35 protein-coding genes (1 of these 35 running past the window's edge) are annotated in these 57671 nt (G+C 38.5%); 28 read left to right on the top strand and 7 right to left on the bottom strand.

Annotation, left to right across the window (positions count from 1 at the left end):
* On the bottom strand, positions 1–107 hold the beginning of the coding sequence (locus A3EM_RS0121320) for a hypothetical protein (protein WP_157638013.1). The gene continues 289 nt to the left of window position 1, outside the view; only the first 107 of its 396 coding nucleotides appear in the window; its start codon is at positions 105–107; its stop codon lies beyond the left edge, outside the window.
* Positions 108–146: 39 nt separating this feature from the next.
* Entirely contained in the window at positions 147–1703 is a 1557-nt protein-coding gene (locus A3EM_RS43225) for a tetratricopeptide repeat protein (RefSeq protein WP_169513394.1), read from the bottom strand.
* 295 nt (positions 1704–1998) lie between these two features.
* Here A3EM_RS43225 and A3EM_RS0121310 point away from each other — a divergent pair, with 295 nt between their 5' ends.
* The 8 genes from A3EM_RS0121310 (at position 1999) to A3EM_RS0121275 (ending at position 12824) form a co-directional block, all read left to right on the top strand.
* On the top strand, positions 1999–4542 hold the full coding sequence (locus A3EM_RS0121310; protein ID WP_020530279.1) for a glycoside hydrolase family 2 TIM barrel-domain containing protein: 2544 nt from the start codon (positions 1999–2001) through the stop codon (positions 4540–4542).
* A gap of 42 nt (positions 4543–4584) precedes the next feature.
* Complete coding sequence (locus tag A3EM_RS0121305; protein WP_020530278.1) at positions 4585–5604, top strand: zinc-dependent alcohol dehydrogenase; 1020 nt, start codon at positions 4585–4587, stop codon at positions 5602–5604.
* A 246-nt stretch (positions 5605–5850) separates the two neighbouring features.
* Positions 5851–6621, top strand: a complete 771-nt coding sequence (locus A3EM_RS0121300) for an SDR family NAD(P)-dependent oxidoreductase (protein WP_020530277.1) — start codon at positions 5851–5853, stop codon at positions 6619–6621.
* 76 nt (positions 6622–6697) lie between these two features.
* Positions 6698–8146 carry an aldehyde dehydrogenase gene (gene aldA, locus A3EM_RS0121295; RefSeq protein ID WP_020530276.1) on the top strand — a complete coding sequence of 483 codons (1449 nt, stop codon included), beginning with the start codon at positions 6698–6700 and terminating at the stop codon, positions 8144–8146.
* Between the two features lie 8 nt (positions 8147–8154).
* On the top strand, positions 8155–9249 hold the full coding sequence (locus A3EM_RS0121290) for a mandelate racemase/muconate lactonizing enzyme family protein (RefSeq protein ID WP_020530275.1): 1095 nt from the start codon (positions 8155–8157) through the stop codon (positions 9247–9249).
* Between the two features lie 72 nt (positions 9250–9321).
* Entirely contained in the window at positions 9322–10347 is a 1026-nt protein-coding gene (locus A3EM_RS0121285) for an aldose epimerase family protein (protein WP_020530274.1), read from the top strand.
* A 131-nt stretch (positions 10348–10478) separates the two neighbouring features.
* Positions 10479–11483, top strand: coding sequence for an L-rhamnose/proton symporter RhaT (locus A3EM_RS0121280; protein ID WP_020530273.1), 1005 nt, complete (start codon positions 10479–10481; stop codon positions 11481–11483).
* An 84-nt stretch (positions 11484–11567) separates the two neighbouring features.
* Positions 11568–12824, top strand: coding sequence for a glycoside hydrolase family 117 protein (locus A3EM_RS0121275; RefSeq protein ID WP_044239340.1), 1257 nt, complete (start codon positions 11568–11570; stop codon positions 12822–12824).
* Between the two features lie 135 nt (positions 12825–12959).
* Here A3EM_RS0121275 and A3EM_RS0121270 read toward each other — a convergent pair whose 3' ends face one another.
* Positions 12960–14429, bottom strand: coding sequence for a potassium/proton antiporter (locus A3EM_RS0121270; RefSeq protein ID WP_026210482.1), 1470 nt, complete (start codon positions 14427–14429; stop codon positions 12960–12962).
* Positions 14430–15120: 691 nt separating this feature from the next.
* Here A3EM_RS0121270 and A3EM_RS0121260 point away from each other — a divergent pair.
* From A3EM_RS0121260 to A3EM_RS0121225, 7 genes are all read left to right on the top strand, one after another.
* Entirely contained in the window at positions 15121–18186 is a 3066-nt protein-coding gene (locus tag A3EM_RS0121260) for a SusC/RagA family TonB-linked outer membrane protein (RefSeq protein ID WP_052323378.1), read from the top strand.
* A 57-nt stretch (positions 18187–18243) separates the two neighbouring features.
* Positions 18244–19800 (top strand): RagB/SusD family nutrient uptake outer membrane protein, encoded by a 1557-nt coding sequence (locus A3EM_RS0121255; protein ID WP_157638011.1) that lies wholly within the window; start codon positions 18244–18246, stop codon positions 19798–19800.
* 114 nt (positions 19801–19914) lie between these two features.
* Positions 19915–23229 carry a VCBS repeat-containing protein gene (locus A3EM_RS0121250; RefSeq protein WP_044239323.1) on the top strand — a complete coding sequence of 1105 codons (3315 nt, stop codon included), beginning with the start codon at positions 19915–19917 and terminating at the stop codon, positions 23227–23229.
* A 28-nt stretch (positions 23230–23257) separates the two neighbouring features.
* Entirely contained in the window at positions 23258–24964 is a 1707-nt protein-coding gene (locus A3EM_RS0121245) for a sulfatase-like hydrolase/transferase (protein ID WP_020530265.1), read from the top strand.
* 83 nt (positions 24965–25047) lie between these two features.
* Positions 25048–29232 (top strand): two-component regulator propeller domain-containing protein, encoded by a 4185-nt coding sequence (locus A3EM_RS43215; protein WP_020530264.1) that lies wholly within the window; start codon positions 25048–25050, stop codon positions 29230–29232.
* Between the two features lie 294 nt (positions 29233–29526).
* Positions 29527–31053 carry an alpha-L-fucosidase gene (locus A3EM_RS0121230; RefSeq protein ID WP_020530262.1) on the top strand — a complete coding sequence of 509 codons (1527 nt, stop codon included), beginning with the start codon at positions 29527–29529 and terminating at the stop codon, positions 31051–31053.
* A gap of 167 nt (positions 31054–31220) precedes the next feature.
* Positions 31221–32819, top strand: a complete 1599-nt coding sequence (locus A3EM_RS0121225) for a sulfatase family protein (RefSeq protein WP_026210477.1) — start codon at positions 31221–31223, stop codon at positions 32817–32819.
* 72 nt (positions 32820–32891) lie between these two features.
* Here A3EM_RS0121225 and A3EM_RS0121220 read toward each other — a convergent pair whose 3' ends face one another.
* Positions 32892–34325, bottom strand: coding sequence for an FAD-binding oxidoreductase (locus A3EM_RS0121220; protein WP_020530260.1), 1434 nt, complete (start codon positions 34323–34325; stop codon positions 32892–32894).
* Positions 34326–35082: 757 nt separating this feature from the next.
* Between A3EM_RS0121220 and A3EM_RS43210 the strand changes: the two genes are divergently transcribed.
* From A3EM_RS43210 to A3EM_RS0121190, 6 genes are all read left to right on the top strand, one after another.
* Complete coding sequence (locus tag A3EM_RS43210) at positions 35083–35769, top strand: RNA polymerase sigma factor (RefSeq protein ID WP_157638009.1); 687 nt, start codon at positions 35083–35085, stop codon at positions 35767–35769.
* A gap of 185 nt (positions 35770–35954) precedes the next feature.
* Positions 35955–36968 carry a FecR family protein gene (locus tag A3EM_RS0121210; protein WP_020530258.1) on the top strand — a complete coding sequence of 338 codons (1014 nt, stop codon included), beginning with the start codon at positions 35955–35957 and terminating at the stop codon, positions 36966–36968.
* A 218-nt stretch (positions 36969–37186) separates the two neighbouring features.
* Positions 37187–40585, top strand: a complete 3399-nt coding sequence (locus A3EM_RS0121205; RefSeq protein ID WP_020530257.1) for a SusC/RagA family TonB-linked outer membrane protein — start codon at positions 37187–37189, stop codon at positions 40583–40585.
* A 13-nt stretch (positions 40586–40598) separates the two neighbouring features.
* The gene (locus A3EM_RS0121200) at positions 40599–42449 is read left to right on the top strand and encodes a RagB/SusD family nutrient uptake outer membrane protein (RefSeq protein ID WP_020530256.1); all 1851 of its coding nucleotides are present in this window, start codon (positions 40599–40601) and stop codon (positions 42447–42449) included.
* Positions 42450–42541: 92 nt separating this feature from the next.
* Positions 42542–45937 (top strand): VCBS repeat-containing protein, encoded by a 3396-nt coding sequence (locus A3EM_RS0121195; RefSeq protein WP_020530255.1) that lies wholly within the window; start codon positions 42542–42544, stop codon positions 45935–45937.
* A 33-nt stretch (positions 45938–45970) separates the two neighbouring features.
* Complete coding sequence (locus A3EM_RS0121190; RefSeq protein WP_020530254.1) at positions 45971–47302, top strand: vanadium-dependent haloperoxidase; 1332 nt, start codon at positions 45971–45973, stop codon at positions 47300–47302.
* Positions 47303–47322: 20 nt separating this feature from the next.
* On the opposite strand, the gene A3EM_RS0121185 is transcribed toward A3EM_RS0121190, so the two are convergent.
* Positions 47323–48594, bottom strand: a complete 1272-nt coding sequence (locus A3EM_RS0121185; RefSeq protein WP_020530253.1) for a glycoside hydrolase family 117 protein — start codon at positions 48592–48594, stop codon at positions 47323–47325.
* Positions 48595–48824: 230 nt separating this feature from the next.
* Between A3EM_RS0121185 and A3EM_RS0121180 the strand changes: the two genes are divergently transcribed.
* The gene (locus tag A3EM_RS0121180; RefSeq protein ID WP_020530252.1) at positions 48825–50330 is read left to right on the top strand and encodes a TolB family protein; all 1506 of its coding nucleotides are present in this window, start codon (positions 48825–48827) and stop codon (positions 50328–50330) included.
* On the opposite strand, the gene A3EM_RS46085 is transcribed toward A3EM_RS0121180, so the two are convergent.
* Positions 50327–52144, bottom strand: coding sequence for a PAS domain-containing sensor histidine kinase (locus A3EM_RS46085; RefSeq protein ID WP_020530251.1), 1818 nt, complete (start codon positions 52142–52144; stop codon positions 50327–50329). The genes A3EM_RS0121180 and A3EM_RS46085 overlap by 4 nt on opposite strands.
* Before the next feature lie 255 nt (positions 52145–52399).
* Here A3EM_RS46085 and A3EM_RS43200 point away from each other — a divergent pair, with 255 nt between their 5' ends.
* The 5 genes from A3EM_RS43200 (at position 52400) to A3EM_RS0121150 (ending at position 56719) form a co-directional block, all read left to right on the top strand.
* On the top strand, positions 52400–54529 hold the full coding sequence (locus A3EM_RS43200) for an alginate lyase family protein (RefSeq protein ID WP_020530250.1): 2130 nt from the start codon (positions 52400–52402) through the stop codon (positions 54527–54529).
* 12 nt (positions 54530–54541) lie between these two features.
* A complete protein-coding gene (locus tag A3EM_RS0121165; RefSeq protein WP_020530249.1) occupies positions 54542–55372 on the top strand; it encodes an AraC family transcriptional regulator in 831 nt (276 codons plus the stop codon).
* 71 nt (positions 55373–55443) lie between these two features.
* Complete coding sequence (locus A3EM_RS0121160; protein ID WP_020530248.1) at positions 55444–55908, top strand: VOC family protein; 465 nt, start codon at positions 55444–55446, stop codon at positions 55906–55908.
* On the top strand, positions 55905–56165 hold the full coding sequence (locus tag A3EM_RS0121155; protein WP_020530247.1) for a TfoX/Sxy family DNA transformation protein: 261 nt from the start codon (positions 55905–55907) through the stop codon (positions 56163–56165). The genes A3EM_RS0121160 and A3EM_RS0121155 overlap by 4 nt, the downstream gene beginning before the upstream one ends.
* 263 nt (positions 56166–56428) lie before the next feature.
* Positions 56429–56719 (top strand): hypothetical protein, encoded by a 291-nt coding sequence (locus A3EM_RS0121150; RefSeq protein ID WP_026210474.1) that lies wholly within the window; start codon positions 56429–56431, stop codon positions 56717–56719.
* 40 nt (positions 56720–56759) lie between these two features.
* Here A3EM_RS0121150 and A3EM_RS0121145 read toward each other — a convergent pair whose 3' ends face one another.
* A complete protein-coding gene (locus tag A3EM_RS0121145) occupies positions 56760–57155 on the bottom strand; it encodes a DUF6503 family protein (RefSeq protein WP_020530244.1) in 396 nt (131 codons plus the stop codon).
* A gap of 237 nt (positions 57156–57392) precedes the next feature.
* On the opposite strand from A3EM_RS0121145, the gene A3EM_RS43195 reads away from it, so the two are divergent.
* Positions 57393–57581: a hypothetical protein gene (locus tag A3EM_RS43195; protein WP_020528229.1), complete on the top strand. Its 189-nt coding sequence runs from the start codon at positions 57393–57395 to the stop codon at positions 57579–57581.
* Positions 57582–57671 lie beyond the last annotated feature (90 nt).

Raw genomic sequence — 57671 nt, 5'->3', positions numbered from 1 at the left:
ATGGGTATTCCTTCAATATATCTAGCTTCGAGAGCCAGAAAAGGAATCAATGTTAAACCGGTTAGGGCTGAAATAATAAACAATAAAATCTTTTTCGATAAGATCATTATTTTTAGCTGGTACTTTTAACTACTACATTATTTTTCCTACAAATTAGCAATAAAATCCTCCAGATTAATACTCCTGTCCAAATCCATTTTCTTCCTAATCCTGTACCTTGATGTATGCACAGATTCTACCGTTATTCCCAATAACTTCGCCATATCCTTAGAAGAAAAATTCAGTTTAATCAGGGCACAAAGCTTGTGATCATTCTGGCTGAGGTTTGGATATTGTTTTTTGAGTTTATTATAAAACTCCTGGTTTACGGCTAAAAACCTGAGTTCAAATTCTTCCCAACTCAGGCTGGCACTTCGGTCTATTTTTTTAATGATTTTATTGATTTCCGAAGGATTTGGATTTTTCTTTTGTTTGAGAAGTTCTTCTTTGGTTTCAATTAGTAACTCTTCTTTTTCAATGGCTTGTAGGGCAGAAGTGGTCAGTTCTTTATTTTTAACCAGTAAAACTTCTTCTGCTTTTTGTATTTCCAGTTGCTGTTTTTGTTGTAAAAGCCTTTTTTCTGCCTTGTACCTGGTGCGTAGAAATCTGTAAATGATAAAACCCAAAATAATCAGGAAAGCAATAGTTCCGGTGAGGATATAAGATTGGAGTTCGTTAATCTGGTGTTGTTGTTCTAAAAATTTGAGCCGTTGTTCTTTGATCAGCTGATCCTGGCGCTCCATTTCAATACGGTAAGTATCCTTTATTTCCAATAATCGCTGATTGTGCTGGCTTCGGCTACCAAACTGTTTTTCATTCAGTAGTTTGGATTCCTGCATCACTTCATAGGCATGCTCGAACTGGCCCTTAAGATAATAGACTTCAGACAAATCCTCATAAATATTGGGAATCAGGTCAAGATGGCTCTTGAAGGTTTTTGATATATCCAGCGCAATCAAATAGTATTTTTCACTTTCATTCAGATTGCCAAGATTTTTATAAACCTCCCCCAAAAAAGGATAAAGAATGATCAGATAACTGCTGTCTGCATTTTCAAAAAAGGGTTTGACTTTTAGCAATACCTCACGGGCTTTTTCATATTCCTGCTCTTTGGCTAAAACATACCCCAATTCAGCATTCAGGAAGTGTCTTGCTTCCGCAGGTTCTTTTAAGTCATGACAGCTGTCCAGATAAACCCTTGCTTTTTTAAGTTCGTCTTCTTTTCTGAAAAGTGTAGCCAAAGCATAATAGTCGTCCAAAAGTCGCTGATTGTTTTGTGGTTTTTGATTTAATAATTCCTTATTGATTTTAATGGATTTATTAAAATACTCTTCGGCCATTTCTTTTCTGCCAAAAAAACTATAAAGCCAGCCAAGCCCATTATAAATTGAGGCTTTGGCACTTTCATTATTCAATTTTTCAGCTAAAATCAGAGCTTCCCAATAGCCTACATAAGAATTGTGATAATTAGCGATATTGGCATATAAATTCGACAGCCTTTCCAACACAATGATCACCCCCATAGTATCTTGTTTGTTGACAAAGTTAGCTTTACATTGCTCATATAACAGGATGGCTTTTTCAGGGTCTTTAAATTTTAAATATTCTGCCTGATTTAATAATTCTTCAATATTTCCGGCAGCGTTTTGTGATAAGGTTTCCATTGACTGTCCATTTCCATGGAAGTTCATTAAAATACAGCATAGAATAATTAAGTGTCTAGTAAGGATGGTGAAGTATGATTTATGCATTTTCATATAAAAACCTGATAGTCAGCAGCAAATATTATGATTATTAATTTAAAATCTAGCCATTTTGTTAGATTCTGTTGCTCACATTGAGTTTTTGTCTAGTTGATTTTTGTGGAAGATAATAAATTTTCAGCAAAATTTGTTGGGCAATTTAAAGAAGAATTGTATCGGTAAGATCCACGGGGTTTTATGTTTAGCAAATGTGATTATGAAAAAATATTATTACTCATTTACCTTGCTCATTTTTGTGTTAGTAGGCGGATATTATCTGTTAGGGCAGAATGGGAAAAATGAATTAAATAGAGAGACAAACTTTAACTTTGACTGGGAATTCGTTCTGGTTGGAAAAGCTGATTTTGAAAATCCGGATTTAAAGAAATTTGACTGGAGGAAAATTCAATTGCCACATGACTGGAGCGTTGAAGCCTCATTCGATTCAATCGGTGGTGAAGGAGCAACGGGATATTTACCCGGAGGCTATGGGCTGTATAAAAAACAGTTTAAACTACAGGCTGGGGAAAACCAGACTACCTATTTGTATTTCGATGGTGTATACAACAATGCAGAAGTTTACCTGAATGACATTAAGTTAGGAGATCATCCCTATGGCTATTCCCCATTTTATTTTGATATAACGGACCAGTTAAGCTCTGCGGATAACAATGTGTTGCTGGTAAAAGTAGACCGTTCAAGATATGCAGACAGTCGCTGGTACACAGGATCAGGAATTTATAGAAATGTGAAACTGGTGACTACTTCAAATTTGCACATTCCGGTTTGGGGAACTTTCATTACCACCCCGGAAATCACAGCGACAAACGCCAGAGTGGCTTTGGAAGTTACGGTAAAGAATAAAAATAAACAGGATGAAAATTTTGATTTACTCACCCAGATTTTTGACCCAAAAGGGGCACTGGTTGCGGAGTTGACTCAAAAGGCAGCTGTTGAAAAATCATCAGAAGGAACCTTCAGCCAAAATTTAACAGTAAATGATCCATTACTTTGGGATATACAATCCCCAAACATTTATAAGGCCGTAACTTATATCAGACAGGACGGAGAAAATATGGACCGATATGAAACGCCTTTTGGAATCAGGGATATTAAATTTGATAAAGACGAAGGTTTTTTTCTCAATGGAAAAAATACTTTGATTAAAGGTGTTTGTCTGCATCACGATGCGGGCCTGGTAGGGGCTGCAGTCCCATTGGGAGTTTGGAAAAGGCGGTTATTAAAATTAAAAGAGGCAGGTTGTAATGCCATCAGAATTTCCCATAACCCGGGGTCAGAAGAGTTTTTAACCCTTTGTGATGAAATGGGTTTTTTGGTGCAGGAAGAATTCTTCGATGAATGGGATAATCCCAAGGATAAAAGATTGAATCAGAACGAGCGATCAGTTGATTATATCACCAGAGGATATACCAGGTTTTTCCAGGAATGGGCCGAAAGAGATTTGAAAACTACCATGCTCAGGGATAGAAATCATCCTTCCGTTTTCCAATGGAGTATAGGGAATGAAATTGAATGGACTTATCCCAGGTATGCCCATGCTTCGGGCTATTTTAATATGAGCTGGCAGGGAAATTATTTTTGGGAAAAACCTCCAATATCTCCCGAAGAAATCCGGAGAAGATATGAGGAAAGTCCGGAAGAAAAATACGTTTTGGCCAAAACCGCCCAAAAGCTTTCCAACTGGACCAAAGAACTGGATACTACCCGCCCCGTGATAGCCAACTGTATTCTGCCATCAGTCAGTCACCTTTCCGGATATGCCGATGCCCTGGATATCGTGGGTTATAGCTACCGAAGAGTTTTGTATGATTACGGGCATGAAAACTACCCGGATAAACCCATAATGGGAACTGAAAATCTGGTACAATGGCATGAATGGAAAAGTGTAATGGAACGCCCTTTTATTTCCGGAACTTTTTTTTGGACCGGCATAGATTATATGGGGGAGTCCAATGCCAGCTGGCCCAAAAAAGCAACCACAAGTGGGATGCTGGATTTAGCAGGGTTTGAAAAACCCTCCTATCAAATGATCAAAACATTATGGACTGAAGCGCCTCATATTTACATCGCATCTCAAACGGAAAAAAAGTCCATTTTTAAAGTAGATGAGGCCACCGGAGCCCCTGTGGAAAAAAAAACAGGAGGATGGAAAAAAGCCTTATGGTCCTGGCATGATGTCAATGAGCATTGGAATTATGAGGACAACGAAACTACCATTGTTGAGATTTATTCCAATTGTGAGGAAATTGAATTGTTTCTGAATGAAAAATCATTGGGGGTAAAAAGGCTGAAAGATTTTCCCGATCATATTTATAAATGGGTGGTCAACTTTAAAAAAGGCAAACTGGAAGCCATCGGGAAAAAGGATAAAGCCATGGTTAATGCTAAAATTCTAACTGGTAACCAACCTGTAGCTATCGAACTCGATGCAGATCAAAATCAAATTTTTGCCAACAATACTGATGTGGTACATGTGGTAGCCAAAATAGTGGATGAAAACGGAAACCGGGTAAAGCATCAGGAACTTGAGGTTGAATTTGAGGTAAATTCCAAAGTGAAAATATTAGGAGTAGATAATGGTTCAGCCACTAATGTTCAGGACTTTCAAACGAATAAAGTCAGGACACATAATGGAAAAGCGCTTTTAATAGTCCAGGCAAAAAACGAAATGGGAGAGGCAGTTATAAAGGCGAAATCCAAAGGGTTAAAAGAGAATTCACAAAAAATTTCAATCAGATAATAAAATATTTTAAAAAGAAGCAAAAGACTTAAACTTAAAAATATGAAAGCAGCATTTTATTCAGAAAAAGGAAAGTTTATAATTGGAGAGTCAGATCCTGTGAAACCCGGAAAAGGTGAGGTAAGGCTGAATGTAGCTTATTGTGGCGTTTGTGGCACTGATGTTCATATTTTTCATGGGGTAATGGACCAAAGGGTTGCCAGGCCTCAAACTGTTGGACATGAAGCTTCTGCTACAGTAGCAGAAATAGGTGAAGGGGTAGAAAATGTGAAAGTGGGGGATGTGGTAGCGGTTCGTCCTTTGCATTTTGGGGCACCGCATCCATTTGATAAGGGAAATGCACATGTAGGTAAAAACCTGAAATTTATTGGGATTGACAGTCCGGGGGCATTCCAAAAAAGCTGGACGGTTCCGGCCTATACTTTACATAAACTTCCGGAAGGGCTAAGCCTTGAGCATGGGGCTTTCATAGAACCTCTTTCGGTAGCTTGCCATGATGTAAAAATAGGCAGAGTAAAGCAGGGAGAAAACTGCCTGGTGATTGGGGGAGGACCAATTGGAACTTTAATCGCTTATGTATTGAAGGAAAAAGGGGCAAATGTTTTTATTTCTGAGGTGAATGATACCAGGCTTGAATTACTTTCATCATTGGGATTTACTACCATCAATCCCATAAAAGAAAATCTTGTAGAGCAAATTGGTAAACTTACTGGTGAAGCCATGATAGATTGTGCATTTGAAGTGTCAGGTTCGGCTGCTGGTGTAGAAGCCATGACCGAAGTGGTAAATGCAAGGGGAAGAATTGTGATGGTAGCCATTCACGGAGGGGAAAAGAAAAAAGTGGATTTGTTTAAATTTTTCTGGTCCGAATTGGAATTATTGGGTGCAAGGCTCTATCAGGAGGATGATTATGAAGAAGCTATTCGAATTGCCGCTACTGGAAATATTCCATTTGAAAAACTGATCACCAAGGTAGATGTGTTGGATAACATTCAGTCAGTTTTTGAGGAAATTGATCACAACCCTGCCGGAATGAAATATTTGATTAATTGTCAGGGATAAATTTTGGTTCTTACTACTGGATAAAAATAATCTTAGAAAGATATGTTCTTTTAGAAATTCCTTCTTGTATGGTTTTTAAAGGAGAGTTAAAAACCTCCCCCTACCCCCTCCAGAGGGGAAAAATACGTTTCCCCCTTTAGAGGGGGTAGGGGGAGGAAGTAAAGTTGGTAAGTTTTAATAATTTAATTTATATATAATGTCTAGTAGTATGATACTGGTTCTTAAGCATCATTAAAAAAAGAAAAAATGGGAATAATAGATACTTTTAAATTAGACGGGAAAACAGCTTTGGTTACTGGTTGCAAAAGGGGCATAGGAAAAGCCATGGCGATTGGACTGGCAGAAGCCGGAGCAAATATTATTGGTGTATCAGCTTCTTTAGAATTAAGTGGAAGTGAAGTGGAAAAGGAGGTTATAGCCAGAGGAAAAAGCTTTAAAGCCTATCAGTGTGATTTTTCCGATAGAAAATCGCTTTACGAATTTATTGAAACGGTAAAAAAGGATTTCCCCAAAATAGATATTCTTATCAATAATGCGGGAACCATCCTGAGAACTCCGGCAGCCGAACACCCTGATGAAATGTGGGATAAGGTGATTGAAGTCAACCAGAACTCCCAATTCATATTAACCAGAGAGTTTGGAAAAGAAATGATAAAAAGGGGAGAAGGCAAAATCGTATTTACTGCATCATTGCTGACCTTCCAGGGGGGGATTACTGTTCCGGGATATGCGGCCAGCAAAGGGGCTATCGGGCAGATGACTATGGCATTTGCCAACGAATGGGCTGGGAAAGGTGTAAATGTCAATGCCATTGCTCCGGGTTATATCAATACCGATAATACAGAAGCTTTGAGAAACGATCCGGACCGATCGGCTTCCATACTTTCCCGAATTCCGGCCAACCGATGGGGAGAACCCCAGGATTTTGCCGGTCCGGTAGTGTTTCTGTGTTCCGAGGCTGCTGCCTACATGCATGGCACCACAATGCTTGTGGATGGAGGCTGGATGGGCAGATAAATACCCTGAATATAAAAATAATAAGGTGGTCCGGCCATTCGGTTCGCTTTAATCCTTCAAACCAAAAAATATAAAAATGACTGAAATAAAAAATTATCAACTTTTTATAAATGGAGAATGGACAAATGCAGCTTCTGGGGAATCAGAAGAAATTTATAGTCCTTCCGATGATTCAGTAGTTGGAACTGTTCAGATGGGCGTAGAAGAGGATGCTCAAAAGGCATTGGAAGCTGCGGAGCAGGCACAAAAATCCTGGAAAAAAGTACCTGCCAGACAGCGGGGGGAATTAATGAGAAAATTTGCTGCAGAAATTCGGGCAAATAAAGCAAAACTTGCCAGATTATTAGTCCAAGAGCAGGGCAAACTAATTGGTGTGGCAAATATGGAAGTGGAAGTAACAGCTACTTTTATTGAGTACGCCTGTGATTGGGCAAGACAGATTGAAGGCGATATTATTCCATCTGACAATCCTGATGAACAAATCTGGATTCAGAAAATCCCAAAAGGGGTTGTGGTGGCCATTACGGCCTGGAATTTCCCGCTTGCTCTTGCCGGGCGAAAACTCGGGCCTGCCATTGTTGCGGGAAATAGTGTGGTGCTGAAGCCTACTCAGGAAACACCTCTGGCTACCTTGGAACTTGGTTTTATTGCTCAAAAAGTAGGTTTACCAAAAGGTTTATTGAATATCGTAACTGGACAGGGCAGGGTATTGGGAAATGCTTTGGTGGCTAACCCAATTACCAAAATGGTAACCATGACCGGAAGTACTCCGGCTGGCCAGCAAATCTTTAGAACTGCTGCGGATAACCTGATTCATGTGCAGCTGGAATTGGGAGGGAAAGCACCATGCATTGTTTTTCCGGATGCTGATCTGGACCAGGCGGTGGAAGGGGCATTTTATTCCCGATTCGATAATTGTGGCCAGGTGTGTACCTGTAATGAAAGGTTGTATTTGCATGAGGATATTTATGAGGCTTTCATGGAGAAATTTATGGCTAAAGTGAAAGATTTGAAAGTGGGTGACCCCATGAATCCGGAAACGCAAATGGGACCGAAAGTCAATAAAAAGGAAGTGGGAAATATGGAACACCTGGTAGTCAAAAGTGTGGAAGAAGGGGCAACTATTGCTTTTGGTGGCAAAAAGCCAGAAGGAGCACAATTTGAAAAAGGATGCTGGTTTGAGCCAACCATTCTTACAAATGTCACTCAGGAAATGACCATCGTTCACGAAGAGTCTTTTGGACCAATTCTTCCGGTAATTAAATTTTCGTCTTTTGAGGAAGTGATTGGCTATGCCAATGATTGTGACTATGGTCTGGCTGCCATGATTTTCACTAAAGATATGTCTACCATCATGAAATGTAATGATGAATTGGAGTTTGGGGAAATTTATGTGAACAGAGGGCACGGAGAACAACATCAGGGTTTCCACAATGGCTACAAACTGAGCGGAACGGGTGGTGAAGATGGAAAATATGGTTTTGAGCAGTACATGGAGAAAAAGACTTTTTATGTGAAATATTAGTAAGATCAATGGATAATACGATTTCAAAAATTCAAAGCAACTTATTTAAAGTTCCACTTCCCGAAGTATTGAATGATGCCAAACATGGTGACCATACGCATTTTGAGCTGGTGACTACTACCATTACTTTGGCAGATGGAAGAGAGGGTACCGGATATACTTATACAGGGGGGAAAGGAGGGCATGCCATCAAGGCTATGGTAGATCACGATCTGGCACCTGCACTTATTGGGCAGGATGGAAGTAATATTGAAAAGATTTATGATTTCATGGAATGGCATATTCATTATGTGGGCAGGGGAGGAATAGCTTCATTCGCCATTTCTACAATTGATATTGCCTTATGGGATATTCGGTGTAAAACAGCCGATAAACCACTTTGGCAAATGGCAGGAGGGCATGGAAATACCTGTAAGGCTTATTGCGGAGGCATAGATTTGCAATTTCCACTCGAAAAATTGCTGGGTAATATTCAGGGTTATCTGGACAAAGGTTTTAATGCAGTGAAAATTAAAATTGGTCGGGAAAACCTGGATGAAGATCTTGCCAGAATAAAGGCTGTCAGGGAGCTGATAGGCGATGAGATCACTTTTATGGTAGATGCCAATTATTCCATGAGTGTGGAAAAAGCCATCAAAGCAGCCAAAGCATTCAGGCAGTATAATATTTTCTGGTTTGAAGAGCCAACCATTCCTGACAATTACAAAGGTTATGCGGAAATAGCCAAAGCAACCGGAGTACCACTGGCTATGGGAGAAAATCTGCATACTATTCATGAGTTTGAATATGCTTTTGAACAATCTAATTTATCATTCATCCAGCCTGATGCATCCAATTGTGGCGGGGTGACCGGCTGGCTGGCCGCAGCAAAATTAGCCCATAAAAATGGCTTACCTGTATGTTCTCATGGCATGCAGGAATTGCATGTAAGTCTGGTTTCGGCACAACCTAATTCTGGCTGGCTTGAAGTGCACAGCTTCCCTATTGATGAATACACTACTCGTCCTCTGGTGGTGGAAAACTTTAGGGCAGTAGCGCCAGAAACACCAGGAGTAGGAGTAGAATTCGATTGGGATAAATTAAAACCCTATTTGGTAAAATAGTAAATTTTTGGAAGGAGATATTTAACACATTTCTAATCACTTTCCACTAATCACCAACATCTAAATAAGAAAATGAAAAAACAAACATTTGGACAGATAGAGGGGAAGGAAATCGAACAATACATTTTGAAAAATGAAGCCGGGATGGAAGTGAAAATCATGACCTATGGGGCTACGATTACCTCTATTTCAATTCCCGGAGAAGATCGTAAAAGAATAGAAATTGCCTGTGGTTTCGATCAGCTGGATGCATATTTTGGGGAGGCTTACAAGGCAAATGCGCCTTATTTTGGCTGTACCGTAGGTCGGTATGCTTCCCGAATAAAAGATGGAAAATTCACTTTGGAAGGGAAAGATTATACAATGGCAGTCAATAATGGATCGAATCACTTACATGGCGGGTTAGCCGGATTTGATAAAAAGGTATGGGAAGCCCAAATAATTAATGATTCAAGTGTGGAGATGACTCTGGAAAGCCCTGATATGGAGGAAGGGTACCCGGGAAATGTGAAGGTAAAAGTTCAGTTTTCTTTAAGTGAAAATAATGAGTTGAAAATTGAATATCATGGAACTACTGATAAGGCTACACCACTTTCGCTGACCAACCACACCTACTTCAACTTGTCGGGCTTTGCTGAAACAATCGCAAACCATGAAGCAAAAATAGTTTCAGACCGCCTATTAGTCCCTGATGAAACGAATGTACCCGCTGGGGACATAAGGGAAGTTTCAGGAACGGAGGACTTAAGGTCAGCTAAAAAACTAGGAGAATTATTTAAGAGTTTACCACAGGGTTTTGAACATTTCTATGCGCTGGATACAAAAGATAAATTGAAACCTGTGGGATTTTTTAAACATCCTGCCAGTGGTAGAAAACTTGAAATTTCCACCACAGAACCCGGGGTGTTGTTTTATACCGGTTTTTTTACTTCCAATGAATTGAAAAGGGAAAATGGAGATCAGTTTGGAAAATTCAAAGCCTTTTGTTTTGAAACCAGCCGCTATCCAAACGGTCCTAATTTAAAGGATGCGCCCGGGTCGATCACCACTCCTGAAAAGCCCTATACCAGTAAGACTTCATTTAAGTTTTTCTGGTAAAAAGACGAGGTTTAAAGTGAGTACATCCTTCTTGGTAGGCTTTGCTAAACAAGGAGGACTAATTGGCTACCCACTTATCCCTAATCACTAACAACTAATTAATTTTTGAAAATGAATAAACGAAAACAATTATGATAGAAGGAATAATTTGGGCATTGATGGCTGGCTTAATGCTTGGCTTATATGCCTTACCAGAAAAATTCACCAGGGATTTCGAATTTGAAAATACCTGGGCTTTATTTTTCGCCATCAATACATTTTTGGTCCCTAATATTGCGGCTTTTGCCCTGGTAAAAAACTTCACCGGGATTATGGGAACGATTCCCGGAGGGGTTTTGTGGGGAATGGTCATTGCCAGTTTCCTGTGGGGAATTGGTGTAATGATGTGGGGAAAAGCCATTAACCATATTGGGCTGTCTCTCGGTTTTTCACTTTTTATTGGCACCATCATTTTAGTGGGTTCCTTATTGCCATTTTTAGTGGAAGGCCTGCCAGCTCCGGATATTTTATTCACTATTCTGGCAGGTATTTTTATAGTCTTAATCGGGGTAATGGCCAATGGAAAAGCGGGATTATTGAGGCAGAAGGACGAAAAAAATGAAGATGAAACCAAAAACGGTTCAATGACCACAGGAATTTTAATTGCTGTGATCGGAGGTTTACTGGCAACAGGTTTCAGTTATGCCAATGCCCTCGGCAGGCCGGTGATCCATGAAGCCTCACTCGCCATGGGTAATGCAGATTGGGTGACTTCAGTGATTGTGATGTATATCATTTACTTTTCCGGAGGTGTGGCAATTGCCATTTATTTTACCTGGCAGATTTCTGCAAAAAGTCTGTGGTCCCAATTTAGCACACCTTATCTGGGAAGAAATACCATGCTAACCACTATCATGGCCATTTTTAACTTTGCAGCATCTGTGGCATTTGCCTTTGCAGCTTTTAAATTGGGTAAGCAGGGAAACACAGTGGGTTATGCCATTTTTAATACCACCTCTGTAGCGGTAGCCATTGTAAGTGGTATTTTAACAAAAGAATGGATTAAGGCCTCTTCCAGGGCCAAAACCTATTTATATGTAGGATTAGCGAGTATGGTTACAGGAGTGGTGATTGTGGCTGTAGGGAATGGCTTATAAATTAAAGTCCACAATTTTGCTGTTTTTCGGGATTGAAAATCCCGGTACTTTATGAAAGGATTTTCAATCCCAAAACTACTCAATATGAAAACCAAAAATGCGCTTTGTTTAATACTCTTTGTTCTAATTTTAAGTGCTTGTTCCAACTCCAATAAAACAGAGGTTGGTGGTTTCCCCTGGGACATTCCTCAGGAAAAACCCGATCGTCCCCTAAGTGAGGCTATGGATAGATTGTACTCAGCATACCTTACCCCAAGGCCCGAGGACAATGAACTTTTTTCAAGTTTTAAATACACCCGACTAAAGGGGCTTGATTATAGCAATGGAGATGGAACCATTTCCCGAAGAGATCCTTCAAAAATTATCTTTGAAAATGGGAAGTATTATGTGTGGTACACCAAAAGAGATACTCCGGTACCCCCTCAGGGAGCAAAAGCTTCCAATGACACTATCCCGTCCACAGATTGGGATTTATGTGAAATCTGGTATGCCACTAGTCCTGACGGGTTGACCTGGGAAGAACAGGGAGTAGCGGTACCCCGGCCACCCAAACCTCAGGTAGGTTGGAGATCTGTTTCCACCCCTGATATTTTAAAATGGAAAGGAAAGTATTACCTGTACTACCAGGGATTTTTGGAAGCCAGCGGGACAAAAGGAGACCATTGCCCTGTAACAGCATCTGTGGCGGATTCACCTGATGGACCATGGAAAGCTTGTAATGAAATTGTGATTGAAAATGGAGCAGCCGGGGAATGGGACCAGTTTTCCATTCACGATCCTTATCCTTTAGTTTATAAAGATAAAATATACCTTTATTATAAAGCAGCATTTGGAGACCGTCCTGACTATCTGGTAGGACATGGTTTGGCCATTTCAGAAGATCCACTGGGAAATTTCACCAAACATCCCCTGAACCCCATCGCAAATTCCGGTCATGAAACGACATTATTTCCTTTTAAGGAAGGTATTGCGGCTTTAACCATCCGGAATGGAAATGAAAGTAATACCATTCAATACGCTTCGGATGGTGTGAATTTTAAAATTGCCTCTGTGACTGCCTTAATGCCAGTAGCAGCGGGTCCTTTTATTCCTGATGCCTTTTTAGGAAATGGAAATGGCAGGGGAATAAGCTGGGGACTTTGTCATTTTACCAATTCGGGTACTGCCACCACCAGGCATAGTACGCTGGCCCGGTTCGATTGTGATCTAAGCCTGGATTTAGATGATCCTGCTATGAAGAATACCCAGTTTTGGCTGGACCCGGAAGTCTATTTTTCTCAGGGATTGAATGAAAAACAACTTCAAAGAATTGGAAATAATTCAGGAAAATCGAAAGAATAAAACTGATTTTGCCAGATAAATATTAAACAAACTCAACATATTTTTTGTGAATGGCTTACATATACTTCTTTCCTTATTTTACATGTCAAATGTGGAAAATGGAATGCAGTTGATCTGATTTCAAAACTTTTTTCCTTAAGCATTTTCTATTTTAAGGGAAGCATAAACATCACTGAGCACTTCATATTTATTGGTTAGTACCACCAATTTGTCATTGGCCATGAGTTCGGTAGAGCCGTTTGGGGTCAGGTAATTTTCTTCCCGTTCTATCATGGCAATAATCGCATTTTGAGGAAACTTTAAGTCAACTATTTTTGCACCAATGGCTTTGGAATCTGGTTCGATCACAATTTCCTTCATAATGGTTTTGGGATGTTCTGCAAGCAATTCATCTGTTGGAGATAAAGGTTTGGCCTTTTCAGGCAATCCTACATTTAGCCACTTGGCAATCACTGACAAGGTGGTCCCCTGAATAAGCACCGAAGTTAGAGACACAAAGAATACGATGTTGAAAATAATATTGGCTTTATCTATTCCGGCTAACAAGGGGTAAGTAGCAAAAACGATGGGGACCGCACCCCTTAACCCCACCCAGGAAATATAAAACCTTCTTCTCAATTTCATCTTAAAAGGCAGTAGAGAAATGAAAACTGCCAGAGGCCGTGCGAATAGAATCAGGAAAACGGAAATTAATAAACCTATACCAATGTAGGGGATAATTTGGGTGGGAAAAACCAATAAGCCCAGGGTTAGGAATAACACGATTTGCATTAACCAGGCAAGACCATCAAACATGCGCATGATAGTCTTTTTATGAATTAAATACTGATTACCCAAATACACTGAGCATATATAAATAGCCAAAAAACCATTTCCACCCACTGCATCAGTGGTGGAAAAGGTAATAAACATCAGGGCTATGGAAAGCACAGGATAAAGTCCTTCAAAATCCAGTTTGATTTTATTAATGACAATTTTGCTTAATTTTCCAAAGAGGAATCCCGCTATACCTCCAATAACCATTTGTTGTAAAAACAATGGAATAATTGAAAATATGTTTTTGTCAGGTTCCTGCACAAGGGAAAGAAAGGCGATGGTAAGCACATAGGCCATTGGATCGTTACTTCCACTTTCTAATTCCAGGGTGGGTCTGAGATTCTTTTTTAAGGCCAGGTTTTTACCCCTTAGTATAGAAAATACAGCTGCTGCATCTGTGGAGGAGACTATGGCCCCAAGGAGTAGACTTTCATATAAGGTAAAGTCAGTAATGAAATAAACAAAAAAGCCTAGGCCAACTGCCGTTAAAAATACTCCAAGTGTAGATAAGGCTATTCCTACCTTTAAAACAGGTTTAACCGACTTCCAATTGGTATCCAGACCTCCGGAAAACAATATAAAATTAAGGGAAACCACCCCGATAAACTGGGCTATTTGAGGATTATCAAAATAAATACCCCCGATTCCATCAGAACCAGCAAGCATACCAATTGTAAGGAATAACAATAAGGTAGGTATTCCGAAACGGTAGCTGGTTTTTCCCGCTATTATGCTGATAAGCAATAGCAAAGAACCAATGAGAATTATATTTTCTATCGTTATATTCATTGATTATTTTCCCTCATTTCTTACTTCTCATGGTTACTTATGCCTTATTATGCTTATTTTAAATTCCCACTAAAAGCGTCACTCTTTTGTTTAAAAAAAAATCTTAGGATATTTCCATCATTGCGTCAAAATTAGCAAAAATGCATTGAATTCTGACAAGAATTTCAACCAAAAGCCAATTGAAATTTACCGCCTGGCCAAATATTCAGTACATTGGGATTTACAATGCCCAAACCTTATTTCGGCCCAAAATTGAATTGAAAGGCAGGAACAAAACCGATGGCCAAAAGATTTCAAATTTCTTTGAAAAATACAAGAATTCCATTGTAAAGAACCTCAACAAACTTTTACCAAAAGTGAAGTGAAACTGAATTTGGGTCAGCCAAATTCTCTTATTTCCCAGCACCACAAATGTCTTTTGGCAAGAAAAAACATTTGTTCTATTCTTAAAACGATATGTTATACCTCTCTGGAGGCAATTGGGCTACATTTGACCCCTGAACTATTGGTTATCTATGTGGCATATCCATTATTCTGTTGTATAAAGATTAATGGTAAAAACCACAGATACTGACTCGCTTTTAATATGAAAATGAATATGCCTTCCTGGTTTTTCTTTTCTGGAAAACAATCAGTTTGTCTCCAATAGCCTTCATTGAATTTTTTTCTATTTAAATTAAATGATATGATTATGAAAAAATCCCTACCAATTACAAAACTATTGTTGTGTGGTATTTGGTTGTTGTTGTTATCTGCCAATGCTTTGGTAAGTTATGGGCAGGAAAATACGGTCTCAGGAACAGTTATTTCACCTGAAGATAATGAACCATTACCGGGTGTAAGTATTTTAATCAAAGGAACATCTACAGGAACTACTACTGATTTTGACGGAAACTATAAGTTGCAGGCTTCACCTGAATCTATCCTTCAGTTTAGCTACATCGGTTATAAAACTTATGAAGTTACTGTGGGTACACAAAGTGAAATTAATGTAGCTTTAGAGCCGGATCTTGAGCAATTGGAAGAAGTAGTAGTAATTGGTTATGGTACTCAGAAGAAGAGTGATATGACAGGTGCTGTTGGTTCTGTGGACAGTGAAGAATTAAGCAAATTTACTGCAGCAGATGCTACTCAGGCACTTCAGGGTCGAATGGCTGGAGTGCGGGTGGAAAACAACGGTGGTGCTCCTGGAGCCAATCCCATTGTAACCATTAGAGGATCTGGTACACTATCGGATTCAGGACCACTTTATGTAATTGATGGTATGCTCACTGGAAGTATGAGTATGCTTAATCCATCGGATATTGAGTCTGTAACGGTATTAAAGGATGCTTCTGCAAGTGCCATTTACGGATCAAGGGCGGCAAATGGGGTGATCATTGTAACCACTAAGAAAGGAAGTAAATCAGGTAGAATTGCGGTTGACCTGGATGTAAATTACGGTGTTCAGGAAGCCATTAAAACCATTGACTGGGCCAATGCCAGGCAATATGCTGACATTGTAAACAGGGCAAGAGACAATGATGGAAATCCAAGATTCCCTGCAAACGATACTGAATTCGATCCTACTGTGGATAGTGACATTCAGGCAGCCAGTTTACAAACTGCACCTATTTTCAGTGCAGATGTAAGGGTTTCAGGCGGAGGAGAAAATTCGAGTTTTAGTGTTTCAGCTAACCATCTGGATCAGGAAGGAATCTTGAAAAATTCAGAATATTCCAGAACAAACTTAAGGGCAAACTCATCCTTCACGAAGGGAAGATTTACGCTTCAGGAAACTATAGGTCTTTCCCGTACGGTAAATAATCCTAATAACTATTTCAATAAGGAAAGAGATTTAATCCCAACCATTCCAATTTATGATGAGGATGGAAACTTCACTGCTTCAAATATACCTGAGGGAAATAATTCAAGCCTTGGTGGATATTATGGCCCGGGAAATATTGGAAATTCATTAGGTCTGGCTACACTGGAAGACAGAACTGTAACCCGAAATTCTTTACTTGGTAATATCGATGCCTCATTTGAAATTATCGATGGGTTGGTTTATAAACTGAATCTTGGTATCGAAACTTATAGCGAGAATAATTATACATTTACGCCTGAGTATTTTTTCAATAGTTCACCTGTGGGAAATACCACTTATGCGGAATTAAGTGAAAGGAATACCAATTTCATGTCTACCCTAATTGAAAATACATTGAGCTATAATAAAATTATGGGGAAACATTCAATTGGTTTACTTGGTGGTTTTACAGAGCAAAAATCCAATAGAAGATACCTGGGAGTAGTGGCAAGAAGATTCCCTTCTAACGATATAAGAGTAGCATCTGCAGCTGAGGAAAGGGCACAAATGCCTTCTGCTGATCTTACTAGTGCTATCCAGTCTTATTTTGGTAGGGTAAATTATACTTTTAATGACAAGTATCTATTAACTGCGACCATAAGAAGAGATGGTTCTTCTTTATTTAGAGAGGAATTGAGATGGGGAACTTTCCCTTCAGTAGCAGTAGGATGGAACTTAAGCAATGAAAGTTTCATGGATAACGTCACTGCGATTAGTAACCTGAAACTGAGAGCAAGTTATGGAGAAATTGGTTCAAATAACGTTCCTGTTTACTCCATTAGCCCTGAAATGAATTTGTATAGCCAGTATCCTATTGGTGTTTCTCAGGAAAGAGCAACTGGTTATTCCATTACCAAAGGGGTAAATTCAAATATCACTTGGGAAACTACCAAAACAACAGATATTGGATTAGAATTTAGAGCCTTGAATGGCAAGCTGGATTTCACAATGGATTACTTCATTAAGAATTCTGAAGATGTATTGGTGGAGCTTGGCCTTCCGCTTTATACAGGATTTGGAAACAGAGTGCCTTTTAATACTGCCAGCATAGAAAATAAAGGTTGGGAATTTTTAGTAGGTTACAATGAAGCTTTCGGAGAATTCCAATTGGGAGTTACCAGTAATTTCACCTTTATCAATAATACAGTTACTGCTCTGGGAGATGCTACTCCAATTATTGAAGGGCAATTTACCTCAAATGGTCTGAAAGGTACCAAAACTGATATTGGTGAGCCTATTTCCTCATTCTATGGCTACGTAGTAGAAGGAATTTACCAGACTGATGCAGAGGCAGAAGCTTCTAATTCTGCAAACAATCCGCAGGCCGGAGATATCCGATTCAAAGATATAGATGGTGATGGAGATATTGATTCTGATGATCAGACATTTTTGGGAAATCCTACTCCAAATTTCGAATATGGATTCAATATCAATGGTCAGTATAAAGGATTTGATTTTACCATGTTTTTCAATGGCGTAAGTGGAAACAAAATCCTTAATGCCAACAAATACAGAGGATATTTCGATACAGAAGGAAATTACCTGGCAGATGCTTTAAATGGATGGTCTCCTGAAAATCCAAATACAGATATTCCGAGAAACACGCTTAGTGACCCTGGATTCAACAGAAGAATGTCTGATTTCTATTTGGAGAATGGTTCATATTTCAGGTTAAGGAACTTGCAAATTGGATATACCTTACCAAGTGAGCTTACTTCCAAGTGGAGTATTACCAGAGCAAGATTCTATGGCACCATCCAAAATGTATTTACTATCACCAACTATACAGGATATTATCCTGAAGTAGGTAGAAATACGAGAGGTTCAAGAAGAATTTTCAGTTCTGGTGTGGATGAGAGTGCTTATCCTGCAGCAAGAACCTTCCAGTTAGGTGTTCAATTAGGATTTTAATGATGACCTTTCATCATAATCCAGGTAAAACAGAATCAAATATTAAAAATCGAAATTATGAAAAACATATATAGAAAAAGCATTTTGCTCACCTTGCTGTTAAGTATGTTTACAGTATTGAGCTGTGATGATGAAATATTGGAACAGGAAAACCCCAATGCGGTTACTCCTGATACTTTTTGGAAAACTGAAGAGGATGCCACAAAAGGAATAATCGGTGCTTATAGCCCCTTTACCCATATCTGGTATTACAGCAGATTCGAAATTTTCCTTTCGGATTACAGAGATGATGTAACGAACCCTTATGGTACTTCTGAAAGAACTGCGATAGGTAACTTTAATGGTATTTCTCTGGGTAATGGAACTTTTTGGGTATGGAGTGCCATGTTCCAGGGGGTGACCAGAGCAAACGAAGTGATTGCCAATGTACCTGAAATTGATATGGATGCTACACTTCGGGATAACATTCTGGGTGAAGCTTATTTTATCAGAGCATACAACTATTTCTGTCTGGTAAATAACTGGTTGAATGTACCTTTAATCACTGAGCCAATTAGCGAAATTGATAACCCTATTGGAGATGTTTCTCAGGCAGACCCTCAGGAAGTTTGGGCACAAATTATTAGCGATTTAAAACAGGCTCAAACCTTATTGCCTGACTCGTGGGAAGATAAAAATTTAGGTAGAGTAACTAAGGGAACTGCTAATGCCTTTTTAGGAAAAACCTTTTTATACCAAAAAGATTACGCTGCAGCAAAAGCTGAATTCCAGAAAGTAATTGATGATCCTGCTTATGGATTAATGGAAGATTATGGCGATAATTTTACCGAAGATATGGAGAATAATAAGGAATCATTATTCGAAATTCAGTTGGTTTCTGATGGTAACAATGGATGGGGTGGAGATGCACCCGGAACGGGTAAAGGCGCTGCATTTCATCCTGACTTAGCTCCGGCTGGTTATACCGGTCAGGACGGAACCAGAATTAATGACTGGGTATTGGATCTGTTTATGGATGAAAAAACCGTGAATGGAGAAATTGATCCAAGGACATTTTATACACTATTCTTCGATTCCGAAGATTCTACAAACTATGCAGGTAAAGTACTAAAATCAAGGACTTATCAGGATGCCAGTTATCAGGAAATTTACCCAGGTGATGACAGAATTTTTGCCAACAAGCATTTGGATGTAAAACAGGGATATGTAGCTTCACAAACTAACGGATGGCACCAATCCGGTAATAATTTAAGATTACTGAGATATGCAGATGTGCTATTGATGTATGCTGAAGCTGAATTTATGCTCAATGGCTCTACACCAACTGCTCTGGATGCTATAAATGAAGTAAGAAGAAGAGTAGACATGCCGGAATTTACTTCTATCACTATGGAGGATATTGAGGACGAAAGGGTAAAAGAACTTTCTCTTGAACGAACAAGATATTTCGACTTATTGAGATGGGGAAAAGTGAAGGAAAAACTGGTAGATATTCCTGGTCTAAAATCGGAAAGTGCCGGAGTAGGTTCATACAAACCAGGTAGGGAATACATTGATATTCCTCAGAATGAACTGGATGCAAATCCAAACTTCAAGCACAATCCAAGTTATTAATTTAATTATTAGTTTCAATTATAGTATATAAAAAAGGGGTGCATTCCTAATGCGCCCTTTTTTGAATTTTCTTACCTTCATGTATTCAATAATGCAACCTTAACTTTCACCCTTATGACTCGTTTACTACTCTTTATTTTCTTGTGTTTATCATTGTTTTCCTGTGGTGAAAAAGAGGGGAGAGTGATGTCAGACCAACAGTTTAGTAAAGTTCCGGCAAGCCTTTCCGGAATGACCTTTTCCAATAACATTATCGAAAATGACACTTTAAATTATTATACCTTTCCCTACCTGTATATGGGTGGTGGAGTAGCCATAGGAGACATTAACAATGATGGTTTATCCGATGTTTTTGTCACCGGAAACATGGTGCCTAATAAGCTTTACCTCAACAAGGGCAACATGAAATTTGAAGATATCAGTGAAAAATCAAATTTAAACGGGGATAACCGCTGGTACACCGGAGTCACCATGGTTGATATCAATAATGATGGCTGGCTGGATATTTATCTCTGTGTTTCAGGAAAAGATAAGCCGGGAAAAAACCAGTTATTCATCAATAATAAAGACAATACCTTTACAGAAAAGGCTGAAACATTCGGCCTTGATGATGCCAGTGCCTCCATTCAGGCCTCCTTTTTCGATTATAACAATGACGGATTGCTCGATGTTTTTGTAGCTAATTATCCTACCGTAAAAGTTTCACAGGGAAATTCCTTTTACAAATTAAAAATGGACGAGAACAAATTGGAAGATTCCGGCCATTTATACCAAAATAATGGAAATGGGACTTTTTCCGATGTCACCGATCAGGCAGGCGTGAGAAACTTTGGTTTATCGCTGGGGCTGGTGACAACCGATTTCAATAATGATGGATGGACTGATATTTATATTTCCAATGATTTCAATGTGCCTGATTACTTTTACCTCAATCAAAAGGATGGTACATTTAAAGAGGTGATAAAAACGGCTACCAATCAAACTTCCATGTTCGGAATGGGCACAGATGCTGCAGATTTCAATAACGATGGTCTTATAGATATTCTTCAGGTAGATATGACACCTGAAGACCATTACCGATCTAAAACCAATATGGCTTCTATGAGTCCTTCCTCCTTTTGGCAGGGGGTAGAAATTGGATTTCATTACCAATATATGCAAAATAGTTTGCAAATAAACCAGGGGATCAATGAAGAGGGAATTCCGCAATTTGGAAATATTGCCCGCTTTGCCGGGTTGGCCACAACTGACTGGAGCTGGGGAGCTTTGTTTATCGATCTGGATAATGATGGAGCCAAGGATGTATTCATCACCAATGGGATGAAACGGGATGTGAATAATAATGATGTCCTGGCAAAATTCAGTGATGCCGCATTTTTTGGAGATGCTGAAAAGGATTTTAAAGCTTTACCCAGCCAACCGCTCAGTAATTATGTTTTTCAAAATAAAGGAGATTTCAAATTTTCCAATACCACAAAAGATTGGGGATTGGCTGAAGAAGGATTTTCCAATGGTGTGGCTTATGGGGACCTGGATAATGATGGGGATATTGACCTGGTCATTAACAACCTGGATGCTGAGCTTTCCCTGATGGAGAATAAGGCGGAAAATTATGGTAATCAATATTTAAAAGTAAAGCTGAAGGGAAGTGAAAAGAATCCACTTGGAATTGGAGCAAGAGTTTGGGTGAATACGCAGGATTCGGAGCAATTACAGGAAATGACCCTTACCAGAGGTTTTCAATCCAGTGTGGAACCTGTGCTTCACTTTGGGCTGAAAGATGCTGCAATGATAAAAGAAGTAAAGGTGTTGTGGCCAGATCAAAAAATTCAGGTGCTAAGGTCTCAAAAAAGCAATCAGTTTTTGGAATTGGATTATAAAGATGCCTTATTTCAGGGTGATTTCCACAAGCAGCAAAAAAAGGTGTTTAAGGATATTTCGCAAAAAGTCATTGCCCAAAATTTCAGCCATGTGGAGGACAAATTCAATGACTTTGCTACTGAACCTCTTTTACCCCATAAAAATTCTCAGATGGGTCCGGCACTTTGTGTGGGAGATGTAAATAATGATGGGCTGGAAGATTTTTTTATCGGAAATGCCAGTGGGGCAAAGGCCCAGTTATTTATCCAAAACAGCATGGGAAAATTTGAACCACAAGATGGCCCCTGGACGGAAGATTTTCGTCAGGAAGATACAGGGGCATTACTGGAAGATTTTGACAATGACGGAGACCTGGACCTGTATGTGGTAAGTGGTGGAAATGATCCTATGGAAGATGCTGGTTTTTTTCAGGATAGATTGTATATCAACGAAAATGGACAGTTTAAGAAAAGCCTGAATAGTTTGCCCAAAATGGATATTAGTGGTCAAAGTGTGGCCGCATCTGATTTTGATCATGATGGGGATCTGGATTTATTTGTAGGGGGGAGAATAATCCCGGGAAAGTATCCTTTTCCACCCTCCAGCCTGATTTTAAGGAATGAGGGAGGTAAAAACGGGCAATTAAAATTTACCGATGTGACCATGGAAGTTGCTCCTGTTTTAAAGGATTTTGGTTTGGTAACTTCTGCTGAGTGGGCAGACTTTGATGGAGATGGCCAAATTGATCTGATTGTAGCCGGAGAGTGGACGCACATTTTACTTTTGAAAAATGAAGGTACTGGTTTTACAGATGTTTCTGAAATTTATCAGACGGATAAGATGAAAGGCTGGTGGTACAGCTTAAAAGCAGCCGATTTGGATAATGATGGCGATTTGGATTTTGTGGCGGGAAACCTGGGATTGAATTATAAATACAAATCTTCAGATAAGGCTCCATTTGAGGTTTACGCCCACGATTTTGATGAAAATGGCAGAATGGATATTGTATTGAGCACCACTAAAAAAGGTAAAAAACTACCCTTGAGAGGAAGAGAATGTTCCTCACAGCAGATTCCGGTGATTGCCAAAAGGTTCAAAACTTTCGATGCCTTTGCCAGTGCCAACTTAGCCGATATTTATGGGGAGAAAATATTGGAAAAGGCGCTGCATTATCAAGCCAATACTTTTGCTCATTACTGGCTGGAAAATAAGGGAGAAGAAGGGATGGTTTTTCATCAGTTGCCCAATAGCACCCAGTTGTCTTCTATTAATGCCATTGAAATCGTAGATTATAATGGAGATGAATATAAGGATATTTTAATTGCCGGAAATCTGTATGGATCGGAGGTGGAAACGCCTAGGAACGATGCCAGTTGTGGTCAGGTGTTACTGGGAAGAGCTGGAGGCTCATTTTATCCACTTTCGCCTTTCAAAACCGGATTGTTACTCAAAGGAGAAGTTAAAAAAGTGGTGGGGATCAGGTTGGAAAATCAGCCTAATGCGTCCTTTCTTGTAGGTAGGAATAATCAATCCCTTCAGGTATTTCAAATGAGATTAAACCCTTTGTAAAATTAACCGAACATACAAAATTCATTTTATGGTTATAGTTTTTAAGTCTGAAATTTTCAATACTGCTTTTTTCCTTAGTTTGTCCTTTTTAATCTTTACAAATTTTGGAATTGTAAAAGGACAAAGCCAGGGCTCAAAACCTAATATCATTTTTATCCTGACTGACGATCAATCTTATGACATGTTGGGATGTACCGGCAACACAGAAATCCAGACTCCTCATCTGGATAAACTGGCTGACGAAGGTGTTTTATTTACCAATGCCCATGTGACCAGTGCCATTTGTACCCCCAGCAGAGTGTCTATTTTCCTGAGCCAATTCGAAAGAAAACACGGTGTCAATTTCAACTCCGGGACCAGTGTGGCACCGGAAGCCTGGGAAAATTCTTATCCTGAGCTGATGCGGAAGGCGGGATATTATATGGGTTATATAGGGAAAAATCATGCACCAATTGGAGAAAATGGTTATGGAACAGGACTGATGGAAAAAAGTTTTGACTATTGGTATGCCGGTCACGGACATTTGTCTTTTTACCCAAAAGACAGGCATAAAATATTTGAAAAATCTGCTTACGATACACAGGTGGAAATCATTGGAGAGGGGATTGGTGATTTCCTGGACAACCAAAAGAATTTGGAAGGAGCCGTACATTTTTTAAAGGACCGTCCGAAAGATCAGCCATTTTGCTTGTCTGTATGTTTCAATTTGCCTCACAGCGCGAGTACAAGCACGATGAAGCAGAAATCTGATGATCCGGATATTTATAAATCACTTTACAGAGATCAGAATATTTCCCTTCCCCAATATTATGTGGCTAAAGCTGATATTAAAAATCCTAAATTGCCCAAAGAAATTTTGAAGGTGGAAAACCGGCAGACAGGTTATGATTTTGTTGATACTCCTGAGACTTTAATTGAGCGGAGAATCAGACAGTATCAGGCTGTAACGGGAATTGACAGATTAATAGGACAACTTAGGGAAAAACTGGCTTCTCTAAAACTGGATGAAAATACCATTATTATTTTCACCTCAGATCACGGTTTGTTTAGTGGGGAATTTGGATTGGGAGGTAAAGCTTTGTGTTACGAAATTACCACCCATGTGCCCATGATCATTTACAATCCTTTAGTGCAGAAAAAACACAGAGGAAAAAAAGTAGCGGAATTGGTGCAAACTATTGATATTGCTCCTACTATGCTGGCTGAAGCCGGAATAGAAATTCCAGCATCTTTTCAGGGGAAGGATTTATCGGGAATTGTAAAAGGAAATGTATCGCCAGTGAGGGAGTATTTATTTACAGAAAACTTATGGTCCACTCATTTTGGTAACCCCAGATGCGAGGCCGTTCAGGATAAGCAATGGAAATATATAAGGTATTATAAAAATGAAAATCTTTCTGCCCTAACTAAAATGGAAGTAGCCAAAAGCATGAACATCCCTATGAAAAGTATGCTTTATTCTGTTCATGATGCAGGGATTGCCCAATACAGATATTATGTGGAAGCCTCTTTAGAAGGTGAACCAGCAGTTTATGAAGAATTATTTCACCTGGAAAATGATCCATTTGAAACAACAAATCTGATAAATGACCCGGACCATCAGGCAGAATTGGAAAGATTGAGAAAAGCCTGGGAAAGGGAGTTAAAAATGGCCAGAGGTACAGGAAGTTCAAAAGTACTTCGGTATACTACGGAAAGCCAAATGGAAAAAGAGGGTAATGTTCATTTGGAATAGAAGATCGGGATTTTTTCTATTAGAAGTTGTGGTTTTTTTTAGTTATTTTTCGAAAATGGACTAAAAAGCTTAGTGAAGTGAAGATGAAAAAGACTGGTCTGATTATATTATTCAAGTTACTTATTCCATTTTGGTTATGTGCTCAACATAACCAGCTGGAATTCAGGCACCTTACCACAGAAGAAGGGCTTTCCCAAAATGATGTCAATGCTATTTTTCAGGACAGGCAGGGTTTCATGTGGTTCGGCACGCATGACGGATTGAACAAATATGATGGTTACAAATTCTCCTTGTTCAAACCGAAAAAGAATGATTCTACCAGTATCAACAGCAATTTGATTTTTGCCATTTCCGGAGATACCGCAGGCAATGTATGGATTGGTACAACCGGCAATGGTGTCAACCTTTTTGATTCCAGAAATGAAACATTCAGGAAATTTAAAAATGAACCGGGGAATGAAAAAAGCCTTTGGGGAAATTATATTCTGAGCATTTATGGAGATAGCAAAGGTTTGGTTTGGGTAGGAACCAGCCATGGTCTGAATAAAATTAAAAGTGTTCCAGGTACCACAAATGAATATATGGTGGAGAGGATATCCTTACCCGGAGAGAACCCAAATGACAGAGGAATAGATTGTATTTATGAGGACAGCAAAGGTGTTATATGGATAGGCGGTTCCAATGGATTATTTAAACTGACAGATTCTGAAAGGAACCTGGTGGAAAAAATTTCTGATCCTGTTTTCGATTCCGGAGTCAGGGCCATAAGGGAAGATTTGTTGGGAAATTATTTTGTGGGGACCACAGAAGCCTGTTTTTTTTATCAGCCAGACAGTAATGAAAGCCCTTTGCAATTAATTGATAAATCGGTTTTAGCACTGGAAATTGATGAAAACGGGAAAGTTTGGGCGGGTTCAAATAGAGGTATTTATTGGATAGAAAAGGATAGTAACAATCAATTCATGGATGTCAGGCTTTTCCAAAATGATTTGATGAATGCGCAAAGCCTGAGCAAAAATGTGGTGGTATCCTTGTATAGAGACAGGACAGGAATGATCTGGATAGGGACAAACGGAGGAGGGGTAAATATTTTTGATCCTGGCCAAAAACAATTCAGACACATCAAAAAAGGACCTGAAAGTGGTAGTTTGAGTTATAATAAGATTAGGGCCTTGTTTGAAGACCATTCTGGAAATTTATGGATAGGAACAGAAGGAGGGGGAATCAGCTATTTACCTGAAAGTTTTGGAAATAACTACAATGGTAATTTTGATTATTTGCCCGAACCGCAAAGGGTTTTTACCATTTGTGAGGGTGAAAACCAAACAAGTAGTGATTCTTTTATCTGGGTGGGCGCTCAGCAATCAACAGGATTAGGAAAAATTCACTTAAAAGAACCATTAAAAGGAAATATTACCTTCTATACACAAAACCTGAATAGCGGATCAGTTTTTTCCCTTTCCAAAGATCAATCAGGGATTTTATGGATTGGAACTTATAATCAGGGAATTTTCCGCAGAACTGAAGATCCGGATAGCCATAAAGAAATCGAGATTACCAATTTCCAATATGATCCTTCCAATCACCAGGCTTTATCCAATAATATTATTCGAAGTATTCTGGAGGATTCTGATGGGAATATATGGATAGGTACGGGTAATGGTCTAAATATGCTTACCCAAACAGAAAAGACAAAAGCCAAACCTAATTTCAGAAAATTTTTTAACCGAAAGGGAGATTCTACTTCATTGAGCCATAATTATATTCTGGCAATGCATGAAAGTAAAAAAGGTGATTTATGGATTGGTACTTTTGGTGGTGGATTAAATAAACTGAAAGGAAAATCGGGGGATTCTTTTGTGCATTATGGAGAGGCAGAGGGCTTACCCAATAATGTGATTAAAAGTATTTTGGAGGATGAGGAAGGGAATCTTTGGCTTGGGACCAATAAAGGATTATCTAAATTTAACCCGGATACCGAAACCTTTAAAAATTATGATCAAAGTGATGGTTTGCAAAGTAACGAATTCAGTGAGCTTGCTGCCGTTAAAAGGAAGGATGGGGAAATGATTTTTGGAGGGGTCAACGGATTTAATGCCTTTTATCCTGAAGAAATAAAGGATAATATTTATAAACCACAGGTAGTTATAACCGATTTTTTATTTTATAACCAGTCTGTAAATGTAGGGGAAAAAATAAATGGGAAAACAATTCTGGATAAAAGTATTGTACATACCGAGAACATCGATCTGGATTATATTAATAATAGTTTTTCCCTGGAATTTGCAGCTCTGCATTTTTCTGCTCCTTCTAAAAATCAGTATGAATATAAACTGGAAGGCTTTGATAATAGCTGGATTAAAACAAATTCTGAAAAACGTTTTGCAACTTATACCAATGTGCCCCCCGGGAAATACGAGTTTTTGGTAAGGGCAAGCAATAATGATGGTATCTGGTCGGAAAATCCCGCTTCTTTAAATATCACGATAAATCCTCCTTTCTGGAGAACCGGATGGGCTTATTTTGTATATGTGTTAATCACCATTTTCCTGCTTTGGGCCTTTAGAAAATATACTTTGATTGGCATTAGAGAAAAGCATGACCTTGTGTTGGAGCATCTGAATAAGGAAAAAGAAGAAGCCATGCACCAAATGAAATTAAAGTTTTTCACCAATATCTCCCATGAATTCAGAACTCCTCTTACTTTAATTTTAGGTCCCCTGGAAAAACTACTGAAATCGGATGAAGAAAGTAGTCCTATGGAGAAAAAACGCCAGTTTGGTTTGATGCAACGGAATGCCAGGTTCTTATTGAGGTTGGTTAATCAGTTAATTGATTTCCAAAAAATGGAACAGGGGAGAATGCAGGTTAGAGAGGAAGAAGGGGATTTTGTGCATTTTATGCAGGAAGTCACTGAGCCATTTGAATTGTTGGCCGATAAAAAGCAAATTGATTACCGGGTGAATATACTGGAGGAAGTATTTTGGAGTAAATTCGACCGGGATAAGCTGGAAAAAATTATTTATAATGTACTGTCAAATGCCTTTAAGTTTACCCCGGAAGGAGGACAGATTGTAGTGGATGTAAGCATAGAAAACCCTGAGAAAAACAATAAAAAACGATTGGTAAAAATCCGTGTTCAGGATAATGGCGTTGGGATTTCCCAGTCAAAGATTTCCCATATTTTCGAAAGGTTTTATCAGGCAGATTACAAGGAGAGAGTGAAAAATGAAGGTTCCGGAATTGGTTTGGCATTTACCCGAAATCTGGTGGAATTGCTTAACGGAACAATTGAGGTGAAAAGTGAGAAAGGAAAGGGTGCTGAATTTACCATTTCCATTCCCTTAATGATGGAAAAAGAGGTTGTTTCATCAGAGAAAAAAACACTTAATGGTGTGCAAAATGAAGTGCCTCAGCCGGCTCAGCTGGTAGAATTACTTGAGGCTGATTTTTATGTAAAAGAGCCTGAAGATAATAAGGAACTGGATAAAACCCACCCAGTGGTATTGGTGGTGGATGACCATAGAGAAATTCGCGATTTTATGCAGGAAAGCCTTAAGGATAATTATGAAGTTATTCAAGCTGAGGATGGTAAAGAAGGTTTGGAAAAAACACTGGCAATGAAACCAGACCTGATTATTAGTGACATCATGATGCCTCAGATGGATGGATTTGAACTTTGCCATCAACTCAAAACCAATGAAAAGACAAGCCATATTCCCATCATTTTATTGACGGCCAAATCCGGAGAAGAATCGGAAATTGAAGGCTTAAAAACAAGAGCGGATGCCTATATTACCAAGCCATTCAATATGGAAGCCTTAAGCCTAAAGGTGAAAAATCTGCTAAGCGCCAGGGAGGAATTGAAAAAGCGATTCAGGAAGGAAGTAATCATGGAACCGGCCGAAGTAACGGCTACCAGAAGTGATGAAGTTTTTCTCCAGAAGGCAGTGGATATTGTAGAAGCCCACATGACAGATTTTGAGTTTAATGTGGAAACCCTCATCTATGAAATGGGAGTGAGCCGAAGCCATTTTTACCTGAAAATAAAAGCACTTACGGATTTATCTTCAAGTGAATTTATCCGAACAGTGCGGCTGAAAAGAGCAGCCCAGTTGCTGGAAAATACGGACCTGTCTGTGAAAGAAATTATTTACCAGACCGGATTTAATACGCCTTCTTATTTTACCAAATGCTTTAAAAGGCAATTTGGGGTTTTGCCAAGTGAATATCCAAGAAAAAACCTGGCCTCCAATCAAAAAAAATGAAAAACCATGCCTAAAGGTCAAAATGAGGCTGATTTTAAGTTAATTTCCGATTAAAAAAACATTTATTCTAGTGATAAAATCATTTGTTACCAGAAGTTTTGGTGAAAACACAGACTTTTGAAAATGGTTTTTGGAAAGTCATTTCAACTGATTTTCCTCCTTCAAGTAATTAATCTTAAAATTAAATATGATAATGAAACAAGCGGTTGCTTAAAATTTTTCAATACCATATGGGGAATTTAGTTCATTCAATATTGTCCGTTTGCAGCAGCTGTTTTACAAATTATTAATCTGATGAAAAAAATCTTATTTCTTTTACTTACCACTTCAGTTTTTGTTTTTGGTGCTTTTGTTCTGAATGATAAAAAAGAGGACAAAAAGCCAGTAGAAAAATATGAAGAAAACTGGGAATCTCTTCAAAAATACGAATGTCCGGAATGGTTTAAGGATGCCAAACTGGGCATATTTATTCACTGGGGCGCATACAGTGTTCCGGCTTATAGGTCGGAGTGGTACCCCAGATTGATGTATATGAATGAAAAAGTGTGGACGGCTCAGGGAAAAGTGACTTCTGAAGAACCTTCAGAGGTTTACAAATACCATTTGGAAAAGTGGGGAAATCTGGATGAGTTTGGTTACAAAGACTTTATCCCGATGTTTAAAGGTGAAAATTTTAATGCAGAGGAATGGATTGACCTGTTTCAGGAATCCGGGGCCAAATATGTAGTGCCAGTGGCTGAACACCATGATAGCTTTGCCATGTACAATTCCAAACACACGCGATGGAATTCGGTAAATATGGGGCCTAAGCGCGATATTCTTGGGGAATTAACCAAGGTGGCCAGAAATAAAGGGATGAAAATTGGTGCTTCTTCTCATTATGCTTTCAACTGGACCTACTTCAATCATCAGGAAGGGTTTGATAACATGGATCCAGCGAATTATGATTTATACAATGAACCAAGAGATCCACTTGCCAAGGTGGATGAAACTTTCATGAAAAAATGGTGGGACCGAACTCAGGATATTATTGACAATTACCAACCTGATATTCTTTGGTTCGATTTCTTTATCGATCGGGAAGAATTTGCACCTTATCATCCAAAATTGGCTGCATATTATTACAACAAAGGGATTGAATGGGATAAAGAAGTGGTTTTACAGACCAAAAATTTCAACTATCCTTCATATCCTGAAGGCACTAACGTGTTGGACCTGGAAAGGGGAAAAATGGCAGATATCAGAGATGAACCCTGGCAGACGGATACTTCTATTGGAAAAAATTCCTGGGGTTATGTTACCAACTGGATTTCCAAGGAACCAAATACCCTTATTGATGACCTGATTGATATTGTGAGCAAGAATGGCTGTTTGTTGTTAAATGTTGGACCAAAGGCTGATGGTACTATTCCAGAAAATCAGAAGATGGTATTGAAGGAAATTGGTGACTGGCTGAAAATTAACGGTGAAGCTATTTATGAAACAAGGCCATGGGAAATTTTTGGTGAAGGACCTACTGAAGTAGCCACAGGACACCATACCGAAGGAAAAAACAAGGATTTAACTTCAGAAGATTTTAGGTTTACCACCAAGGATGGAGCTTTATATGCCATTTGTATGGACTGGCCTGAAGGAGAGAAAGTTAGTATTAAATCTTTGGCAAAAGGTGCTCCTCACGCAAAAAAGAAAATCAAAAAAGTGAGTATGCTGGGCAGTAAGGAAAAAGTTGGTTTTGAACAGACAAAAGAAGGCCTGGATTTGGCAATGCCTGCAAATCAGGAGGGAAAATATGCCTGCGTATTCAAAATAGAATTTAAATAATTGGAAGTCTTTAAATGGTCCAGGCAAATGTCTGGACCATTTCTTCTGGACCGTCTCAAAACTGTTTTCGGGAACATAGTAAATCGTTTAAATATTATAAAGTATGTTTTTCGGGATTTGAACACCCGAAACGCTGTCACAGGATTATTAATCCAAAAAATAAGAAAATGAAAACTAACGAATTGAAGCTGATTATTTTATTCCTGCTTTCCATAGGCATCACTTCATGCGATAAAAAAGCAGAAGAAGCCAAAAAGCCGAATATCATATTTATCATGTCGGATGACCATACCAAACAAGCTTTTGGTGTGTATGGAAGTCGCTTGGCAAACCTTAATCCTACCCCCGTTTTGGATAAGCTGGCCAGTGAAGGAATAGTTTATACCAATGCCTTTTGTACCAATTCTATTTGTACACCCAGCCGGGCCAATATTCTCACAGGTCAATATAGCCAGACGAACGGGATAAAAGTATTGGATAATCCATTGCCGGGAGAAAGACAATTTCTTCCTATAGAAATGAAAAAAATGGGTTATCAAACGGCTATCATTGGTAAGTGGCATTTAAAAAGAGAGCCAGCGGCATTTGATTACTACAAAGTTTTACCTGTGCAGGGAAAATACTTTGATCCCGAGTTTAGGGAAAAGGGGAAAGGCACCTGGCCGGATAATCTGGTTACCCATGAAGGCCATTCCTCAGATGTCATCACCGACCTTACCCTGGATTGGTTGGAAAAAAGAGATAAAGATCAGCCATTTTTCCTGATGCATCATTACAAGGCACCCCACGATGATTTTGAGTTTGCCCCAAGATATACAGATTATCTGGAAGATACTCAGATACCAGAACCAGAAAATCTATATTACCAGCCGGAATTTGGATCGGAGGGCACCAGGGGGAAAAATGATAGTCTTGTTCACAGAATTGGTACTTCTGTGTCTCCAAGGCATCCTGTGCGGAGTTATACCGGACAATATGAAATTGATACGGCTAATATGGAGGTGAAAGAAGCCACTTCACTGGCTTATCAGGAATATTTAAAACGGTATTTAAGGTGTGTAAAAGGAGTGGATGATAACCTGGGGAGATTATTCGATTACCTTAAGAAAAATGGCCTATGGGAAAATACCATAATTGTGTACACCGGAGATCAGGGAATGATGCTGGGGGAGCACGATTATATGGATAAAAGGTGGATGTATGACGAATCCATGGGAATGCCTTTTATTGTGCATTATCCACAAGCTATTGCTGCAGGCCGAAAATCAGATTTATTGATTAATAATACCGATTATGGCCCTACCTTAATCGAAATGGCCGGAGGACAAGCCCCAGAATATATGCAGGGAAAAAGCTTTGCGAAAGACCTAAAAGGAGAAGAAATGGGTACATGGAGAAAAGGGACTTATTATCGCTATTGGATGCACCTGATCCACCACGATGTTCCTGCTCATTTTGGCATCCGAACAAAGGATTACAAGTTAATTTTTTATTATGGATTGCCTTATGATATGAATGATATGGGTAAACCCACCATGACCTGGAAGAAAAATTCTTTTAAAGTGGAACAGACTCCGGCTGCATGGGAATTTTATAATTTGAAGGAAGACCCATCGGAAAGTCATAATTTGTATAATGATCCGGCCTATAAAGAAATCATTGCCGAACTCAAAACTGAATTGAAAACAACAAGGGAAGAGTTAAACGAAACAGATAAGGATTACCCTCATATTCAAGAAGTTATTGACCAACATTGGAATGATTAAAACTTGAAAAACAACAGGGTTTTTGATGACTTACAGGTATTTTAAATAGGTACCTGTAAGTCATTTTTAAGCTTATTTCAATGGTTTTACATTGGCATTGAGCCGGAAAAAATTATCAGGATCATACTTTCCCTTAATCTTTCCAAGCTTTTCATAGTTGGCCCCAAAAGAGTCTTTCATCATGTCTGAAGGGCCTTCCATATCAAAATTAAAATTGAAATAGACTTTTCCCTTTGAAAATCCAGCCATTTCATTAAAAAAATCCCGGGTCCATTGGATATTTTTTTTATCCTCAGAGGAATCTTTCCACATATTGTCTATACTTAATAAAAAGCGGGCGCTTCGATCACCAAAGGCTGTGGCACCTGGGGAAACTTTACTGATTGCTCCCTGTAAATTCCGGATGGAAATAAGGGTGTGTGGTGAAGGCATTTCCTTTCCTTTTTTAACAACCCTCAGCTGCAAGTGGTCGGTAAGGTCATCCAGGTAAATACATTTCCAATAGCTGTTAAAAGCCTGTTTTTGTAAAAATGGATCAAACATTTGCTGAACGCCATTGTAGGGATATACATTACTCATATCTAAAATTGGAGTGGTGATTTCCCGAAGTGGCTGCATGAGTTCAGCACCTTTTTCTGGATTACCGGCATACATCCCTGCAAGGACTACCACCGGGGTATGGTGTAATTCCTCAGGGAAATTCGGATGGGCAGGAACGGCCCAAAATATACAGTCAGAAGTCACTTCATTTGGTGCTTTTCTGGTAAAATCCACCCAGTATTTCAAAACCTTGTCGGCTTCCTTTTTGGGATACATACAGGCCATAAAAAATACTTCAGGGCCCAGTTCCAGTAACTTGAATTCAAAACTAGTCACTACACCAAAATTGCCTCCTCCGCCTCTCAATGCCCAAAATAAGTCTTTATTTTCAGTGGCGCTGGCATGCACAAATTTACCATTGGCCAGGACAATTTCTGCCCCAATCAGGTTATCAATACTCATTCCCACTTTGCGTCTTATCCAGCTTAAACCTCCTCCAAGGGTAAGTCCGCCTACACCGGTATCAGAGACCACACCACCCGGACAAACCAATCCAAAAGCCTGTGTTTCATGGTCTACATCCCGCCAGGTGGCCCCTCCCTGTACGGTGCAGGTTTTCAGTTGTGGATTAACGTTTACCGCTTTCATTTTGGATAAATCGATCATGAGGGCATTGTCCTCAGCCGCATTTCCGGCTACATTGTGTCCTCCTCCTCTTACAGAAACTTGTAGGTTGTTATCACGGGCAAAATTTATGGCATTAATCACATCGGCAACCCCGGAACACCGGGCAATAATGGCGGGTCTTTTGTCAATCATTTTATTCCAAAGCAGGCGTACAGACTCGTATTCTTCATGTCCCTGAATAATTATTTCCCCTTTGAATATGGCTTGGAAATTTTGAAAATCCGCTTCGGCAATGCTTGAACCTAATTGGTTTGGAGTGGCATACAATGTACTTTTCATAAGTTGGAAATTAATGGGTGAAAAATAATGAACTAACTTTTATGGGATTGTATAAGACTGGAAGAAAGTAATCGATAGCCGCATGCAAAATCCTAACAGGATTGCTTTTATGCGATTAAAAATTCCGTTTCATTATATAATAGCCTAAGACTAATTAAGCCTAAAACAATTGTGCCTTGGTATAAAGACACAATAAGACTGTTATCTTGGGTTTATTTCTGGTATAAAATTCCGACTTTGTTTTGTAGTGTAACCGTAGTTAATTGATGTTGTAATCTTAACAGACCGTTTTGCGCATCATATCCAATTGAAAATGAAGGTTATTTGTTTTGATTGAGGAAGATAATAAAAAGTTTTGCCTTTGAGGTAAAATGATTCCCTAACAATATTACTAATATATATAAAAGAAAGCAAGATAAAGTTTAGTTTCTTAAAGCTGGATTTCAATTGATGAAACTATCAAAATTTTAAAATAATATTTGTTCAAATCAAATTGTATGGCCTGTTATATATTTAGAGATGCTAAAATTCCCTATTGAGCAGATTTTAGGGTCCCCTAAAAGGAAAAGTTTTTAAATTACTTAAGAGAGGTGAAAATGAGATTTTCTAAATTGGATTTTATCAAGGTAAACCTCTTATATTTTTTTAAAGAAAAATATTATTTTTTAAGAGGCTAAAGACCTAAAAGAAAAAAAATTTAGGAATTTTAAATTCAAATACCTAAATTAATTTTTCTGCAGTAAGCTGGTATATGAAAGTGGAAAAAAATAATCCTATCGATATTGAACAGGGACAAAACAAGGAAATACCCTTGTTTAAGAAGTCAGTTTCTCCCTCAGAGGGAGAAAAGCTGGTTATTTCTGATAAAAAATTGTGGGATGCTTTTTTTGAAGGAAAAGCGGAAGCCATAAATATTATTTATCAAAGAAATGTGGATTCACTTTTCAATTATGGATGTCATTTATGTAATGATCCTGAATTAGTAAAGGATTGTATCCAGGATGTTTTCATTCAATTAATCAAATACCAGAATAATATAAAACCAGTAGTTTCCGGAAAAGCTTATCTGGTCAAATCCCTTCAGCGGGAAATTTTCAGGAAGAAGAAAAAACTATCCCGGTTCCAGGTATTAGGCGGACCCCATCCGGAAGATTTTGGAATTATCCTTTCACAGGAGGCCAAAATAATTGAAAATCAAATTACCAGGGAAAGGAAGGCCTTAATTGAATCGGCCTTAAAAAAGCTAACAAGGAAACAAAGAGAAGCCATTACGCTATATTATCTGGAAGGCTTTACTTATGAGGAGGTTGCCTATATTATGGATTTGAAATTGGTGAAATCGGCTCGTAAAATTGTTTACAAAGCGATTTCCCTACTCAAACTCTCTGTTGGCAAGCAATCGAAACTGAATACTTTATTTAGCACAGTAATATTATTTTTTTAATCCATTAAAGAGAGATTAAGCATAGGCTCTATCTTTTTTGAATGCAGTTAAATAGAGTTGTCAGATTTTTTTTCAGAAAGTAAATAAAAAAGGGGGCATCGTCATTTTCCCCTTCTCTATATAGGTACAAGCGTCAAAAAAACTAAAAGTGCAATTAAGAAAATTGGTTATTTTCAAACTATACAATGAATTATAAGGATTACGCCATAGAAGATTTTTTAACTGATGAATTTTTCCTTAAATGGGTAAAGTTTCCCGATGAGGAAAGTGATCGGTTTTGGAAGCACTGGATAGCAAATCATCCTGAAAAGAGGGAGGAATTGCATACAGCAGCCCAATTAATTAATACAATGGCTTATGAAAAGGAATATCATCTGGAGGAAAGTTCCAGAAACAAAATGATTTCCAATATTTTGGAAAAAGCTAATCCAAAGAGAAATTATATTCCTGCCAAAAAAGTCCATCCTTTCTCTAAAGTTGCCGCTGCAATTCTCATTTTAGTTTTAGCCGGTATTTCTTTTTTAGCCATTCAAAATTATCAGCCGGAAGAAGAGGTAAAAATTGCACAGAAAATTCCGGATATAACAAAGAGTACAGCATCAGGTCAAAAACTTTCCATCACCCTTTCCGATGGAAGTAAAATTAAGTTAAACGCAAATTCTGAAGTGTCTTTTCCCCGGTTTTTTTCAGGATCGGAAAGAGTGGTAAAAGTATTGAAGGGGGAAGTGTTTTTTGATGTGGTCAAAATGCCGGATAAACCTTTTATTGTACAAACCGGAGATTATAGTACCAGGGTATTGGGAACTACTTTTAATGTGAATTATAATAAAACTTCCGGAGTTTTAGATGTGGCTTTGGTAACTGGTAATGTGGAGATTACAGAAGAAAATGGCACTTATAGATTACTCCCTAGTGAAAGATTGAATTTAAATAAAGGGAAGGTAGAAAAGTCAAATTTTGACCCGCTGATGGTTACCGGTTGGAAAGATGGTATTTTGGTGTTTGATAAACTTTCTTTTTCAGAAACCATTACCAAACTGGAAGAATGGTATGGGGTACAGTTTGAAGTAAAGAAAAAACCAAAGGGTATTTATTCGGGAGTATTTGAAAATGAAAGTCTGGACAATGTGCTCAATGGTTTGGGCTTTACGATAAGTAAGAATTTTTATAAAAAAAGTGGAAACATAATTTTAAAGTAGCATGAAGAATTATTTTAATTCAAGTTAAAAAGAAAATTACTCCGCATACCGAAAACAATGGGGATTGCTTAACACGGTATAAACGGAGTAATAATCATTTGGCAAACAAATTTTTTAACCAAACATTTAAAGATATGAAATTGAAAATTATACGACAACTTTTTATTATGTCGAAGTACATCTTTTACGCCTTTACCATACAGGTATTCTTTTCGAGCATGCTCCTGGCAAATGTGGGGATGTCGCAGAAAAGTATATACGATTTAAAGTTGAGTGTTGACTTTAAGGAACAACACCTGGAGGAAGTCTTTGCAGTTCTTCATACTAAAACAGGATTTAATTTTACCTACAATCATCAGGATTTTGATGATGAAAAAAGGTTAACCTATAGTTGTAATCAAAAATCTCTTGCAGAAGTTTTGGGAGTTTTGTCTACAGAAATGAACCTTGGCTTCAAACGCATTAACAATAATATTTATATAAAAACAGTAAGGAAAGCTTCCCGACCTAAAATTGAAGAAGAATTCACGGAATTTGAAGTCTTTCAAACCAGAGTTTCCGGTACAGTAACCGAAGCGGAAAGTGGAGAACCATTGCCGGGTGTAAGTATCATAATCGATGGAACATCCAGTGGTACTACAACTGATTTTGATGGAAAATATGCCCTTGAAGTACCATCAGGAGCTACCCTCAAGTATAGCTATATTGGTTTTGAAACCAAATCTATAGAAGTTGGAAATCAGTCTGTTATTGATGTTCAACTTGATCCTGATTCAGAACAACTGGAAGAAGTTGTGGTGGTAGGATATGGCACTCAGAAAAAAGAAACCGTTACAGGTTCTGTGACCAGTGTGAAGGGTGAAGAGATTGAAAGTGTACCAACAACTAACCTTTCAAATGCTTTTGCAGGTAGATTACCTGGTGTGTTTACCAGCCAGGCAAGTGGAGAGCCAGGTTATGATGGGTCAGCCATTAGAATTCGGGGTACAAACACCCTGGGTAATACTGATGCGTTAGTTGTAATTGATGGAGTTCCTGGCAGAGCTGGTGGACTCGATCGTCTGAATCCTCAGGATATTGAAAGCATCTCGGTGTTGAAAGATGCTGCTGCTGCTATTTACGGTTCCCGAGCCGCCAATGGTGTAATACTGATCACTACTAAAAGAGGAACATCAGGAAAACCAAAATTTTCCTATGCCTTTAACCAGGGATGGCAGCAACCTACAAAAATCCCTGATTTATTGGATGCTACTCAATATGCAACTGCCAGAAATGAATTAGGCCTTTACAAAAATGTAAACAAAAATGACTGGAATACAGAATGGAATAACTATACCAATGGGCAGGATCCAAGTTGGGCACCTTTCACCCATAATGACATAGAATTATACCAAAATGGTTCTGATCCATGGGGGCACCCTAATACCGATTGGTATGGAGCAACCATGAAAAACTGGTCACCCATGAGTAAGCATAATATACAGGTAACCGGTGGAACAGAAGATGTGAAATATTTGGCTTCTATGGGCTACCAAAATCAGGATGGATATTATAAAAACTCTGCTACTGGATATAAGCAATACGATTTCAGGTTGAACCTTGATACTAAATTTAGTGAATACATCAGCGCAGATTTTGGATTTATTGGAAGATACGAAAAAAGATTTTTCCCCACTCAATCTGCCGGAGCAATCTTCAGGATGCTCATGAGAGGTAAGCCTGGTGATCCTGCTTACTGGCCAAATGGTTTACCTGGTCCCGATATTGAGAATGGACAAAATCCGGTAGTAATTACTACCAATGCCACTGGTTATGATAAAGATGACAGGTATTACATGCAATCCAATGGTTCTTTAAATTTTAAAATTCCCGGCATTGAGGGTTTAAATATCAAACTTACCGGTGCGGCTGATAAGTATATCAAAAAAACCAAAAGATGGGATACGCCATTTTACCTGTATACCTGGGATGGAACAAGCTATGAAGATGATGGCACTACACCATTATTGGTTCCAGGAATAAGAGGTGGAGGCCCCGGCTTTCAACCTCAGTTGAATGAAGGGTTCGAAGAGCAGCTGGATATCAACCTCATGTCAATCATCTCTTACGACAGGTCTTTCAATGACCATAATGTAGGAATAATGGCCGGAGCACAGAAAGAAACTGTCAATAACAACAGTTTTGGAGCTTTTAGGAAATTCTATATTTCTGGTGCTATTGACCAGATTTTTGCTGGTGCTGATTTAGAAAAAGACAATAGTGGTAGTGCCTGGGAAAGAGCCAGAATGAGTTATTTCGGTAGAGTTAATTATAACTACAAAGAGAAATACATGGTTGAGTTCATGTGGAGATATGATGGTTCGTATAACTTCCCTGAAGATACCAGATATGGATTCTTCCCTGGAATTTTGGCAGGTTGGACCATTTCAGAAGAAAATTTTTGGAAGGATAACATCAACTTCATGAGTTACTTCAAGCTTAGAGGATCTTATGGGGAAATGGGTAACGACCAGATCTGGTATGGTGGTAACTATCTGGAATATCAATATTTCGCCACTTATGGTTTTAATAGTTATATCCTAAACGATGAGGTAACCAAAACACTTTTTGAAACCAGAGTGCCTAATAACAATATTACCTGGGAGGTAGCTAAAAATGCCAATATAGGTATTGAAGGAGAAATTCTAGATGGAATGATCAATTTTGAAATGGATTATTTCAATAATAAACGAACTCAAATTCCATGGCTAAGAAATGCTTCTGTGCCACAGACTACAGGTTTAACCCTTCCTGCTGAAAATATTGGTGAACTGGAAAACAAAGGATTTGATTTTCTTATTGGTTTCAATAGACAAAGTGGAGATTTCAGGTATAACATCAGTGCCAATGGAAGTTATGCCAAAAACAAAATCCTTTTCTGGGATGAAGCACCCGGAGCTCCAGAGTGGCAGCAATCCACTGGCAGGCCGATAAATACTGGTTTATATTACAAATATGATGGTGTTTTTAAAGACCAGGCTGAAATTGATGCAGAGCCATTGGATTATAGTGCAATTTCCAATAACCTGCGTCCTGGTGACATGAAGTATGTGGATTATGATGGTAATGGAATCATTGATGCTGATGACAGGGTAAGAGTAGATAAGAATAATGTACCTACCTTTCAGGGAGGTATCACAGGAAGTGTGGCTTGGAAAAACTTTGACTTTTCTATCCTATTCCAGGGTTCTGCAGGTGCTCAGATTTGGGTGAAAACAGAATCTGGAGAAATTGGAAACTATACTGTGGAACGATATGAAAACAGATGGTCACCAGATAATCCTAGTACTGTTCATCCAAGATTAGATAATAGAGGAGACCAATACTGGTCTGGTGGAAATGATTATTTCTTAAGATCAACTGATTATGTAAGGTTGAAGAACATGGAAATCGGCTATAGTTTCCCTGCTCAAATCATTAATAAAGTAGGAATTGAAAATTTAAGGATTTATGCAAATGGCTTGAATCTGGTTACCTGGGATGGATTGGATGTATATGACCCGGAATCTACTAATTCTGCGGGAAGTTATTATCCTCAAGCGAGAGTGATGAGTATGGGCTTAAATCTTTCATTCTAAAAAAATTTGAACTATGAAAAAAATAGCAAATAATATATTTAAAATTGGATTATTGGTTTTTGTTTCATTAGGTTTTCATTCTTGTAATGATGACTTCCTGAATACAAAACCACTGGGAGAAGTTTCCCAGAGTGATGTCTGGACTGACCCTGCTTTATTAGAAGCTTATGTAAATGATGTTTACAGAGGGCTTTATGATGGAGGGTTTCATGAGGAAATGATGGCCTCTATGACAGACGAAGCCATGTTCATCCATGGTAGAGCTATTGCCGATGTGCCACAGGGCAATGTGAATGACCAATCTTCACATTTTACCGAAACTGGAAAATGGATGTTTACCTGGCCAGAGATGTACAAATACATCAGAGCCTGTAATAACTTTTTTGTGAATATTGAGGAATCTCCGTTAAAGGATGAACCAGAAACTGAAAGGTTAATGGGGGAGATATATTTTATGAGAGCATGGTATTACCATGGGTTGGTAAAAAATTATGGAGGAGTTCCACTAATTGATGATATTTATCAATTAGGTGGATCTGATTATACTATTGCCAGAAATACTTATGAAGAGAGTGTTAATTTTATTCTAAGTGATTTGGAAATGGCGGCCTCAAAACTTCAGGGCAAAACAATGGACAAAGGCCGAACTAATTATGGAGCCGCCCTTGCTTTAAAAGCTGAAGTGTTGTTATATGCTGCCAGTGATTTGCACGATATGCCAACCGCTTCTACTAAATCTTCTTTAATTGGAGGATATGCCAATAAAGAATTGCTAGGTTATACTGGAGGAGACCGAACTGCAAGATGGACCGCAGCAAAAAATGCAGCCCAGGCTGTTATGGATTTAGGCTATAGCCTGGAATTCCCCGACCCTGCTTCGCAGGAAGAGGCAGCAGAAAACCTGTATAACATGTTTATGGAAGATAACAGTGAAACCATTTGGAGCAGATACTGGATTGGTGAAAAAAATGAAAGAGGGGATAGATATCACTTGAATAATGGACCAAATGGTTATCACAACTGGGCGGGAAATGTACCTCTGCAAACCTTAGTGGATGATTTTGAAATGATGGATGGTACCAAGTTCGACTGGGATAATCCTGATCATTCATCAGCTCCATTTGAAAACAGAGATCCTCGTTTCTATTCTACCATTTTATATGATGGTGCCGACTGGAGACCAAGACCTGATGATGTGGCATCAAGAGATCCATATAATCAAATTCAGACTGGTACTTATGAAAAATGGGATGCGGCATCAAGTTCTGTGATCACCCATTTTGGATTGGATACAAGATCTTCTCCTATCGAAGACTGGAATGGTACACGATCCGGATATTATGTGAAAAAATTCTATGACAAAAGGTACAACGGAAGTGGTGAAAGACAGGAAGTTCCATATCCTTTCTTTAGATATACTGAAGTATTGTTAAATTTTGCTGAAGCATCAATTGAGCTTGGTGAATATGCAGAGGCAAGAACGGTATTGAATCAAATCAGGAAGAGAGCTGCCATGCCAGAATTAACAGAAACCGGAGAAGCTCTTAAGGAGCGATACAGAAATGAAAGAAGAATTGAATTAGCTTATGAAGACCACAGGTTCTATGATGGCAGAAGGTGGATGATTGGTGAAACTTTGCACAGACCAGCAGTAGGATTAGTGATTGAAGGAAAGCTAAAACCAGGAAAACAGGTTGAAATTTACAAGTATAGCAAAGAAGATTATGACTATACCTATACGCCTACAGAACTGGCGAACGAAGTACGGGTTTGGGATGATAAATTGTATTTTATCCCAATACAGAGAGACGAATTGAATCGTAATGATAAACTTGTACAAAATCCCGGGTTTGCAGGAGAATAAACTGAATTATTTCAACATTAAAAAATCTATCCCCGTTTTTTCGGGGATAGATATTTTCATTAATAAGATATATGATTAAAAACTACTGATAAATGTTTCAAAAACTCCTTTTCCAAATCACTGGTTTTATTTTATTGCTTTTGTTGGTTCAGCAATGCAATACTGGTGAAGATGCGCCTCCTGAAGAATTACCAAAATTGTTTTCATTGTTACCCGAGGACCAAACCAATATCACTTTCAATAATAAACTGGAAGAGGGACTTAACACCAATGTAATGATGTATGAATACTTTTACAATGGTGCAGGGGTGGCTGCGGGAGATTTGAACAATGATGGTTTGGAAGATTTGGTTTTTTCGGGGAATATGGTGGACAATGCCGTTTACCTCAATCAGGGAGATTTTAAGTTTAAAGATATTACTGAAATTTCCAGGGTGAAAGGCAGAAAAGGAGGATGGAAAACCGGAGTTACTTTAGCCGATGTAAATGGAGATGGCTGGCTGGATATTTATTTGTGTTATTCGGGAAATGTGAAACCTGCAAGCCGAACTAATGAGCTTTATATTAACCAAGGGGTAAATAAGGATGGCATCCCTTTATTTGAAGAAAAAGCCAGAATTTATGGACTAAATAGCCCTGCTACAAGTACCCAGGCTTCCTTTTTCGATTTCGACAAGGATGGAGACCTGGATATGTTTTTATTGAACCACAGCCCTTTTCCCTTACCCGTTTTGGATGAAACCACTACCGGAGAACACATGGAAAAGGACGATCCCGTTTATGGATCACGACTTTTTGAAAATATAACCACCCCTGATGGCCAGCACCGATTTATGGACATTACCCCAAAAGCTGGAATTGTGAGTGCTTCCCTTTCTTATGGACTGGGCATTGGCATAGCCGATTTTAATAACGATGGCTGGCAGGACATCTACGTGGGAAATGATTACTCTATTCCGGATTACCTCTATTTCAACAATCAGGACGGGACTTTCACCAATAAACTTCAGGAAGTTTTTGGGCATACCTCTCATTTTTCAATGGGAAATGACATTGCCGATGTGAACAATGACGGGCTGGTAGATTTATATACCCTGGACATGTTACCGGAAGATAACAGAAGGCAAAAACTGCTATTTGCCCCAGATAACTACGAACTTTTTAACCTTAATCTCAAGGTTGGTTTTCATTACCAGTACATGCGGAATATGCTTCAAATGAATAATGGGAATTTAAATGAAAGTCGGCCAATATTTAGTGAAGTTGGTCAGATGGCAGGCATCTCCAATACGGATTGGAGCTGGTCGGCCTTATTTGCCGATTACAACAATGATGGCTGGAAAGATTTGTTGGTTACCAATGGCTATGTCCGTGATTATACCAACATGGATTTTTTGAAATACATGGGAAATTTCACTTCCAGCAAGCAGGGAAAATTAGTGAGAAAAGATATTCTGGAACTCGTGCATAAAATGCCGGCTTCTAATGTATCCAATTACATTTATCAGAATAATGCGGATTTAACTTTTGAAAATAAACAAAAGGAGTGGGGACTGGATGCTACAGCAAGCAGCACGGGAGCCACTTATGCCGATCTGGACAATGATGGAGACCTTGATTTGGTCATTAATAATATCAACAAATCGGCCTTTGTTTATCAGAATAAAACGATAGAGACCAGCGAAAGTCATTACCTGAAAATAAAACTGAAAGGAGAGGGGAAAAACACTTTTGGCCTTGGTGCAAAAGTGACGATTTACAGTAATGGCCAGCAACAATATTTGGAGCAAATGCCAACCAGAGGCTATCAGTCGAGTGTTTCTCCCGTACTTCATTTTGGTTTGGGAGAAAACAATAAAATCGATTCTGTCAAAATAGCATGGTTGAATGGTAAAACCCAGGTACTTCAGAAAGTAAAGCCGGATCAGACTCTGGTTTTAGAGGAGGGAAATGCTCAATCCATTGAAAAAACCTTTAAAAATAATAAGCCGGTTTTCAGGACAAACAATTCACCGGTTTCATTTGCCCATCAGAAAAATAATATCAATGATTTTAAAAGACAGCCTTTAATGGTGAATCCACTTTCATTTGATGGGCCCTGTATGGTGAAAGGAGATGTGAATGGGGATGGACTGGAAGATGTATTTGTGGGAGGAAGTGTAGGGCAGGAGAGTCAGTTATTTATCCAGGCTGTTGGGGGAAAATTCAGGAAAGACAATTCTGGAGTCTTCGCAGATAGTAAGGGTAGTGAAGATGTAAACGCATTATTTTTTGATGCCAATGGAGATGGGCATCAGGATTTATATGTTTGTAGTGGGGGATATGGTAATTTTTCCCCTGAGGATAAAGCCTTACAAGATCGTCTTTATCTGAATAAAGGCAATGGTACATTTGAAAAAGATGAAAACAGTTTGCCGATAATGTTGACCAGCAGTAGCTGTGTGAGTGCTGCTGATATCGATCAAGACGGATCACCAGATTTGTTTGTGGGTAGTAAGGTGATTCCCGGAGCTTTTCCCGAGATACCGGTTTCCTATATTTTACTCAATAATGGAAAAGGGAAATTTGAGATCAAAACCCCCGAAATTGCCCCTTCGCTTGAAAATCCAGGGCTTATTTCCGATGCCGTCTGGGTTGATCTGGATGGCGATGAAACTGAAGAATTGATCATAGCTGGAGAGTGGATGCCTATTCAGGTTTATAGCAATGAGCAGGGAAAACTGGTTGAAAATACAACTCAGTTTTTTGATAAGGAATACAGTGGCTGGTGGAATAAACTACTGGTGGATGATTTGAATAAGGATGGCAGACCTGATTTGGTCGTAGGAAATTTCGGACTGAATTCCCAATGTAAAGTAAGTGACAGAGAGCCAGCCGATTTATATTATAAAGATTTTGATAACAACGGGGCAGTTGACCCTATTTTCTGTTTTTATATCCAGGGGAAAAGTTACCCATCTGTTACCCGAGATGAATTGCTTGGTCAGATTACAAAACTAAGAAGCAAGTTCCCCAATTATAAAAGTTATGCAGATGCCCAAATCCATGATATTTTCTCGGAGGAAGATATGAAAGGAGTGAAACATCTCGCAATTAATGAATTGAAAACAGTCTATTTCCAAAGCCAGCCAAATGGGAAATTTCAATTCGTAGAATTGCCGGAGCAGGTACAGTATTCCCCTGTCCATACCATTACATCTTTGGATTATAACCTTGATGGAATAAAAGATTTACTGCTTTGTGGCAATACAAGCAAGGCTAAATTGCGATTTGGGAAAAATGATGCAAATTATGGAATATTGCTTAGAGGGAATAAAAATGGTAATTTTTCCTATGTACCACAAACAGAGTCCGGATTTAATATAAGCGGTGATGTGAGAAGTGTTTTAAAATTAGACAATATCCTTTTGTTTGGAATAAATCAATCCGAAATTAAAGCCTATACCAATACAAGCATCTCAAGTGATCAAAAACTGGTCATAAAGTAAGAAAAGGACATTGTAAGAAAGCATTTTAAGAAGATGAAGAACATATTTTACTTTAATTTAATTTTTATTTTAATAGCCATTTTAACCGGCTGTCAGGAAGGGAACAAAACAGATATAGCTTTACAAAATAAGGACATTAGCAAAACCATCATTAAGCTTACCGATGTCATGGTTTACGATGTGACTAATCCACCCCTGGCTTCTCGTTTTTTTGCTTATTCCTGTATTTCTGGATATGAAGTAATCGCCCTAAATGATCCTGGGTATAATAGTTTACACGGTGTTTTAAACGATTTTCCCGAAATTCAAAAACCGGAAATAATAGACTATTCAGCATCATTGAGTGCCATTTTAGCGATGCTGGAAACGGCCAAAAAACTTCAACCTTCGGGTATTATGCTGGAAGATTATAAAAAAAGTTTTTTAGATTCCTGTATCAGGCTGGGTTTTTCCAAAAAGGTAATTGAAAATTCAGAGAAATATGCGCTGGATATCAGTACTCAGATTTTGAAATATGCCCAGGCCGACCTCTATAATAAAACTACCAGTTTGCCTAAGTATACACCCAAGGAGGGAAAGGAATATTGGTATCCCACACCTCCGGCATATTTTGGAGCTGTTGAGCCACACTTCAATACTTTGCGTCCTTTTACACTGGATTCAGGTGCTCAGTTTAAGCCATTACCACCGGTGCCTTTTAGCGAAGATCCTGAATCGGATTATTTTAAAATGCTGCAGGAAGTCTATGAGGAGGGCATTTCCCTCACTGAGGAAACCAGAACTATTGCATCTTTTTGGGATTGCAATCCCTTTGCCATGCAAACTACAGGGCATTTAATGGTAGCCCTAAAAAAAATCTCTCCCGGAGCACACTGGATGGGAATTACCGGAATTGCCTGTGAACAGGCTAATAAAGATTTCAATGAATCCTTGAGAATTCATACCACGGTCAGTACCGGAATGATGGACGCTTTTCTTTCTTGCTGGGATGAAAAATACAGAAGTAACCGGATCAGGCCAGAAACAGCGATTAGAAAATATATTGATCCTAAATGGGAGCCATTATTACAAACTCCTCCTTTCCCGGAATATACCAGCGGTCATTCCACGGTATCGGGTGCGATGGGCACCATTCTTACCCATTACTTTGGAGAAAATTTCAGTTTTGTAGATGATGTGGAAGTCAAATATGGCCTTCCAAACAGAAAATTTGAATCCTTTATGGCAGCCGCCAGAGAGGCTGCGGTTTCCCGGTTATATGGCGGAATTCATTACCGTGATGCCAATGAAAATGGAACCGCTCAGGGCATTAATATTGGGAAATGGGTTATCAAAACCATTGAGGGGGAAAGTGTGGGGCAGTAAAATACTACCCTACATTAATTTTACTCACTTTCGGAAGAAGAAAGCAATTTACGGTTTTCTTCTTCTATTCGTTTTTTCTGATTTTCACTTAAGCCTTGCTTATAATAGACTTCCGGAGAATGAATAACTCGATGATTTTTCATCTCCTTGTCATGAATATCCTGACTCAAGTCACAGTCAAATCTTACCAGCATTGAATTAAACTTTTCCCAGCCGGAAACATTGATAAAGTGTGCCATTCCCCAGGTAATTCCGCGTCCGTCTTTGGTATTGGAAAAGGCATCGGGTACAAAAGGAGCTGCAGCATAAGGCATGAGCTCTGTAATCGCTGCAATTTCAAAATTAACCCCATCCTCAGCATATTGAATAGTGTTATGTTCATTTCCATCCTTATAAACCAAAGCTGCAATTCCGGATTTAAAAGGAAATAGAGAAGTTTCATGTCCTGAAGAAATTACAGGATTCAGAGGATGTTTGGTAAAAGGACCCAAAGGATTATCGGCCATGGCAAGCCCCTGCATTCTTACCAAATGAGGTTTTTCATCAAAATCAGATTTATAATATAAATAAATTTTTCCCTTGTAAACCAAAGGATAAGGATCGTGAATAGAATACTGGTCCCATTCGCCTTCTTTTCCATTAGGAATTACAATTTCATTATGAGGAGTCCATGGCCCATCAGGAGAATCGGCATAGGAAACTGTTACAGGACAGTCGTCTCCTCTTAAACCACTGGCCTGCATAAAACCCTGGTAATAGAGATAATATTTACCTTCCCAAAACAAAATATCGGCTGTAGTCACAGAACGCCATCCCACGCTGGGTTTTTCTGGCCGGGAAATGGCTACACCCTGCTCTTCCCAGGTGAACCCGTCTTTACTGGTAGCGTACCATATTTCAGCTAAATCCCAATCAGCAGAAGGAATGGTATCATTGCTTTTTTTTGCCCCCTGAGGTGGTAATGAAGTATGTCTTTTGGTATACCAGACATAATATTTATCGTTGGCAAAAATTACTTTTGAAGGATCTCTTCGGGAAATGGTCCCGTCATGGTCATGATAATCGAAACCCTCCAGTGCGGTGTATTTAAACTGGGAAAAAAGTTCATTGTCTTCAGGTCTGGGCGCAGGATAGGCATCGTAATTTCTGGCCAAAGCCGCACTTAAATCCCTATCAGGTTTTTCCTCTGGCAGATGGAATGGAAATGCTGAAGAGGTTTGGGATGGTTCTTTTTTGGTGGAACAATTGAAGAGTAAAAAAAAGATTGGTAACAGGGAAAAAATATTTCTCATAATTGAAATAAGGTTGTATAAACAAAAATGAGAAATTATAAACGTAAAATCTACGGTTAAGGCTTTTATTTTTCCCAAAACCAATGAAAATTAAAATACTTAAGGAAGACTGTTCAAGATGGAGGCATAAATCAAATTTTTTTTTCCAAAAATCCCTGGATTGTGATTGATATTCAGTAATTTGTGGAGGTGTAGGTTTTGCAATTTACCCTTATCAGAAGTATCATAAAATGAAAAAAAATTTATTCCTTATCCTTTGTTTTGTTACCAGTATGTTTAATCCCTCCCACAGTCAATCACCATTAGGTCTTTTTGAAAACCACACGGATGTGGGAAATTGTAAAAATAAAGGATTTGTGTCCTACAATTCTTTGGAACAAACCTATACCATTGGTGGATCGGGTGTAAATATGTGGTTTGGTGAAGATGAGTTTCATTATTTGTGGAAATCCCTGAAAGGGGATTTTATTTTGAGGGCAGAAGCCAAATTTTTAGGAGCTGGGGTGGATCCTCACCGGAAGCTCGGATGGATAGTTAAAAATAACCTTGCAAATAATTCCCATCATGTAAATGTGAGTGTCCATGGGGATGGTTTAACTTCATTACAATATAGAAAAAGTATTGGTGGGGATACTGAAGAAGTCACTTCTACGGATTCTTTACCCGATGTCATCCAGCTTGAGCGAATTGGAGATACCTTTATCATGTCTACGGCAAAATTTGGGGAAGAATTCACCACGGTGAAACTAGATTCAATGCCTCTTGGTGAAGAGGTTTATGTAGGGCTTTATGTCTGCTCACATAACCCGGAAATTATGGAAACTGCAGTTTTTCGAAATGTGAGAATCATCAGACCTGCAGATCCGGATTTTAGACCTTATCAGGATTATATTGGCAGCCATATGGAGGTTATGGATATTAAGTCGGGTCACCGGAAAGTATTGTTTAGCAATGCCCATTCCATTCAGGCCCCAAACTGGACACCTGATGGAGAAAGTTTAATATACAATTCAAAAGGCTACCTGTATAATTATCATTTTAAAACAGAGGAAATTTCCCTGATTAATACAGGAATGGCCAATAAAAATAACAATGACCATGCGCTAACGGTGGATGGTAAAACAATAGGAATAAGCCATCATAATCCTGAAGATAATAATAGCTCTACCATCTATTATTTACCAGTAGAAGGGTCTGCGGAGCCAGTAGCGGTGACCAAACCCGGGGTGGGAGATTCTTATTTTCATGGCTGGTCGCCTGATGGGAAAAAAATGGTTTTTACAGGATACAGAAAGGAGCAGTTTGATATTTATCATGTGGATATCAACACGGGAAAGGAAACGCAATTAACCAACCAGAAAACCCTGGATGACGGTCCTGAATACAGCCCCGATGGTAAACGCATCTTTTTTAATTCGGTTAGAACCGGTAAAATGAAACTTTGGAAAATGGATGCTGATGGAAAAAATCAGATTCAGCTTACCCATGACGAGTACAATGACTGGTTTCCCCATATCAGTCCCGATCAAAAATGGATATTGTTTATTTCTTTCCCCAAAGATATTGATCCGACTGATCATCCTTTTTACAAACATTGTCTTTTGAGAATTATGCCCTATGAAGGGGGAAAACCACGAATATTGGCCTATCTCTACGGAGGTCAGGGAACGATTAATGTGCCAAGCTGGTCCCCCGATAGCCAACATATTTCCTTTGTAACCAATTCTAAACTTTAGGCTGATAAGAATTTCCTGATGGTAAAATAAAAGGTACTGCCTTTTTGTAATGTACTTTCCACCCAGATTTTTCCCTGGTGTAATTCTATTATTTTTTTGCAATTGGCTAATCCAAGGCCATTTCCATGAGCATTCCTTTCATTTTCCAATCTTGAAAAAGGGACAAATATTTTCTGGAAATCTTTCTCTTCTATTCCAATTCCGTTATCCCTGACTTTAAATAAATAATGTGTTTCTTTTTCAGAACAGCTAATTGAAATTTTTGGAGTCACATTTTCGCGGTGGTATTTTATGCCATTTGAAATCAGGTTCTGAATCAGTTGTCGAATTGGTACACGGTAGGCAGGTATTTTAGGTAACGCGCCATAATCTAACACAGCCTTATTTTCCTCAAGAAGGCTTCTTAAATCTGTAGATACTATTTGAATAAGATGCTGAAGATCAACCTGTTCAAGTTGGTATTTTTTTTCAATTAAGGAATAATCCAACAGGTTGGATACCAACTCTCTTAATCTATCCACAGACCTTAAAGCAATACCCATAAACTCTTCAACGGTAGGGTCGAGTGCATACCTGCCAAGAATATGATTAAAAATCTGTTTTACAGAATTTAAAGGACTTTTTAAATCATGAGAGGCAATGTATACAAAGCTTTCAATCTCCTTATTCTTGGCTTTTAAAGATTCCTCAATTTTTTTCTGCCTCGAAAGATCAATAAATGTTCCTATAAAACTAATCACATTTCCTTCTTCATCGAAATCAAAACCAGCATCCCGGGATAAACACCAAACCCAATTTCCGTTTTTAGCCTTAAATCTGTATTCCAATTCCGAAAATTCTCCTTTTTTAAGATTTGAAACTTCCTTCATATGGTCAGAGATTGCCTGGGCATCATCAGGATGAAAAAGTGCAAAAAATTCCTCCGGGCTCATGTCATTAATTTCCTGCAGGGAATAGCCTAAAATTTCCTCATACCTTTTATTAATATAAGTATTTATACCTTTTTGAATATTATAAATATAAACGCCATTAAGGGAATAATTATCGAGATTTTCAATAAACCTCTGGTGTTCCAGGATTTTAGACTTGAGCTTGTATTCATTAGTAAAATCTCTGGATATGAGGTTTACTGCTTCTACATTGCCATTTTTCACCACTGGAGTAACGGTTGTATCATACCGAATAATGCCATTTGGAGAATTGAAATTGATTTCGTACGAATCAGGCTTTCCTGTTTTAAAAGAATTCTGAAGGATATTTTTAACCCTGATTTTAGTGGCTTCATCCGGTAAAAGTGGAAGTAGGCTTGTGCCCAATACTTCTTCTCTTTTTAAACCCGGAGCTACATGGTTGATGTACCTGATATTCAGATCTTTATCTAATTGAAAAATGTGGTCCTCATTATGCTCAATTAGCGATAAATAAAAAGAATTAGCCCGTTTTAATTGCTCCTGGGTGATAACTTCTGTTTTTTCTGAAAACAAAGCAATAAGCACCTTTGCGTTTTCGGTTTCAATGACACTCAGTGAAATTCCCACAGGAATTTTTTCCAGATCCTTTTTCAGTAAATATAAAGGCTGTTCTTTTCCCAGCTTTATTGGGGTAAAATTAGAAATAGCGCTAAAGATGGAAGTGTGAGCATTGTTTCCTGAAGTATCAGGAAATAATATCTTGATCGATTTTCCGGACAACGCTGAATAAGAATACCCACTCAGATTTTCAAATGAGGGGTTGGCAAAAATTATGTATCCCTCTTTATCCAAAATGAGAATTGGTTCAATTATCTCCTTGAATATCTGAAGTTGAGTGTGCATCTAAAATAATAATATGGCCCGGATAATTTCAAAGCCAATTAATAATAGTTTCGAAGGAAAAACCTATTTTATTAGCTGATTGACTAATTACAAAAAATTATTGCCTATAAAGGTAGGATAAAAGTGGGTATTTGCCATGCCTGATTTAAGAAATTCATTAGAATTAATTCTTTTGGGAATTTTTATGGCCTGGAGATAGTCTAATTGCACTTTTCTAAGGTCTATATTAATAGACCTATCTTAAACTAAACAAATATGAAAATGAAATACATTGGCCTGATATGGGGAATATTTTTTCTAACAGGCTGCGGAGTAAAACAAAGCTCAGAACAGGCCAAATGGCAAAAAATTAATTCTGTAGAAAGTTTATGGACATACGATGCGGAAAGAATAAGGGATATGCTTAATGCTCTGGACCTGCAGCAGGCAGATTTGGAATCTGTAAGACAATTTTTGGTAAGAAAAGATACCATTGGGGGATTACAGCAACTTCTTGCTCATTATAAAAACAATAAGCGGGATTGGGTGGTCACTACCATGGAGACTCCTCCTTATGAGCATATAGAAAACATCGCCAGAGCCATTGCTTCAGATTCAATGATATTCGAAGGAAAATTTGAAAAAATGCCAGTCAGCGAAAGTGGGGGATGGAAGTGGGACCATACCGGTCCGGATCATGACGATGAATTTGGATATACTTTAAATGGTCACAGGTACATGCTTACCTTTTTGACCGCTACCCAACAAACTGGAAATAAGCAATATATTCAGGCTTTCGACAGGCTCATGAAAGATTGGGTGATCCATCATAAGTTGCCGGAGAAGGGGGATTCAGTTTATCTGGTTTTAGATCCTGATATTTCACTGGATTACCGGGATATTGGAGAGGTGGAATGGCGAACTTTACAAGCCGGCCAAAGATTAGGTGCTACCTGGCCACAAACCTTTTATGCCTTTCAGGATGATGAAGAATTCAGCCCTGCAACCCGTTTATTAATGTTGTGTAGCCTACAGGAGCAGGCTGGTTTTTTAAGGAAATACCACAAATCGGGACATAACTGGACTACCATGGAAATGAATGGTTTGGCACTTGCCGGATTAGCCTTTCCGGAGTTTAAAGAAAGTGAAGATTGGGCCAATTATGCCTTGGAAGTCATGACAAATGAAATAAACAGACAGGTTTATCCAGACGGGCTCCAAACAGAACTTTCTACCAAAACACAGTGGGTAGCCTTGCATAGGTTCGAATCAGTAGCTGATAATTTTAAAAAAGCAGACAGAGAGATTTCCCAAGCCTATATTCAGCGAATTGAAGAAATGTATGCTTACCTGGCTTATGCCATGCGCCCAGACGGTCACCAACCGCTTAATAGTGATTCAGACCGGGAAGACCTGAGGCCCCGAGTGCTTCATGCGGCAAAAAAATATAATAAACCCGACTGGGAATGGATAGCAACAAATGGAAAAAGTGGAGAAAAGCCTCCCAAAGGACCATCACTTACTTTTCCATGGGCAGGAATTCACGTGATGCGAAGTGGTTGGGATAAAAATGCCCACTGGTCCTTTTTTGACAATGGTCCTTATGGAACAGGTCATCAGCACAGAGATAAGCTTCATTTATCCATCTCGGCTTATGGAAAAGATTTATTGGTGGATGGTGGCCGCTTTACCCACAAAGATTATTTCAGTTTTGATCCAACGATCTGGAGAGGGTATTTCCGAAGTTCTCTTTCTCATAATGTCATTTTAGTGGATGGAAATGGGCAAAGTGAAGGGCCTGTACGGACGAACTCCCCACTGGAAGAGGGCAAAGATTTTATTCATCATCCTAAATATGATTATTCCTATGGAACCTTTACAGATGGTTTTGAAAAAACAGAAGGAACTGCTGTACATTCCCGTTCTGTGCTTTATCTCCACGATGAATTTTGGGTAGTGCTGGATCAGTTTGAAACGGACCGGCAGAGAGATCTGGAGGTTTTATGGCATTTTTCACCCGATTCTAAATTAAAGCTTCAAGGCAATGGGGTTGTAACAGAAAATTCTGATGGGCCTAATTTGAGTATTATTCCCTTAGGGGATGATGTGGACTGGAATCCAACGATTGTAAAAGGGCAGGAAGAACCATTTATTCAGGGATGGTATAGTGCAGAATATGGGGTAAAAACTCCTATTCCGACTTTAATTTACCAAACTGGTATTTCAGGAACTAAGTGCTTTGCCTGGGTATTGGTTCCAGCAAAAGAGGAGGTACAAAAAATAAAGACTACTTTTAAAGAAAATAAAGGGGTAGTGGAAATTACTGTATCCAAACCCAGTCAAAATCCCGTGAAAATTTATCTTCCACTTGAAAAAGACGTATCGAAGGTAAAGGTGGATTTTTAGAAAAATCAAATATTGAAAAAAAATGTGAAGGAATTTGAGGCAATAAAAAAATATTTCAGGCCAATTCAGCCAGCGATAACAATTGAAAAGGATAATGGTGATATTATTTATCGGGAAATTTATCCTGAAGGTAAAGTAGCACATTTTATCTATTGTTTTTGGCAGCTGAAGACCAAAACTCCGCTGAGCAGTCCCTATATTTATAGGGTAGTGTCGGATGGTTGCATTGATATTTTTTTTAATCATTACAATGCTGAGGAAAGTTTTGTAATGGGTTTTTGCCGAAAATATACCGAATTCGGTATCGGGAAAGCATTCGATTACCTGGGTATCAGGTTCCTTCCATCTGCTTTTCCGCTTTTGTTTGGAGTAGATGCTAAATCACTGAGTAATCAGTCACAGGAATTAAATAAAATACTTCCCAAAACTGCGGAATTTATCTCTAAAAATATTCATCAGCATCAGGATTTTGAAGTGATTTCAAAGACTCTGCATGCCTTTATTGAAGCTGAGATTGCCAATCGTAATTTTGATTTTGACGGGAGATTCTTTAAAGCTTTAAAACTAATTTTCGAAAAATCCGGAACCCTTGAAACAGAACAGGAATTAAATACCGGATTGAGCCCAAGACAACTCCGAAGAATATTTAATTATTACATAGGTACCACACCCAAATCTTTTAGTAAAGTCGTTCGGTTTCAGTGTATTCTAAATGCCAAACCTTCTATCCGTAGCCTTAAAAACAACAAGCTATTTTATGATGTAGGATTTTACGATCAGGCTCATTTTATTAAGGATTTCAAAACCTTTTATGGTGTAACTCCCATGCAAGCCTTTCATTAGATTTTGTCCGATTTTTACAATCCCTGCCTCAGTTTTCAATCTAAATTTGATTTAACTAAAAAATAATTGGAATGAAGAAAATTATTGTATTGGCATTTTCAGTAATATCTGGATTTGCATATTGTCAGGATAACCATTTAAAAGTAAATCAAATGAAATTTAATGCAGGAATTATCACGGAAAAATTGTTGGAAACCAAAGCATTCTACACTAATTATTTAGACTTTGGAGTCACCTTTGAGAATGAATTCTACTTACTGATGCATGCACCGGACAAGTCATCGGAAATTAGCTTTTTGTTACCAAGACATCCTACCCAAAAACCAATATTTCAGGAGCCTTTCAGCGGCAAAGGAGTTTACCTGACTATTGAAGTGGAAAAGGTAGATGAAGTTTATCAACGACTTAAACAAAAAGGAGTAAAAATCGAAGTGGACATACGGGATGAGCCCTGGGGAGACAGACATTTCGCCATTGTGGACCCCAACGGAATTGGAATTGATATCGTGACTTACACCAAACCAGATGAAGGATGAAAGCCTCAATTGAATTGAAAAAGGCCAGAAATATTGGGATAACAATCAGGCAGCGCCTGAATGAAATCGGGGTATTTACCCTGGCAGATTTGGCTGAAATTACTCCGGTGGGGGCCTACAGAAATATTTGTGAATTACATCCGGGTAAAACAATTCCTAAATGCTATTATTTATATTCCCTTCAGGGTGCTTTGATGGACCTGGACTGGCGAAAGTTGCCTGAGGAAATTAAAGAGACTTTGTTGGATGAAATTTAAAAAAATGGTATGGGTTTAAACCCGTACCTTTTTTGATTTCCCAATTACCAAAAAATATTGGGGGAATTGCTCCATCAGAAATTCATGCTGCCTGGTTTTAATGAATAAAGTTCAAAAATTTTTCGCTTTCCTTTGATTGAGATCCACCTGTTGTTTCTCTCTATTTAAAGAACCTGGAGAAGAAAATAAATTCAACTATAATTTGCATAAATAGAGAATTTAATTTACTTTGTAACTCAAAGAACTTTTTAAAAAATAAAATTATGACTATTCCAAACCAAAGGTTGTTTTTGATTCTTCTTGGAGTTCCATTTTTGTTATTAATTCCCTTCATTGCCATGCAATTTACCAATGAAGTAAATTGGTCAGGTTTTGATTTTTTAATTATGGGATTTCTTTTAATGAGTACGGGATTAGTTTGTGAGTTGATTCTCAGATTGGTAAGGAGCCATAAACAAAGGTTTTTTCTTGTGCTGGTAGTTTTCGGGCTGTTTTTACTCACCTGGGCTGAACTTGCAGTAGGTATTTTCGGGACTCCATTTGCCGGGAATTAAATTCTTCAGCAAAGAAAGAGGCCTTTGAAAAAGCTTGTCATCAATTTTTCTCCCAATTTTCAGAATTAATAATTTCATCCTTTCCTGAATAAATTGGAGACAGGGAGTCGGTAGTGATCCACCAGGAACGCATTTTGCATAATTTCATGCCGTCCACTTCAATTAAACCTTCTGTCTGGATTTCCTCTGCCTTTTCTTCAAAGTTTTTATCAAAAGCAAACCCAATAAGCTGATAATTTGATTCAGAAAAATAGAAATGCCATTTTTCTTTTACATAATCAATTTTTACCCGATACGAAGGCATTTGATGAAATGAAGTTTTTACCAGAGCATCCTTTATCTTACCCTCATCATTTTGGAGGGTCATAGGAAGCCCCATAATAAAATGATAAAAATTCCTGGTCCAGGCAGCCTGCTCACAGGTTTTGTTTCCCATGATCACTTCACAGGAATCGCCTGTAAAATCAACACATTGGCCTAAAGTGGTATTGGCATAGGAAACTCGTTTTCCGGGATTGTCAAGTCCAATTTCCAGCTTATAGAAAGCACTATCAGGATAAACAAAGTCGCTTTTGATGGGTGCACGTCAAACTTCCCAGCCTTAAAGATTTATTGAAAAATTGCATAAAAAGGATTATCTTGAAAAAGTACTAAAACCAAAACCAGATATCTGATGACCACTGAAGAATTAACCGCTAAGATACAGGCAGAAATTAAATTATGGCAAGCCTCTCAACAAGGCCAAACTAGTGGGTATGAATATGAGAAGTCGTTTGTTGAGGTATGGGCAAAATTGGGTCGGGAAGTATTACAAAATAGTCTTGGGGATGAGTCCTATAAAAAGAACAAGAAAAAAAAATAAAGTCAAGTTTTGGCAAGTTGATAGTGAATAAAAATCATTGCCTTGCAAGCAGTCCTCAAGGATTTCGGATGAGTAGTTATTTACAAGAAA

Origin of the sequence: Flexithrix dorotheae DSM 6795, assembly GCF_000379765.1 — a bacterium.
Taxonomy (GTDB): domain Bacteria; phylum Bacteroidota; class Bacteroidia; order Cytophagales; family Flammeovirgaceae; genus Flexithrix; species Flexithrix dorotheae.
This window is presented reverse-complemented; position numbering and strand designations above follow the sequence as displayed.

Excerpts from the sequence above, each read along its gene's own strand:
- A3EM_RS43225 (WP_169513394.1), bottom strand. The coding sequence starts at position 1,703 with ATGGAAACCTTATCACAAAACGCTGCCGGAAATATTGAAGAATTATTA.
- A3EM_RS0121310 (WP_020530279.1), top strand. The coding sequence starts at position 1,999 with ATGAAAAAATATTATTACTCATTTACCTTGCTCATTTTTGTGTTAGTA.
- A3EM_RS0121305 (WP_020530278.1), top strand. The coding sequence starts at position 4,585 with ATGAAAGCAGCATTTTATTCAGAAAAAGGAAAGTTTATAATTGGAGAG.
- A3EM_RS0121300 (WP_020530277.1), top strand. The coding sequence starts at position 5,851 with ATGGGAATAATAGATACTTTTAAATTAGACGGGAAAACAGCTTTGGTT.
- aldA (WP_020530276.1), top strand. The coding sequence starts at position 6,698 with ATGACTGAAATAAAAAATTATCAACTTTTTATAAATGGAGAATGGACA.
- A3EM_RS0121290 (WP_020530275.1), top strand. The coding sequence starts at position 8,155 with ATGGATAATACGATTTCAAAAATTCAAAGCAACTTATTTAAAGTTCCA.
- A3EM_RS0121285 (WP_020530274.1), top strand. The coding sequence starts at position 9,322 with ATGAAAAAACAAACATTTGGACAGATAGAGGGGAAGGAAATCGAACAA.
- A3EM_RS0121280 (WP_020530273.1), top strand. The coding sequence starts at position 10,479 with ATGATAGAAGGAATAATTTGGGCATTGATGGCTGGCTTAATGCTTGGC.
- A3EM_RS0121275 (WP_044239340.1), top strand. The coding sequence starts at position 11,568 with ATGAAAACCAAAAATGCGCTTTGTTTAATACTCTTTGTTCTAATTTTA.
- A3EM_RS0121270 (WP_026210482.1), bottom strand. The coding sequence starts at position 14,429 with ATGAATATAACGATAGAAAATATAATTCTCATTGGTTCTTTGCTATTG.
- A3EM_RS0121260 (WP_052323378.1), top strand. The coding sequence starts at position 15,121 with ATGAAAAAATCCCTACCAATTACAAAACTATTGTTGTGTGGTATTTGG.
- A3EM_RS0121255 (WP_157638011.1), top strand. The coding sequence starts at position 18,244 with ATGAAAAACATATATAGAAAAAGCATTTTGCTCACCTTGCTGTTAAGT.
- A3EM_RS0121250 (WP_044239323.1), top strand. The coding sequence starts at position 19,915 with ATGACTCGTTTACTACTCTTTATTTTCTTGTGTTTATCATTGTTTTCC.
- A3EM_RS0121245 (WP_020530265.1), top strand. The coding sequence starts at position 23,258 with ATGGTTATAGTTTTTAAGTCTGAAATTTTCAATACTGCTTTTTTCCTT.
- A3EM_RS43215 (WP_020530264.1), top strand. The coding sequence starts at position 25,048 with ATGAAAAAGACTGGTCTGATTATATTATTCAAGTTACTTATTCCATTT.
- A3EM_RS0121230 (WP_020530262.1), top strand. The coding sequence starts at position 29,527 with ATGAAAAAAATCTTATTTCTTTTACTTACCACTTCAGTTTTTGTTTTT.
- A3EM_RS0121225 (WP_026210477.1), top strand. The coding sequence starts at position 31,221 with ATGAAAACTAACGAATTGAAGCTGATTATTTTATTCCTGCTTTCCATA.
- A3EM_RS0121220 (WP_020530260.1), bottom strand. The coding sequence starts at position 34,325 with ATGAAAAGTACATTGTATGCCACTCCAAACCAATTAGGTTCAAGCATT.
- A3EM_RS0121210 (WP_020530258.1), top strand. The coding sequence starts at position 35,955 with ATGAATTATAAGGATTACGCCATAGAAGATTTTTTAACTGATGAATTT.
- A3EM_RS0121205 (WP_020530257.1), top strand. The coding sequence starts at position 37,187 with ATGCTCCTGGCAAATGTGGGGATGTCGCAGAAAAGTATATACGATTTA.
- A3EM_RS0121200 (WP_020530256.1), top strand. The coding sequence starts at position 40,599 with ATGAAAAAAATAGCAAATAATATATTTAAAATTGGATTATTGGTTTTT.
- A3EM_RS0121195 (WP_020530255.1), top strand. The coding sequence starts at position 42,542 with ATGTTTCAAAAACTCCTTTTCCAAATCACTGGTTTTATTTTATTGCTT.
- A3EM_RS0121190 (WP_020530254.1), top strand. The coding sequence starts at position 45,971 with ATGAAGAACATATTTTACTTTAATTTAATTTTTATTTTAATAGCCATT.
- A3EM_RS0121185 (WP_020530253.1), bottom strand. The coding sequence starts at position 48,594 with ATGAGAAATATTTTTTCCCTGTTACCAATCTTTTTTTTACTCTTCAAT.
- A3EM_RS0121180 (WP_020530252.1), top strand. The coding sequence starts at position 48,825 with ATGAAAAAAAATTTATTCCTTATCCTTTGTTTTGTTACCAGTATGTTT.
- A3EM_RS46085 (WP_020530251.1), bottom strand. The coding sequence starts at position 52,144 with ATGCACACTCAACTTCAGATATTCAAGGAGATAATTGAACCAATTCTC.
- A3EM_RS43200 (WP_020530250.1), top strand. The coding sequence starts at position 52,400 with ATGAAAATGAAATACATTGGCCTGATATGGGGAATATTTTTTCTAACA.
- A3EM_RS0121160 (WP_020530248.1), top strand. The coding sequence starts at position 55,444 with ATGAAGAAAATTATTGTATTGGCATTTTCAGTAATATCTGGATTTGCA.
- A3EM_RS0121155 (WP_020530247.1), top strand. The coding sequence starts at position 55,905 with ATGAAAGCCTCAATTGAATTGAAAAAGGCCAGAAATATTGGGATAACA.
- A3EM_RS0121150 (WP_026210474.1), top strand. The coding sequence starts at position 56,429 with ATGACTATTCCAAACCAAAGGTTGTTTTTGATTCTTCTTGGAGTTCCA.
- A3EM_RS0121145 (WP_020530244.1), bottom strand. The coding sequence starts at position 57,155 with ATGGGAAACAAAACCTGTGAGCAGGCTGCCTGGACCAGGAATTTTTAT.
- A3EM_RS43195 (WP_020528229.1), top strand. The coding sequence starts at position 57,393 with ATGACCACTGAAGAATTAACCGCTAAGATACAGGCAGAAATTAAATTA.